Source organism: Lentzea xerophila, assembly GCF_051094245.1.
Taxonomy (GTDB): domain Bacteria; phylum Actinomycetota; class Actinomycetes; order Mycobacteriales; family Pseudonocardiaceae; genus Lentzea; species Lentzea xerophila.
The window spans coordinates 5,285,101-5,341,159 of sequence record NZ_CP194934.1; the positions used below are offsets into that span (position 1 = coordinate 5,285,101).

Consider the following 56,059-nt stretch of genomic DNA (forward strand, 5'->3'; position numbering starts at 1 on the left):
GGTACGGGTACCGGCCGCACTGGGCTGAACCACCGCACTCAACCGCGCGTGAACAACGAATCCTCGTCCAGCACCCGCTCCCGCTCCGGCAGAACGGAAACAGGTTCCGTGCGCCGAGGCCGCCAGCTCCCCTGACGCCCACGGCGCAGCACCAGCGCGAGCAGCAAAAGCAACGCCGCCGCGCCGAGCACCGCCCCTGCCGTGAGACGGGTGTGCCAGGTGGTCCGGGACCACCAAGAGGCCGCGCGGACGAGTTCGGGATCCTCCGGCGGCACGACCACGTCCGGCAGCGGTGCGGGAGAAGCAGGCGACAGTCCTTCCGTCACCGCGCGGTAGGGGTTCACCAGGCCCGCGCCGTACGCGCCACCCTCCCCACCGGGCGCGGGGCTCGCCGTCGCCATGATCCGGGTGGCCACCTCACGGGCGTTGAGCTGAGGCCACGCCGAACGCACGAGCGCCGCCGTCGCGGAGACGAACGCAGCCGCGAAACTGGTGCCGTTCTGGTAGTTGTGGCCGCCCGCGCGGGTCGTCGTGGTCACGCCGACGCCGGGCGCGACGACGTCGACCTGCGGGCCGATCCGCGACGCGGGCATCCGTGTTCCCGCCGGGTCGGACGCGCCGACGCCCAGCACGCCGTCGTAGCCCGCGGGAAAGGTCGCGGGGCCGGGGTCCTCGCCGTCCTGGGTGTTCCCGGCCGCGGCGACGACCAGCGCGTCCTTCGACTGCGCGTACGCGATCGCGTCCCGCACGTACTGGTTGTCCGCGCTGCCCGCGACGGACAGGTTGATGACCTTGGCGCCCTGGTCGGCCGCGTACCAGATCCCTCTGGCCAGCACGACCGGGTCGAGCGCCGACGGCGCGCCCTGCTCGGTGACGTCGCGGTCGGTGACGCGCACCGGCAGCACCCGCGCCTGCGGTGCCAGACCGGCGAAACCGATGCCGTCGACCGGATCCGCGGCGATGATGCCGGCGACGCCCGTGCCGTGGGAGACGCAGTCGAAGTTGCCCGGCAGGTCGCCGACGAGGTAGAAGTCCTGTCCTGGCAGCACTTTGCCCGGTGCACGCAGTTGCGGGTGGTCGGCATCGACGCCCGAGTCGACCACGGCGACCAGCACGCCGGCGCCCTGGCTGTGCGGCCACACGGTTTTCGGCATCAGCGTGCGCTGTGCCCACGGCAGCTCGGTGATCGCCGGCCTGGCGGGCGTGGGGTTGTGACAGGCTCCCGCCGGTGGCGCGGCCGCCGCCGCCTGGGGGCACGTCATGCTCGCCGCGACGGCGAGCGCCCCGATCCGCTTCATCATGCTGCGATCGTGATCGCCCTGCCGGACGCCTCCGGTGCGCTGGCAGGAAGAGGTCAGCGGGCCGCACCCGGTGGTGTGGCGGCAATAGCGTGATCTCATGCCGATCAGCCAGGACAGAAGTCGCGTGGGGGTGGTCCGGCTGCGCGAGATCGCGGGGCCGGAACTGTACCGGCGCAACCCGTTCCGCGTCGTCGGCCTGGCCACGAACGCCAAGCCCGCGCAGGTGCGCGCACAACGGCACCTGCTGCTCGGCGCGCTCGACCTCGGCAGCGGCACGATCCCCGGCGACCGGCGGCTGCCGTTGCCGCGGCCACCCGCGGCGCAGGAGGTGCGGTCGGCGTTCGACGCGCTGGAACGTCCCGATCACCGCCTGGTGGACGAACTGTTCTGGTGGTGGGGCGAACCCGGCGCCTGCGGTTGCCCGGCGGAGGTCCACGAGGCGCACGACGCCGCGGTCGAGGCCCACGCGAAAGCGCTCGACGCCGAGACCGACGAGGACCTCTGGGTCGACGCCGCGGACGCGTGGCTGGACGCGCTGGACCACCCGCGGTTCTGGGACCACCCGCGGTACCGGATGAAGGCGTTGTCCGACCGCAGGATGGACGAGTCCACTGTGGACGGACTGCGGGAGGCGCTGCCCAGAGCGCTGCTGGCGCCGCAGGTCGCGCTGTCCGGCGCCAGGCCGAGGCTCGCGAGCCTGCTCGACGCGTGGGACGTGCCCGCCACGGTGATCGACGACGCGCGCCGCACCGCCGCCGGACCGACGTCCAGGCGGATCGACGAGGTGGTCGACGAGGTGCACTCGCTGCTGAGGGACGCGGTGAACGGTCCGGCGGCCGACCGGGCGGGCGAACTGGCCGAGCTCGGCGACCTGCTCGAGCAGCTGGCACCGCACGAGCGGTACCGGTGGTCGGCCAAGCAGCGCAACAGGGTCGCCGTGATGCTGAACAACTGCGGGCTGGCACTGAAGCACGACGACCGGACCCGGTCGGTCACCCTGCTGGAGCGGGCGTTGTCGTTCGTGGTCGAGCCGAGCGATCGGGAGATCATCGAGGACAACCTGGCCGCCGCGCCGGCGACCCCGTGGCAGGTCGAGGTGATCGAGCTGGTGCGGGAGGGCAACAAGGCCGCGGCGATCCGCATGCTCCAGCGGCTGCGGCTGACCGTGACGGATCCCGTCGAGCAGACCGAGATCCAGGCGATGCTGAACCAGCTGTCCAGGCAGCCGTTGCGGTTGTCCCGCTGGCCGTCGAACCTGGCGGTGTTCGCCACGTTCGTCGCGGCGATGACGACCTGCGCGGTCGGCCTGCTCGGAGCGCCGACGTGGGTGTCGGTGATCGGGACCATCCTGTTCGCCTGGGCGCCCATGGGGATCATCACCTCGGACTGGTACCGGACGCGGGTGAGCGACGCGGCGACCTTCCTCGTGGGAGGCGTCGCGTTCGTCCTCGGCTGGTGGGCGTTCAGCTCGTTGCCCTGGGAGGCGCTGACGCCGTTCCTGACGTCCGGCGCCGCTTTCCTGGTGGTGTCCCCGTTCGCGTACGCACTGGTCGCTGACTTGCAGGAGCGCAGATGAGCAGGTGGGCGAGGTCGCGCGGCCAGCGGCGGTACCACCGCGAGTTCCGGATCGCCGCACCGCACTGGCCGGACCCGGTCTCGCTCACCGGACTGGTCGAACAGCTCGCTGCGCAGTCCTCAAAGGACGTGGCGAGCCCCGCGCTGGACGAGAAGGACCTGGCGGACGCCGCGACCAACCTCTGGCGTGCGCAGCGCAGGGTCTCCCGCCTCGCCGAGCAGGACGCGCGGGAGGCCAAGCGCGTCGGCCGCTACCTCCAGGCGACACAGCGTGCGCTGGACGAGGCCGGCCTGCTGATCCAGGACCACGACGGAACCCACTTCCATCCCGGCCTGTCGCTGGAGGTGCTGACGATGCAACCGGATCCGGCGCTGCGGCAGGAGATCGTGCGGGAGACCGTCCGCCCGTCCGTCTACCTGGCGGGCAGGCGCATTCAGATGGGGCAGGTCATCGTCGGCTACCCCGGTGACACAGTGGAGGAACCCGATGCGTGACACCATCGACTTCGGCATCGACCTGGGCACCACCAACAGCGCGATGGCCGTCGTGCGCGACGGCACCGTGTCGGTGGTCAAGAACAACGAGGGCTGGGACTACACGCCGTCCGCCGTGTGGGTTCCCAAACCCGGCGTCACGCACGTCGGCCGCAGGGCGCGTGACCGCATCCCGAGCGACCCGGACAACGTGCACATCGAGTTCAAGCAGGAGATGGGGCTCGCCGGCGCGGCCAGGCCGTTCCCGAAGGCGGGCGTCTCCCTGACCCCGCAACAGCTTTCCGCCGAGGTGCTGAAGTCGCTGCGGGCCGACGCCGCGCACGTGTTCGGCGAGGCGCCACCGGCCGCGGTCATCACCGTGCCCGCCGCGTTCCGCCTGCACGAGAACAACGCGACCGGTGAGGCCGCCACGCTGGCGGGGTTCGGCACCTGCCCGCTGGTGCAGGAACCGACGGCCGCCGCGTTCGCGTTCGGCTTCCAGAACGAGAGCGCCGACGCGTACTGGATGGTGTTCGACTTCGGCGGTGGCACGTTCGACTCGGCGATCGTCAGCACCCACGACGGCGAACTGCGCGTGCTCGACCACGCGGGCGACCCGCACCTCGGTGGCAAGCTGATCGACTGGGCGATCGTCGAACGGCTGCTCGTGCCGGCGGTGCAGGCGGGACTGGGGTTGCGCGACCTGAGCAGGCAGGACCCGTTGTGGCGGAGCAACTTCGCGTTGCTCAAGGACGCGGCGGAGCGGGCCAAGATCGCGTTGTCGCGCAACGAGGCCGTCGAGGTGGACGTCGAGCTCGGGGTCGGCGGCCGCAGGGTGACGTTCGACCACACACTGCGCCGCGACGAGGTCGACCAGGTCGCCGAGCCCTACTACCTCCGTGCGATCAACCTGTGCCGCGAGGCACTCACCAAGGCCGGTCTCGGCACCGGCGACATCGACAAGCTGCTGCTGGTCGGCGGTACGACGCTGGCGCCGGGCCTGCGGGAACGCCTCGCGGACGGCACCGCCGGCCTGGGCATCGAACTCGACCACAGCCAGGACCCGAGCACCGTCGTCGCGCGCGGTGCCGCGGTGTTCGCGAGCACCGTGCCGCTGGACCGACCGAAGGCACGTCCGGTGGCGGGCGAGTTCACCGCCGACCTCCGTTATCCCCGCACCACGAGCCTGGACGTCGTCCCGGTGCAGGGCAGGTTCGAGAGCACGGCCGCACAGGACTGGTCGCGGTTCCACGTCGTGCTGGACAACGAGAACGGCACGCCGCCGTTCCGCACGCCGCAGGTCAGCCTGGACGCGCAGGGCACGTTCGTCACCGAGGTGCAGGTGGACGAGCGGAAGACGTCGACGTTCACCGTGCTGCTGCTCGACGCCGATGGCATGCGGTGCAAGGTGAACCCGGCCACCGCGTCGATCACGCACGTGACGAACGAGCTCGGTGGCCAGGTGCTGACCAACTCCCTCGGACTGTCCGAAGCGGACGGAACGTTCGCGCCCATCCTGCACAAGGGCGCCCGGCTGCCCGCCGCCATGTCGAGCACCTTCTACACCACGATCGCCCTGCACCGCACGGACTCCGACGCGGTCATCCGCATCCCGCTCGTCGAGGGCGAGCGTGCGCGTGCCGACCGCAACCTGCGGATCGGCCTGATCGAGATCAGGCCGAAGGACGTCCGCATCGACCTGCCGAGCGGCAGCGAGGTCGAGATCACCGTGGAGGTGGACGAGTCGCGGCGGGTCACCGTGGTCGCCGACGTACCGCTGGTCGACGAGCAGTTCGAGGCCGAGATCGACCTCTCCCACGTGCGACCGCCCGCCGCGGCCGCGCTGGAACGCGAACTGCGCGAGGTGCACGGCAGGCTGGCCTCGTTGCGGGAGGACGGCCGGGTGCCGGCGAAGGCCCGCCACAAGCTGGACCAGCTGGAGAACGAGCAGACGCTGACCCTGGCCCGCAACGAGGTCCGTGCCGCGGCCGCCGACCACGGCAGCGCGGCGGCGGCGGACCAGCGCCTGCGCGACGTCCACGCGGTGCTGGACGAGGTCGAGCGGGAGTGCGACCTGCGCGCCCTGCTCGAAGAGCTGGACGAGGAGATCGCGCAGTGCCGGCACCTGCTCGACCGCAAGGGCGCGGCCGACGACCACCTGGAACTGGCGGACGTCGAACGCCGCGCGGCCGACGTCCGCGCCGATCCCGACCGCACCGCCGTCGAGGACCTGATCAACCGGGCGGTCCACCTCGCGACCACGGTGATGAAGCGGGACGAGACGTACGACGTCACGATCTTCCACTACTTCCGCGCCAACCTCGCGAAACTGTCCCAGCCGGTGCGGGCCCGGGCACTGATCGCGGAAGGGAACCAGGCGCTCCACGAGGGCAACTGGCGCGTCCTGCCGTTGATCAACCAGGAACTGCGCGGCCTTTTGCCCGCGGGCGAACAGGAGCGCTCGCAGGGCGGCGTCCGCAGCCTGAACGGGCGGCAGCGATGACCGCCGTCTCCCACGCACGCGACTTCGACCGTGCCCGGGCCGCGGACCTGGCACGGGCGGGCGATCACGAGGCGGCGAGGCTGATCCTCGAGGACCTCGGACACGATCCGTCCACTTTGGACCTACTGGCCAGGGTGCACGCCCAGCGCGGTGACCTGGCCGCCGCCAGTGCCGCGTGGGACGAGGTGCTGGCGGTCGACCCGGCACATGCGTCGGCGCTGGCCGGCACACGGTTGATCGCCGCCATCACCGAGGGCAGACGCCGTGCGCGCCCCCTGCCGCTGGCCGCCGCGGGCGGTGCGCTGGCCGTCGTCACGGTCGCGGTGGCCGCCGTGCTGCTGTCCACCTCCGCACCCCCCGACCCACAGCCCACCGCCGCCCCACTCCCCACTCCCCCGGCCACCCAGCAGGCGACCCGGCAGGCGGTCGTCACCCCGGACCCGGCGCTGATGGCGTCGCTGGCGGGCCCGGACGTCCGCCTCGAACCCGCGGGCACCGGCGTCCGTGTCGTCTTCCGGCACGGCATGTTCCTGCCGGACAGCACCTCGCTGACCGCGGAAGGACGGCGGCAGCTGGAACAGTGGGGACACCTGTTGCGCGGTAAGGAAGTCCGCGTGACGGTGGCCGGACACGGGGTGACGGTTCCCGGCGGGCCGGTGGCCGGCGGCTCGGCGACGGCGGTGGCCAGGGCGGCAGCCGCCGTCGAAGTCCTGGCGACCGCTGGCGAGCAGCCGCCGACCGCGTTCGTCCTGCGGTCGGCGGAACAGTCGGACGCCCCGCACGCGGACGCCGATCCCGCGCTGAACCGAACCGTGACCCTCCAGGTGGACCCCCGGTGACCCCGCCGGGCGCGGCCGCAACGCCCGGAATCACGTCGGCTCCGGTGAAGGCTGAGGTCGAGGCCGGACGGGTGTCGCCGCTCGACCGCGTCCGGTCGCATCAGCAGCGGAGCGCGGCGGTCAGCCCTGCGACCCTTCCGGCGCCGGTTTCCCTTCCGAACATCCCTGGTTGCCCACTACCCCCTCCTCCTTAACTTTGATAAATTGTGACAGTGCCGAAAGGGATCACCCGAGAAGCGGTCGTGACGGCCGCGCTGGAGCTGCTCGACGCGGAGGGCATCGACGCTGTCACCGTCCGCGCGCTCGCGGCTCGGCTCGGCGTCCGTGCGCCCGCCCTGTACTGGCACATACGCAACAAGCAGGAACTGCTCGACGAGATGAGCACCACCATCCTGCGCCGGATCAGGGACGCGCTGCCTGCCGTCGGTACCGGCTGGCGCGACGACCTGGCCGCCTACGCTCGCGCGCTGCGTGCCGAGTACCTGCTCCACCGCGACGGTGCCCGCGTCTTCAGTGGCGCACAGATCACCGATCCGGACGTACTGCGCATCAAGGAGTCCTGGTACCGGCGCTGGACCGAAGGTGGGCTGACGCTCGGCGAGGCGGACGACGCCATCGATCTGGTGGTCGCGTTCGTCGTCGGCTTCGTCATCGAGGAGCAGGAGCGAAGGCAGTCCGCCGACACCGATCCCACGCGGTACTCGGTCGCCGACCGTGACGCCTGGCTGGGCGAGCACGCGTCACTGGTCAAGGAAGCCGTCTATCGCCGCGACGATGGTGAGCAACGGTTCGAGCACCACCTCGGCATCGTCCTCAGTGGACTCGCCGCCCGGCACGCTCGCGGTCCAAGCGGGCCGGAACCGCCGTTGCCGACCAGACAGCGCGATCCCGCCCCAGCTGCTCCAGGTTCATGAAGCTTCATAGCCATCGACCGGACACGGTTCAGGCGTTCGCGCGGGGTGGCTGTCCGGTTCGTCGGCCGGGGCTCGTGTCGTAGGCGGCGCGAAGGTGGTCGCCCACCATGGTGATCGCCGTCCGGGCGGTCCGCGCGGGCAGGTAGTGGGTGAAGGCGTGGTCGGAGCCGGCGAACTCGTGGAAGGTCACCTCGGCGCCGCTCGCACCGGCCGCGCGGATGACATTCGGAGCTCCCTGAGGTCGGACCGCTCGGCCGGTTGCACCCGTGGAACGGGTCGCTCATTCCGCTGCTTCGGCGGTGACCCGCTCGATGGCCTGCACGGCGACATCGGGCTGGTCGACGTAGACGTAGTGACCGCTGGTGTCCGCGGTGACCAGCTTGCTGCGGCTGGACAGTTCGAGCCACTTGCGCTGGCCCTCGGACCACGCCTGCTCCAGAGCGGTGCCGTACTCGGGAATGGCGGCCAGGTAGGGCTGTCCGTGCTGGACGACCTCCACCGGGATGTCCCCGGCGGAACCCACCTTGTCGTCCTGGATCACCAGCTGCTCCGGGTTCTGACCGCCGTAGACGGCCGAGCTCTGCGCGCGCACCTCGGCCGCCGGGCCGGTGGCGGACTCCGGGATCAGGGTCGAGCTGTCGGCGACGATGGTCGACGGCGTGGCGTCCAGCAGGACCAGGCCCGCGACCCTGTCCTGGTGGGCAGGCACGTACCGGGCGGCGATCAGACCGCCCAGGGAGTGCCCGGCCAGCACAACCGGCTGGTAACCGGAAACCCGGTCCAGCACACCGGACAGGACCGCGCCGGTGCTGTCGAACGTCTGCGGACCGGCCGGCTGGTCGCTCGCACCTTCACCGAGCCGGTCGTAGGAACAGACCCGGCCCTTCTCGCTCAACGTCTTCTGCAGGCCGGCCATCTTGTCGAGACCGTCACCGAGACCGGCCAGCAGGACGACGACCGGCCGGTTTTCGACCACGGTGCCCGAACACGACACGTTCACCGAACGACCCTCGACAGTGATCTTCTCGGTGCCGGAGATCAAACCCGTCGACAGCGACGTGGCCTCGTCGTCGCACCCGGCGAGCGCCGGTCCGGCCACCACGCAGAGCAGTGCGGCCACAGCGGTCGACTTGACATTGCGAAACATCAGCACTCCACGATTGGTTGTCCGGCTCGGTGATCCGGCCGCCGCGGCTCGGTGCCGCGATGCCAGAACGCTATGAGTTCCAGCGGTTCCAAGGCGTCACCACACAGTGGACATCCACGAGTAGCTCGCACGGGGGACGAAGTCTGTCGTCCGGCAGCCGGTTCAGCTGAGCTGAAGGGTGAAGCACCTGGCCATCGGTTCGCCGGCGTACGGCCCGTAGCCGTCGATCGGCTGGTAGCCCTCACGTTCGTAGAACCGGATGGCGTCGGGCTGCTTCACGCCGGTCGACAGCACCAACGTGCCGGTCCCCTGCTGTCGGGCATGATCCTCCAGCACTCGCAGGATCCGGGTCGCGACGCCGGTGCCGCGAGCCTCCGGGATCACGTACATCCGTTTGATCTCGGCCGTGCCGTCGCCCAGCAGGCGCAGGGCGCCACAGCCTGTCGCGTCGCCGCCCGGATCGCGCGCGATGAGGAACACGCTGATGGTCTCGGCGGTGGGCGGTTCGGTTTCCTGGTCAGGCATGTTGTAGCGGGCGGCCAGCTCGACCTGCATGGCTCGGCGCAACCGGAGGCCGTCCGCGCTGTCCCATGGTTCTTCCGCAACGGTCACAGTCATCACGGGCTTCCTTTTGCGGGTTTGTGCTTCACGGACGCCTTCACCGCGTGCCGAGCCGCCACCGCTCCAGGAGATCTCCACAGGCGAACGCCGTTTCCGGACTGTCGGCGACTGCACGCAGCACCAATGACCTTAACGAGGTTAATTGGTACTCCCCACTGTGTCCGAACGGCATTGAGGTGTCAACCGAGGGTCTCAACAGGTCCGAAGTCAGGCCAGTTCCCGTACCAACGCGCAGGCGATCCTCGTGAGGTGCTCCACCAACGGGTCGAAGGGATCGGTCATGCCCCGAGTGAGCCAGTCGATCACGACCTGCGTCACCCCGGACACGAGCGCCAGCGTCGTCCGCTGGAACATCACCCGATCAGGCTGAGGCCCCACGACCTTGCGAACCTGCCGACCGAAGATCTCCGCTTCCTTGCGCAGCAACTCCCGCCGGAAGACCTCCACGCGTGGCGCGTTGATGTAGATGATCCGGGCCCGGTCGGGATGCTCCGACAGCATGGAGATCAACGTCGTCATGATGGGAAGAAAGAGCTCGCGCGGACCGGCGGGGTCCTGCGGCGCGGCGCCCAGCACGCCGTCGAGCAGCCACTTGTTCTGCTCGCCGTGCATCTTGAGCACCAGGTCACCGCGGTCGGTGAAGTGCTCGTAGAAGTAGCGTTTCGACACCTGCGCACGAAGGCAGACGTCGGCGACCGTGACGTCGTCGTACTCCCGTGCCGCGAACAGTTCCACCGCGGCGTCGACCAGCCGGCTGCGCCGTTGCGCTGATCGTTCCAGGCGGCTGAGTCCGCCGTACGAATCTCCACGTGTCTTCATCCGCGCGTCGCCTGGTGGCCTTTCGGTCCTATGTGGCTTATCCACACAATTGCTTACCATCACTACCATTTTTGCACCACTCGCGTTCCGGACAAACCCGCCATTCTGACGCCGTCACGCCCGCTGAGCGACAGCGCTGACACTGCGGCTGTTGCGCTCTGTTACAAAACAGAGGAACGCCGACGGTCCAGTTTGGCCTCCTCCGGGCGTCGCGACACGCCCGTATGGCGCATCAGGTTGCGGGCACCGTCTAGACCAGTCGGGCCAGCGCCACGCAACCTTGCAGGTGGAATGATCGAGAACGCTCGCGTTCCTCACTCTTGCGCACTTGATCCTTTGGGGGCATACTCTCAGCGGCTGGCAACAGAGCGTGATTGCCACGGCGACGGCGCGGACCGGGCCAACGGAGAGGAGTCGGGGGCGGCTCGACGTTGTCTTCGGTCCGTTGCTTCGCAGCGCGATGAGTTCGTGTCGCGGTCTTCGATTCGCTTTCGGCTCGGTCCTTCGGGCGATTTCTCGTGATTGAGGTTCTTCGATGAAGAATAAAGTGGAAATCCGACACCTGAGGTACTTCGCCGCCGTTGCCGACACATGCCATTTCGGTCAGGCCGCGAAACGGCTGAACATGGCACAGCCCGCGCTGTCGCACGCCATCCGGCAGTTGGAGGACGAACTCGGTGTCTGTCTTCTGTTGCGGACGACGCGACGCGTGGAGCTCACCGACGCGGGCAGGTTCTTCCTCGACGAGGCCCTGCACATGCTGAACCGGATCGACGCCGGGATCCACGGCGTGCGGCTGCTGAGCGCGGGCCGGTCAGGGCTCGTGCGCATCGGTCTCACGGGCGCGGTCGCGTTCGCCCACATGCCGCTCCTGGTCCAGTCGATCCGGAAGAAGCTGCCGGGGGTGGAGTTCGAGGTGCACGCGGACCTCTCGACCCGGGAACAGTGCGACAAGCTCCGGGAGGAGACCCTCGACCTGGGCGTGGTCCATCCACCCGTGCACCGCGACGACGTGGAACTGCGGATCATCGGCGACGAGCCGCTGATCCTCGCGCTGCCCGCGGACCACCCGCTCACGGCGAAGGAGTCGACGACCGTCGCCGACCTGCGGGACGAGCCCTTCATCACCGGCGCCGAAGCGGAGTCCGGGATCGCCGACCCGGTGCTGCAGATGTGCCTGAACGCCGGTTTCCACCCGAGGAAGCGGCACGAGGCGTCGAGCATGCCGATGCTTCTCGCACTGGTCGCGGCGGGGCTCGGGATCGGGGTGGTGCCGGCGTCCGCGCGGTCGGTTCCCCTGCCGGGGATCGTGTTCCGCTGCCTTGGCGGTGTGGCTTCCGTGCAGGTGGCTCTCGCTTGGAACAGGTCCAAGCGCTCACGGGTGGTGGCCAACCTGTTGAAGGTGCTCGTCGACGAGATGCCGACGCTGAAGGTCGCGATCAAAGGTTCTTGACGTGCCGGCGGCAGGTCGTGCGGGTCGCCCGATTGCTCAAGCCGTGTCGCCGTGCTGCCCCGGTCGCGGTGTGACGTCGAGGTACAGGCCCACAGCCAACGTCAACGCGTCCTGGTTGCCCTGCCACAGACACAGCACGGCAGCACTCAACGCGCCGGTGCCGGCGACCAACGCGACCACCGCCCACGGCGAGTACGCCCCGGCGATGACGTACAGGATCGCGGCGACGTTCACCGAGAGCCCGAGAGTGAGGAGAAAGGTTCCATACCTCTCCGCTCTTGCCCAGGCCCGCACGACCTCGCTGTGGACGGAAAGCAAGCGCACCGCCTCCGTCTGCGCGGGAGCGTCCACACCGCCGGCGCGATCGGCCAGTTCGGACAGTCGTTCCCCCGCGAGCCTGGCGCGTACGACCGCTTCGCTCACGAAACCCACGTTCCTTCCGGGAAGGACTCCAGAAGCGCCTTGACTCGCGCTGGTACGGCCGCGGACTTCTCCAGCATGTCCGCGATATGAGCACCCCACCTGTGCCGGCAGCTGACGCAGGTCGGCACGTTGTCGTACGTCGTCGTCAGCTTCGCGACGCTGAACTCTCCGTTGCACTGCGCGCTGCGCGTCTGTCCGGTGAAGTTCGCGGGGAACAGGTGACTTCGCCACTCATCGGTTTCCAGCAGGATTTCCCACGCCGTCACGGTGACCACCGCCTCGACCGGCTCCGCCTCACCCCGGGACTGCCGGGCACGGTCTCGTTCACCGTCCACGCGAGACGGACGATGAGGAGGATCCGGCACGTCCCCGGCAACCGCCGCAACCGGCCACGACTGCATTCCCTGCACCGGCCGTTCGCGTCGGGCTTGTGCTGCTCGGCGAGAGCCCTCAGCACGCGGACCAGGCGGGGTACGTCCTGCCGTGCCGCCAACAGCACCGACTCGTCGTCCCCCTCGGCGACGATCCTGCTGAGCTGGGCCAGATCGCCGTTCAGCTCATCGCGCAACATCCTCTCCAGCACGCCGTTCGTCATGAGCCGACCCCGGCCTGCTGCTGACGCTGCGAGTGGTCACCGGTGGAATCGGGTTCGGCCGGATGCCGGCGAGGCGCGGGGACGACATCATCGCGGTCGCGCAGTGCCCGATCCTCACGCCACGCCTCATCGCAACTCGGGCAGGTGGGCCACAGCCCGTCCGGGTACTTCGGCGGCGGATCCTTCGGCACGACGATCTCGGCACCGCACAACGTGCCGCCCGTGACACCCGGCTCCACCAGGCCCCGCGGCACCGCGTGCCGCGCGCCGCCGGCCGGAAACCAGCGGAACGGCTCCGGAGTTGTCAATCCGGTCAGCGTCACGACCGCCCCTTCCGAACGGGCCACGGTTTCGCGGCTGCCTTCGCACGATGTCGACGGAACGGTGAAGCCGGCGCAGGGGGATGCGTCCGGCTCCACCGGCCGTGCCGGCGGCTGCCGCGTGGAGCGCTCGAGACCTGCCGGCGCGTCCGGACATCGCGGCATCCACCGGTCTCCCGGCGCGGAGCGCGGCTTCGCCGTCCGGGGTGGCTGTCAGGCGGGACAACTCGGTGGCATTCGCGGGTGATCGGGGACTCGAACCCGCCCACGATCCGCAGCCATTCGTCCGGATCACCGGGGCGGGAGCCCAGGTCGTCCCGGACACGTGTTTTCCGGGCATTGACGAGAAGGGTTTCCACCACGTCCACGAGTTCGCCGGGGCCGAGCCCGGGCGGTTCAGCGAAATCGGCGTCGATCACCGCACCGAACACGAAGCTGGTCAGGCCGACAGCACCGGAACCGGAGTACTCGTTGCCTGCCAAGCGCACCACCTCCCCCGGACGAGGTTCTCCACAGTCGCCACGTCGATCAGGGCAGCGGCGGCGTGGGCGCCGAAGTCCCGCGCGGGACGGAATGGGCCCCGAATAACTCATTCCGTCCTGCTTCCTCCGCTGCGACCGAGGCAAAAGCGGACCGGCGGATCACTCTGCCCATTTACCCGAAAGCATCGGGCGAATGACCGGCCTCGACTACGTCAAGTAGACACCAGCTTTCCGGACATGTCCAAGACCACCTTCCGATCAATCGATTCACGCACCCTATCGAATCTCCTGAGCGGAACGTGCGGTGGTCTTCGTCGCCAGTTGGCGGTGGCGGAGCCTGCGTAGCAAGGGAAGGGCGACCGAGCGCAGCGCTTCTGTCCTGCGGCTGGACGGGACGAACATCTGCTGCTTGAGCCGCGCGGTGCGCTGGTGCTGGGTGATGAAGGGACGCAGCCCGGTCTCCCAGGCGTCCAGGGCCGTGCCAAGGTCGTCGGGGTGCTCCCGCAGCGCCGCGCCCAGTGCGGCGCCGCCCCGCAACGAGGACGTGGCGCCCATGCCCGAATAGAGGTTCATGCACCACGCCGCATCGCCCACCAGCACGACCCGCCGCGTGCTCCACCGCGGCATCTTCACCTGGTGCACCGAGTCGAACAGGAGGTCGTCGGCCTCTTCCAGGGCGTCCAGGACGTGGCGCACCACGGGGTCGTCCATCCCGGAGAAGACCGAACGCAGCCGCTGTACGCGCGACCCGCTGAACTGCTCCTGGATGTCCTTGGTGCGGTAGGTCAGCAGCACGGTCGGGGCGTGGTCAGCGAACCCGAACACCCACACCGCACGCTTGGCCTGCGCGGCGATGATGCTGTCGCTCTCCTCGAAGGTGGGCACCTGCTCCTTCAACTGGAAGGCGCAGATCATCGCGTTCCAGTTCGTCAGGTAGTCCTCGTGCGGACCGAACACGATCCGGCGCACGGTCGAGCGCATCCCGTCCGCGCCGACGACCAGGTCGAAGCTCTCGCGGTACTGCGTGCCGGTGGCCGCGTCCTCGAGCAGTACCTGCGCCTCGGTAGCGCTCTCGGTGATCGAGACGGGAGTGGTGCCGAACCGCACCTCGATGCCGTCATCGGCTCCGTCGCCGATGATGCTCTGCCACAGCGCGGCCTCGATGTCGCCGCGCAGCACGGCCGCCGGCCCGCCGGGCTGGTCGAGGAATCCCAGCGCGGGCGCCCGGTCGCCCCTGCGGTTCAGCGACCAGGTGTTCCCGTCCGGCCTCGGCTCCGGGTTGCGGGTGTGCAGCTGCTCGACGATGCCCAGGTCGATCGCGGCCTGCCGGCCCTCCGGGAACAACCCGATGAAGTAGCCGCCCGTTCGTCGCTCGCGCGCACGCTCGATGATCACGGGCGTCCATCCCGCGCGGCGCAACCCCACCGCCGCGGACATCCCCGCGATCCCGAGCCCGACCACCAGTGCCCTCTTCTGCATGATTCCTTGCCTTTCCAATCGTGATCGAGTGATGGACGGCTCAGTCCGGGACGACGACGGCCTCGTCGATGCGGCTGAGCGGGAACGCGGTGCAGGGCATGTCCTCTAAGGACACCTGCCCCACATCCCGGTCGCGCCCAGCACAGGGGCCCCAAGATCAGCGGGTAGCCCATCCGCCGGCTGTAGTGCCCTCCCGAAGCCATCCCACGAACGACGTTGCGCACCAGACTCAGCGGCTCGCGACCGGACGGAATCGGGACCTCGGAGAACTCACCACAGACCGGCGACCCACCAGCGGCGTTGACGACTGCAGCGGGCATGATCCCCGGTCTCCTTAACTTAGTTCAGGACTGTGGCCAGCATGCCTGAACGGCGTTAAGGTGTCAACATGACCAAGGGCCTCACCCGGGAGTCGATCGTGACCGCAGCGCTCGGACTCCTCGACGACAAGGGCATGGACGCCCTCACCGTCCGCGCGCTCGCAGCTCGGCTCGACGTCCGCGCGCCCGCCCTGTACTGGCACGTGCGCAACAAGCAGGAGCTGCTCGACGAGATGGCGACCGAGATCATGCGCCGGGTCGCCGGCGCCCTCGCGGACCTGCCGCCCGGCACCGACTGGCGCGACGACCTCGCCTCCTACGCCCGTGTCCTGCGCGCGGAGTACCTGCTCCACCGCGACGGGGCGCGCACCTTCAGCGGCACCCGGATCACCGATCCCGACGTGGTCCGCGTGAAGGAGCCGTGGTTCGAACGGTGGACCGCGGCCGGCTGGAAGCCCGCCGACGCCGACGACGCCGCCGACCTGGTCACCGCGTTCGTCGTCGGCTTCGTCATCGAGGAACAGGAACGACGCCAAGCCGCCGAGACCGACCCGGAGCGGTACTCGGTCACCCAGCGCGAGGCCTGGCTCGGAGAAGGCGCGTCACTGGTCAAGGAAGCCGCGCATCTCCACGACGAGGGCGACCAGCGGTTCGAACGGCATCTCGGCATCGTCCTGGACGGACTCGCGGCCCAACTGGACGGTTGACCACGGCGGCGGTGCTGACCGGGTGAATCCCGGTCAGCACCAACGCTTTCCCGCCGATCACGGCACGGCGAGCCCGCCGCTGCTCGTCGTAGCCGCCTTCCGCGCTATCGCCGCCTGCGCACCAGCACCGTCGCGAGCACCGCGGCCGCGGCGAGCGCCACCCCGCTCATCACGACGTAGAGCTGCACGCCGGTCAGGGAGTTCGCGGGAACGCCTCCGATGAGCGTGTCAGTGGCCGTCGCGTTGAGCACCATCGCGCCGACCATGTTGAGCGTGACCGACCCGATGGAGAGCGTGACCGCCATCAGACTGCCGGTCGAACCGTGGTGCTCGGGCGGTGCCATGGAGGTCGCGAGGTTGAAACCCGAGGCGATGATCGCGCCGACGGCCACACCGAGCAGCGTGGCGCAGGCGAGCCCGACCGCCAGCACCGAGACTCCCACCAGCATCGCGAACGTCGCCAGCACGCCGATCACGGACCCGGCGAGCAGCGTGCGCGCCGGACCGATCCGCGACGCGAGCAGACCGGCCAGCGAGCCACCGGTCAGGATGCCGACCGCGGCCAGTGCGAACGACATCAGGACAGCGTCGCCACCGCCACCACCGAGGCCGTAGCCGAGCCCGAGCTCGGGCGGCACCTCGCCGACGAGGCTCTTCAGCTGCAGCATGCTCTGCACCGACCCGGCCCCGAGTGCCACCGACCCCAGCGCCAACGCCAGCGGCGCGCTGATCCGGCGCAGGTCGATGATCGGCTCGGCGACCCGCAGCACGTGCCGCACCCCGCCCACCAGCGCGGCGGCGCCGACGACCAGCATGACGAGCAGGCCCGCGTTCGCCCAGCCCAGATCCGGGGCCAGACTGACGTAACCGAGCACCGCGATCAGACCGGACCCGAGCAGGAGCGCCCCGGCGACGTCGATCGAGCCAGTCGTACGGATCGAGGGCTCCGGGATGAACAGCCGCACGGCGATCCCGCAGATCAGCGCGAGAACGGCGGCACCGACGAACACACTCTGATGGCCGAACTCGTCGATCGCCGGAGTCAGCACGAACAACGCGCCCACGCCCAGCACCGACGCGCCCGAGGTCACGATCCCGACCGCGATCATCCCGACCCGCGGGCCGCAGATCTGGCGCGCGATCGCCACCGTGAGCAGCACCGCCCCCATGGCCGCACCCTGCAGGAACCGCCCGAGCACGAAGACGATGACGTTCGGCGCGACCAGGCAGACCACCGATCCCACGAACGTGACGGCCAGGGTGGCGACGAGAATCCGCCGCTTGCCGTGGATGTCCGCGCTACGCCCGAGCAGGGGCGCCCACATCGCACCCGCCAGCATCGCGCTCACGTTGAGCCACGCCGCCTGGTCGGTCTGGAAGTGCTGCAGAATCTGCGGCAACGCCAGCAGCGGCGCGACGACGACCATGTCCGCCAACAGGTTCGCCACAACGAGGATCACCAGCCAGCCGACCAGCCGTCCACTCCATCTGTCCTCCGCGACAACCGACGAGCGCGCTACCGACGTGACATTCACCATGACTTCTCTCCAGGTAGTGGCAGGCGGGCGGACCAGGACGTCCGCCTGCCCACGGGTTTCTCGATGGTTCGCCGCGGCGGTCGGCCGACTGCGCCGCCGGCGCACGCCGCCGACCGGGCGGGTGACGCGCGCACGGCTGGCGCCTCGTCTCATGTCCTCGCACCGCCGGTACGTCGCGACGAACGCGTCGCCGTCCGCGGCACTGCGGAATCACGCCCGGCTCCCCTGGCCGGGCTCTTGGGTCAACTCGCTGCGCTCGGTGTGGCGGGTGCCGGCACCGAGGATCTCCAGCCGGGCGGGCTCCGGCGCCGGTGCGAGCGCACGGCTCACCTCGTCGATCCGCCTGTCCGGCTGCGGCCGGCCCCGAGCACCACTGTCATCCTGAGATCTCCTTAACAATGTTCAACACCTAAGATCCCTGAACAACGTTAAGGTGTCAACCCGTGACTCGGCCTTCACTCAGGGTCGCCGGGTTCGACCCATCACCTTCCGAAGACCGTCGCCGATGCCGCGGCTGGACCAGAAGGGACCGCCGACGGATGTCGTCGCCGACGAAAGTTGGTGCGCAGCCGGGGTTTCCCATCCGCATCGCGATGGGGCATCGAGTCGCACTTGCCCCACCAGCCAAATGAGACGTGCTTCAACGTTGCTGTGGCGGATGAACAGCTTTTCGACAGCTACCGCACGTTGCCATCGGCCTCGGGCACCGCGAGAATCGAACCAACGAGAACAGTGCGCGGGCAAGTGACGGAAAGCGCTTACCATCTTGTCAGGCAAGGTTCCTCGTGCCAAGACGACTCCGCGGAACGCCGCAGGCGCTACGGCGAGCAATGCCTCTGCTGATCGAAGACCCCACGCACGAAGAAGATCTTCCTCACCGCCCGCCGAGTCCGGCCCGGTTGAGATCCAGCCAGTGAAACGAGGAAGCAATGCCAGCTGAAGAGAAGCCCGGCACAGGCATGGTGGTGCTGGGAGTGGTCGCCGCCATCGTCATCGCGTCGATCGGCAACACCGTCGTGTCGTACGCGGCACAGGCGCTCGGCGCCGACCCGACCGTCATGCAGGGCCTGCAGCTCCAGGCCTACGTCGTGCTGACCGCGGCCGGCGTGATCATCGCCGCGTTCGCGTGGGCGTCGATCCGCAAGCGCGCCAAGGATCCTGCCCGCACGCTCGGCAAGCTCGTGCCGATCGTCGTGGCCGTCTCCTTCCTCGCCGACGTCCCGATGTTCTTCCTGCCGGGCGCCTCGGTGGTCGGCATTATCGCGCTGATGCTCATGCATGTCGTCGTGGCGGCCGTCGCCGTCCCGATTTTCCACCGTGTCATGCCCGTTCGTACACTCGTTGCCGCGTAACGACTTCCGCCGTAGTGGCCTGGTCAGGTTCATCGTTTCCTGGCCAAGGTCAGACCGTCGCCGGTGGGGTTGTCCTCCGTGGCCTCTCCGCCGTAGAAGATGTTGTCGGCGATGAACGGGCCGCCTGGGCGCATCCGGGGCACGAGCGCATCAAGCGAGTCAGCCGGTCGGCGGAAGGACCGGCCGAAGGGACGAGGTGCCGCCGGCGCTCACAACGCCAGGGTTTGTGCCATGAAGATCAAGGGACTTTTCTGCGCGGCGCTGACCGGACTGGTGCTGCTCCCGCTCGCGCCGGGGGTCGCGGCCGCGGAGACCCTCCACTGGCAGCCCTGCCGGGACATCGCGAACCGCTGGCCCTCCACCGACGAGCGCTCCGAATGCGCGATGGTGACCGTGCCCGTCGACTACGCGAAGCCGGAAGGACGCACCGTCGACATCGCGATCAGCCGGGTGAAGGCGTCCGGCAGCCGCAAGGGCGTCGTCCTGTTCAACCCAGGCGGTCCCGGCGGCTCCGGGATGGAACTGCCCAACAGCATCCTGCGGTCGCGGGCAGCCGGCATCGGAGTGCATCACGACCTCATCGGTTTCTCGCCGCGCGGCGTCGGCTACAGCGCCGCGGTGAGCTGCCGGGACGACCGGACCCAGCCGGACCCCTCCCTGCCGGAGAAGGAGAAGGCCCGCTTCGTGGCCGAACGCGACGGCCGCAACCACCAGCGCTGCATCGCGGAGGACCCGGAGTTCGTCCGGAACCTCACCACGGCGAACATCGCCCGCGACATGGACCGCATCCGGATCGCCCTCGGCGAAGAGAAGATCGGCTACTACGGCATCTCGTGGGGCACCGCGCTCGGCGCGCAGTACCGCACCCTGTTCGACGCCCACGTCGACAAGATGCTCCTCGACTCGGTGATGGCGCCGACCCTGGACCTGATCGAGATGGACCGCGCGCAACTGACCGCGCGGGAGAACACGTTCGCCGAGTTCGCCGCCTGGGTCGCCCGCAACGACGACGTCTACCACTTCGGGACCACCCAGGCGGCCGTGACCAAGGCGCTGCTCGACCTGCGGACGCGGCAGACCCGCCTCGACGTGTACGACGGCCTGATCACCTCCGCCCGGCGCGACTGGCCGGAATCGGCACGGCGACTCGTCGCGCTCACTGCCGGAGCCACGCTCGAAGCCTCGCCCGGCAAGAAAGCCCGCACGTTCGGCTGGGACGCCGACCAGACCGGGTTCAGCCCGTTCCAGCAGACCTCGGTGATGTGCAACGACGCGGGCGGCACCCGCGACTTCGACCAGGCCTGGAACGCCTGGCTCCAGCTGATCGAGGAGCTGCCCGTCTCGGGCCGGTACGGCTACGAAGCCGTCCGCTGCGTCGGCTGGCCGCTGCCCGCCCAGCCGTGGCGGTTCACCGGCGGAACCAGTCCCCTGCAACTGGTGGGGCACCTCTACGAGGAGATCACCCCGATCGGCTGGGCGCGGGAGATGCACCGGCAGATCGGCGGCGCGCTGCTGACTGTCGAGGACGACGTGCACGGCTCGCTGGACAGCCTGCCGTGCGCGGCCAAGGCCGTGGAGTTCTTCGACACCGGCAAGGTCTCGAACGACTCCTGCGCCGGCGCTCCCCTGCCTCCCGCCTAAGCGCGTTCCGCAGTCCAGGAGCCCGTGTCGGTCTCGGCACTCACGTCTCAACTGGGATATCAATCTTGTTTAGACGCAACCTGACTGATAGCGCATGCTTGCGGATGAACCTTCGCGACTAGCGTACATATCGATAGAACCTTCTCACATAAGAGACTTCTATGGTTCAATCGGTAGAGGCATGGACGCGCGTCCGACGCGCTCACCCCCAACCAGGAGGGCACATCTTGCTGTCCGACACCCATCCCAACGCCCTGTGGCTGGCCGAGCTCTACCGCGGCGGCGCGGCGATCACGACCGATCCGAGCCTCAGCGAGGACGAGCGGCTCCGGCGGGTACAGGAGCACACCAACGAGGTACTGGACCGGATGTCCCCGGACTTCGTGATCCACACCGGCGGCGTGCGCCTGGCGGCGACCGGGGGAATGGAGTTCCTGCGCCGCTACACGAAGCGGCGGGCGAGCCTCGCCGACGCCAACGTCGAACCCCTCGAGTTCGACCAGATCCTCGCCGACGACCACTACGGCATCGTCCACGGGACGTTCCGCACGTCGCGTGGCGACTGGACCTGGACGCGCGTCGGCATGGGCGCGTGGCGCTTCAAGGACGGCCTGGCCGTGGAGCACTGGGAGCTCTCCGACGGACCGACGTGGGACGAGTTCTTCCTCGCCGGCGACCCGACGTCGTTCACTGGATCGGCGCAGGAGTTCTGGACCCACGGCGTCTGACCGCACCACCGAGCCTGCGACACCACCGCCTGCCGCGAGCGCCAAGCCTCGCCGCAGGCGGCTTGCCGCCGGCGTCCCGGATCTTCGCCTGACTCCCCCGAGCACGCGCCCGCCAGTCGCGCCGGCGCGCTCAGGTTCAGCGGGTTAGTCGCCGATTTCGGGCGAGTACCGCAGGACTCCTTGAAGCCGAACGCCGGGGAGGCTATGGTCGTTTCTGATAGAACTCTCTTATTTAAGATGGAGCTTCGCATGTACATTGCCGCAGCGACCGACAGGGTGTCCATCGCTCCGAGCTGGTCCCGCGCAGCACCGGCGGAGATCCGCCGCCTGGGGGAGGTGCCGGCCGCCAACGTCGGTGACGCGCTGCAGCGGATGACCGTGATGGACGGCGGCATCCGGCTGGTCACCGGAAGCGCCTCGCTGCTGGGCAACGCGCTGACGGTGGACGTGCGGTCGGGTGACAACCTGGCCATCCACCGGGCGCTCGACGAGGCCCTGCCGGGCGATGTCCTGGTCGTCAACGGGCACGGCGACATGACCCGCGCGCTGATCGGCGATCTCATCGGCGAGATCATGGTGAACGGCGGGATCGTCGGCGCCGTGGTCGATGGTGCGGTCCGCGACGTGCAGGCGCTGTCCGAGATGGGCCTGACCGTCTACGCGCGGGCGGTCACCCCCGCCGGGCCGTTCAAGGACGGGCCCGGTGCCATCGGTGTTCCGGTGGCGGTCGGCGGCATGGTGGTGGCGGCGGGTGACGTGCTCGTCGGCGACGCCGACGGTGTCGTCGTCGTTCCGCGGCACCGGGTGCAGGAGGTCCTCGACGCGGTCGACGGAATCGGTGAGAAGGAGGACGCGCTCCGGCAGCGCATCCTCGCCGCCCGCCCCGACCGCGCGGTGGTGGCTCGATGACCGCCGCGGTGCCCGCGCTCCGGATCGAGGAGCTGCGCCGCTTCTCGCGACGTCCGGCCCTCACTCCGGCCCCGCCCGGAGCCGTCTCCCTCGCCATGGGTGAGCCGGACTTCCCGACACCGCCGCCGGTGGTCGAGGCCGCCGTGGCGGCCCTGCGCGCCGGGGACACGCACTACGCCGACCAAAAGGGCCTGCGGGAACTGCGTGCCGCGCTCGCGGACCGGTTGCCGGCGCACCCCGGCCGGACGTGGAGCGCGGACGACGTCGTCGTCACCCACGGCGCCACCGGTGCGCTGGCGGCGGTCGTGCTCGCGATGGTCGGCCCCGGCGACCGCGTGGTCATCCCGGAGCCCGCCTACTCGCTGTACGCCGACCTGGTCGTCCTCGCCGGCGGCACGGTCGACTTCGTCCCGCTCGGCCCGGACCTGCACTGGGACCTCGACGCGTTGGCCGCCGCGCTTCCCGGCGCCACCATGATGATCTTCTCGAACCCGTCGAACCCCACCGGCATCGTGCACCGCGAGGCGGAGCTCAAGGCCCTCGGGGACCTGCTCGACGGCTCCTGCGTCCTGGTCGTCAGCGACGAGGCGTACCACCGGCTGGTCTACCCGGGGCACGAGCTGACCTCGGCGCTGGCGATCGAATCGCTGCGGGACCGGACGGTCTACGTGCAGACGTTCTCCAAGACGTACGCGATGACCGGCTGGCGGGTCGGCTACCTGACCGGGCCGCGCGCGGTGGTGGACGCGGCGGCTCACGTGCACCGGACCCTCAACGGCTCGGTGAACACGGCGGCCCAGCGCGCGGCCCTCGCCGCCCTCGAACTGCCGGACGGCGTCGTGGACGCCATGGTCGACACGTACCGGCAGCGCCGCGAACTGGTCGTCGCGCACCTGTCTGACGTCCCCGGCCTGCACCTGGTCGCGCCGGAGGGAGCGTTCTACGGGTTCCTCCGCTACGACGCCGCCCGTCCCTCCGAGGACGTCGCCCGCGAGCTCGCCGAGCGGAAGGTGTTGGTCCGGGCCGGCGCCGAGTACGGACCCTCCGGCGAGGGGCACATCAGAATCTCGTTCGCTGCCTCCGAGGACGACCTGCGGACCGGGCTGGGCCGCATCGTCGATCACCTCGGCGGCGCGAGATCCTGACGGGGCGCAGGGTGTGCACCGCGTACCGCACACGTCGAGCGGTGGAACGCACCGTGATCGAAGGCGCTACCCTTTGCCTGCACTTCTACGAGGCGGAGGAGGCCCGTGTCCGATCAGCAGGCCGCCCCACGTGGGGAGCGCAAGTTGCGTAGCGACACCCGCCGCAACCGCCGGCGTCTCCTCGAGGCCGTCGGTGAGCTCGCCCGCGAGGCGCCCGACGAGCTCACCATGCAGGCCGTCGCGTCCCGCGCGGAGATCGGCCCGGCCACCGCGTACCGCTACTTCTCCTCGATGGAGGAGGTGCTCGCGGCCTACGTGCTCAGCGTCGTCGAGAAGCTGAGCGACTTCACCGCGACGTCGACCGCGCAGGGGCGGCCGCTCTTCGACGCCGTCGTGGACAAGTGGGTGGACCTGCTCGCCGAGCACGGCCCGGCGCTGGTCCAGCTCCGGTCCCGGCGGGGTTATCTGGAACGGCTGCACGACGGGAACGAGATCATCGCCACCATGCGGGACGCCTGGAGCGAGCCCGTGCGGGGACTGCTCGACGACATCGGGCTGCCGGAGGAGATCCTCGAGTACGCCCTGTTCCTCAACAACATGATCTTCGATCCACGCGAGGTCCAGGACCTGCTGCGGGAGAAGCGCCTGTCCCGCCGGGAGGTCATCACCCGGCTGACCGAGGCCTACTGCGGCGCGTTGCGCGGCTGGGCGCGGGCGGGCTGATCGCCATCCCGGAGTGACCCTCCCCGCAAGTTTCCTGTAGTAGCGCCCAGGGTGTCGCCGGGTTTGGTGTCGTCCCTGTATACCGGTCACATGGTTTCACGCGCCCCGAGCGTCGCGTTCAAGCGAGGTCCGCGACCGTCTGTCTAATGTAGACGATTGCGGGCTGCGACCCCAGCCGAACTCACCCGACCGTTCGCGTCACCCCAACGGAAACACAGCCCCGCACGATCCGCGGACTCCCTTTCCGCGTCGGTACAATGTGATAGACTCATCTCAAGTCAGACGACAGTTACATGTCGAGTCAGCGAGGTCAGCACTGATGGCATTGCGACAGGAAAGCCCCGAAACGGCCGGCGGGACGCGACCGATCCGGCTCGGCAGCGATGGCTGACGCCGCCCGCGAGGTCGCGGACCGGATGGCGGAGGCTGCCCAGGCCTGGCTGGACTCCCTGGACGCCGGCCAGCGCGAGGTGGCGGTCGGGCCACCGCCGGGCGCCGACGGCGAGGCCGAGCGCACCCGCTGGTTCTACACGCCCACCGACCACGGCGGCCTGACCTTCCACGAGCAGCGCCCCGCCCAGCACCGGCTGGTGATGCGACTGGTCGCGAGTGGACTGTCCGAAGCCGGGTACACCACCGTCGCCACCGTGCTGGGCCTGGAGAACGTGCTCGACCGCGTCGAGGGCTTCTCGGTGAACTGGGGCCGGGAACGGACCCGCGATCCCGGCATGTACTACCTGCGGGTCTTCGGTGAGCCCGGCGGGCCGCAGCCGTGGGGATGGCGGTTCGGCGGCCATCACGTCTCGATCAACAACCTCGTGGTGGACGGGCGGGTCGCCGCCACCACGCCGTGTTTCCTGGGTGCCGACCCGGCCGCGTCACCACTGCTGGGCGGCGCGGCGCTGCGCCCGCTGGGGAGGGCGGAGGACCTGGCCCGCGAACTGGTCCGCTCCCTGCACCCCGACCTGACCACGCGCGCGGTGTTGCTGTCCCGCAGCCCGAACGACGTCGTGGCGGGTAACAACCCCAGGGTCGACGACCGCGTGGTGAAGCGCGGCGAACTCTGGCGCCCCGGCCACCACGTCCCGGACCGCGCCGAGCACCCGGCCACCGGTCTCGACGGTGCGGACCGGCGGGCACTCGCCCTCGACGCGGTGCCCAAGGGCGTGCCAGGCGCCGATCTCGATGCCGCGCAACGGGAACTGTTGCGTGCTCTGCTCGGCACCTACCTCGACCGCGTCCCGGACGGCGTGTCACCGATGCCCCGCTACGACGATCCGGCCGCGTTGGACGCCGTGCACCTCGCCTGGGCCGGCTCGACCAGCGCGGGCGAACCGCACTACTACCGCCTGCAGGGCCCCCGGTTGCTCATCGAGTGGACCAACGTCCACCGCGGCGCCAACCACGCGCACGCCGTGTGGCGGGATCCGGAGACCGACTTCGGTGGCGACGTCCTGGCCGCCCATCACACCGCCCACCACGCGCGCTGAGCCACCACATACCCGACAGGAACGGAAGTTGACGTACATGGCCGGTCAGCAGCCGCCACCGACCGATCCCTTCCCGCACACGACGCGGCCCACGCTCCGGGGTTCCTTCGGGATGAGCGCGTCGACGCACTGGCTGGCGTCCGGGACGGCCCAGTCCGTGCTGGAGCGGGGTGGCAACGCGTTCGACGCGGCCACGGCGGGCGCCTTCGTGCTGCACGTGGCCGAACCGCACCTCAACGGGCCGGGCGGTGATCTCGTCGCCGTGCTCGCCACCGCGGCGGACCCCTCTCCGCGCGTACTGGTGGGGCAGGGGCACGCTCCGCGGGGGGCCACGATCGAGCACTTCGCGGCCGAGGGACTGGACCGCGTCCCCGGCGCGGGGGCGCTGGCCGCCGCCGTCCCGGGTGCCGCCGACTCCTGGCTCTGGCTGCTCGCCGAGTTCGGTACCTGGGAGCTCGCCGACGTCCTGGCCTACGCGATCGACTACGCGGAGCGCGGGGTTCCGGTCGTGCCCCAGCTGGCGCGCGTCCTGGCCACGGTCGAGGATCTCTTCCGCACGCACTGGCCGACGTCGTACGCGCTGTGGATGCCTCAGGGGAAAGTCCCGCAGCCGTATGCCACTCTCGTGAACCCCGCCTACGCCCGTACTCTGCGCCGGCTGGTCGCCGCGGGTGCCGGCGAGACGAGAACGGCACGGATCGACGCCGCACGGAACAACTGGCGCACCGGCTTCGTGGCCACCGCCGTGGCCGAGTTCGCGGCCGTACCGCATCGGCATTCCTCCGGCGCGGACCACGCCGGAGTGATCACCGCCGCCGACTTCGCCGACTTCGTCCCGTCCCTCGAGCCCGCGGTCACCGCGGAGTTCCGGGGCGTCACGGTGGCGAAGGCGGGCCTGTGGTCCCAGGGTCCTGTGCTGTTGCAGGCCCTCACCATGCTCGACCACTTCGACGACGAGCGGATCGATCCGTCGACCGCCGCGGGAATCCACACGATCACCGAGGCCCTGAAGCTCGCCATGGCCGACCGGGAGGCGTTCTACGGGCATCTGGATCCGGCGGACGCGGAGTCCGTGGTGCGCCGGCTGCTGTCTCCCCGGTACAGCAGAGAACGCGCCGGTCTGATCGGCGCGGTCGCCTCGACCGCGTTCCGGCCCGGCGACATCGGCATCGCACCGTTCACACCGCCGCTCGTCACCGGCCGGCACGCCGCCCAAGGTGACGGAGTGGGGGAACCCACCGTCCAGCAGACGGGCGAGACCCAGGGCGACACCTGCCACATCGACGTCGTGGACCGTTGGGGGAACCTCATCTCCGCCACGCCGTCGGGAGGGTGGCTCCAGTCGTCCCCCGCCGTGCCGGACCTCGGTTTCGCGCTGGGCACCCGGCTCCAGATGACGTGGCTGGACCCGGCCGCTCCGTCACGCCTGACGCCGGGGCGGCGGCCTCGTACGACCCTGACTCCGACCCTGTTGCTGCGCAACGGCGTTCCGGTGGCCGCGCTCGGCACACCAGGGGGCGACCAGCAGGACCAGTGGCAGTTGCTCTACCTGGTGCGGACTCTCGCGTTCGACCTCGATCCGCAGGAGGCCATCGACGCGCCCGCGTTCCACACCACCGCGGTACCGAGCTCGTTCTGGCCGCGGCACTGGACGCCGGGCGGACTGGTGATCGAGGAACGAGCGGGCGAGGCGATCGTCGACGAGCTGCGCGGACGCGGCCACGCCGTGACGGTCTCCGGACCGTGGAGCCAGGGCCGGCTGTCGGTGGTCACCCGTGACCCGGACAGCGGCCTCCTCCAGGCGGCGGCGAACCCGCGTGGTGCCCAGGGTTATGCGGTGGGGCGATGAACGGCCTCGCGACCCGCGTCAGCGACCGGCCGGTGCGAAGACGTGCGACGCCGTTGGGACTGATGCTCGCGCTCACCTTCGCGACCGGCGTCGTCGACGCCGTCGGATACCTGCGCCTGGACCAGGTGTTCGCGGGCAACATGACGGGCAACGTGGTCATCCTCGGGATGGCCGCCGCGGGCGCGGGCCTGCCGTTGCTCGGTCCGGCCGTGGCGCTGGTGTTCTTCCTCGTCGGCGCGGCCGCTGCCGGACGGGTGCTGCGCACCGCGGCCCCAGGTTGGAGCCGCCGGTGCACGGGTCTGCTGGGCGGCGTCGGTCTGGTGCTGGTCGTGACGGCGCTCGGCATGGCCGTCGTCGGCCTGGACTCCCCCGGTATCCGCGCGGTGATGGCGTCGTCGCTCGCGCTGGCCATGGGAGTGCAGGCGGCGACGGCCCGCCACATAGGAGTCAAGGACGTCACCACCGTGGTCGTCACCTCCACGCTGACCGGTCTCGCGGCGGACTCCCGGCTGGGAGCGGCCCGCGGTCAAGGGGCACTGCGCCGCAGCACGGCCGTCGCGCTCATCGTCGCCGGAGCGGTCGCCGGCGCGGCGTTGTGCCAGGTGCACGAAGGTCTCGCGGTGGCGGCAGCGGCGGTGGTCGTGCTGGCCGTGAGCGGCCTGGGCCACGTGTCCGCTCGCTCGGCCGACCAGGCCGCGGCAGTCACGAACAGTTCCGCGACGGCGCCGTCGACGGCCCGCGCGGGCAGCGGCGCGCACCGCGGTAGCGCTCCGCGCACAGCCGACATCTCGCCTACCCGGCAACGACAAGAAGGAACCTCATGACCACAGCCGCGCCGCCCCCGGTCACCATCGGGAAGGCCGCTCTCGGAGCGCTGGGACTGCTGGCGCTCGCCACCGGCGCCCTGGAGTCGGTGGTGACACCGACGCTTCCGCTGCTGCAACGCGAGCTCGGCATGAGCCCGTCCGAAGGGGCGTTGCTCAGCATCGTGCTCCTCATCACCGGTGCGCTCATCACACCGATCGCCGGCAAGTTCGGCGACCGCTACGGCGGAAAGCCGGTGCTGATCCGGCTGATGGCGGTGGTCTCCGTCGGTGGCCTGGTGTCCGCCCTGGCTCCCAACCTGCCCGTGCTGCTGTTCGGCCAGCTCCTGCAGGGAGCGATGGTGGGCGCCCTGCCGTTGTCGTTCATCCTCGTGCGCAAGCACCTCCCCCCGGGAGATGCGAAGGTGGCGATCGGGGTGGTCAGCGGGCTGTTCGTGGGCGGCGGGATGGTGGGAACGCTGGCCGCCGGGCCGGTGGCCGAGCAGTTGTCCCGGCACTGGATGTTCGCGCTGCCCACGATCGTCGTCATCGCGGCGACCATGCTGACGAACCGGCTGATGCCGCAGGACTCGCCGGGCCGCTCGGACGACGCCGGAATCGACTGGCCGGGCCTGGCTCTCCTGAGCGCGACGCTGGTCACCCTCATGCTCGTCCTCGCGCTGGCGGCCGACTTCGCCTCGCAGCCACTCGTGCTCGTCGCCCTCGTCGCGCTGCTGATCGCCTTCGCGACGGGGTGGACGGCCGTCGAGCGGCGCGCGGCCTCGCCGATGGTCGACCTGCGCATGCTGGCGCGGCCCGCGGTGTGGAAGTCGTGCCTGCTGACGTTCGTGATCTGCGTCGGTACCTCGGGGGCGGTCTACCTCGTCCCGCAGCTGTTCTCGGTCTCCGGCGACGGGTACGGGTTCGGAGCCAGTGCCACCCAGATCGGTTTCTTCCTGCTCCCCGGCGCCGTGGCCGCGTCACTGGCCGGACCGCTCGGCGGCATTGGGGCACGACGGTTCGGCTCGCGTGCCGTGGTCACCGCCGGAACCGTCATGATGGCCGTCTCCCTGCTCGGCCTGGCCGCCGTGCACACCGAGACCTGGCACCTCGTCGTCGGCAAGGCGCTGATCGCGCTCGCCAATGGTCTGTGCGTCACGGCGATGATGACCAGCACCGCCACCTCCGTCGACCAGGGTGACACCGGGATCGCCACCGGCCTGGTCCTGGTGACGCGCGTGCTCGGCTTCGCCGTGGGTGTGCAGGTCAGCGGCGCGATCCTCACCGCGGGAATCCCGGCCGGGTCGAAAGTCCCAGCCGAGTCGGCCTTCGTCACCGGCCTGGTCGTCGCCGGTGTCGTCACGGCGCTGGCCCTGCTCGTCACTCGCACCATGCACAAAGGAGTCAAGGAATGACCCGCACCGACCAGCCAGCCGTCCGTACCGCGGGGAGGCGCAAGGTCCTGATCTCCGGGGCCAGCATCGCGGGTCCGACCCTCGCGTTCTGGCTCCACCGTCACGGGTACGAGGTGACGGTGGTGGAGAAGGCGAGCGCGCCGCGCAGCGGTGGCTACCCCATCGACGTGCGCGGCACCGCACTCGACGTCATCGAGAAGATGGGAATCATGCCCCGGCTGCGGGAGGCGCACATCGACCTCCGCCGGCTGACCTTCCTGCACGGGGACGGCAGCGAGGTCACCTCGCTGCACCCCCACGCCGTCACCGGCGGTGTCGCGGGACGGGACCTGGAGGTGCGGCGCGGGGATCTGACCGACGCTCTCTACACGGCGGTCAGGGACGACGTGGAGTTCCTGTTCAACGACTCGATCGACACCCTCGACCAGCATGAGCACGGTGTCGACGTCACCTTCCACGGCGGCGGCAGCCGATCGTTCGACATGGTCTTCGGCGCGGACGGAACGCACTCGCGTACCCGGGAGATGGTGTTCGGCCCGGAAGAGCAGTTCCACCGGTACCTCGGTTACTGCTTCGCCGTCTTCACCATGCGCAACGACTTCGGGCTCTCCCACGAGACCGTCATGTGGAACACCCCGGGCAGGGCCGCCGCGCTCTACGCCGTGGGCGACGACGACGAGGTGCACGCCTTCCTGAACTTCGCCCTGCCGGACCCGCCGTTCCACGCGTTCGGAGACCTGGCGGCCCAACGGGACCTGGTCACCGAGGTCTTCGCCGACGCCGGCTGGGAGGTACCGGGCATGCTCGCCGCCCTGCGCGACACGGACGACCTGTTCTTCGACGCGGTCAGCCAGATCCGCATGCCCCGCTGGTCGGGCGGCAGGGTCGCGGTGGTGGGCGACGCCGCGCACGCGCCCTCGTTCCTCACCGGGCAGGGCAGCAGCCTCGCGCTCGTCGGCGCGTACATGCTCGCCGGTTCCCTCGCCGGCCGCGACCACGTCGATGGCTTCGCCGCCTACGAACACGGCACCCGTGACTTCGTGACCCTGAACCAGGAACTGGTCGGCAAGGGCGGCGCCACGCTGTTCCCGGTCACCGCCGCGGCCCTGGCGGAGCGCAACGACAGGCTGCGCCGGCTCAGCGCCATGCCGCCCAAGCAGGGACGACCGGCCCACTCGGCGCTCACGTTGCCCGAGTTCGCGCTCGCGACGTGATTCCGGGCAACGCGGAGGCCTCCGTTTCTCTGGTGCGTAACGCGGAGGCCTTCCGTTGCCTGCGGGCAACGCGGGTGCGCGCCGCCCGGATAACGCGCCGACATGGGCAAGTGGCAGTGGGAAGCCGGTGGGCAGGCCACCGAGACTGACTCGGAAACTGTCCCGATCCGAGAGGTTCCCCCATGGCTGTGCGCATCCGGCGGCTCACGTCGTCGGTCACCCTGCTGTTGTGCGGCCTGACCCTGTGCCCGGCGACCGCCGCCGCGCAGAACGACACGATCGGCGCCGACGGCTACGTCCACGTGGCGCCGAACGGCACCGTGCTCGGTGTCGACCCGTACTACCCGACCGACGGCAACGGCGGGTACGACGTGTCGCATTACGACGTCGCCCTGTCCTACGACCCGGCGAGCCGGTTTCTCAACGCCAAGACCGTCGTGCGCGCCGTGACGACGCAACGGCTCAGCCGGTTCAACCTCGACCTGCGCGGCCTGACCGTGAGCAGCGTGCAGGTCGACGGCGTGCCCGCGACCTTCAGCCGGGACAAGGAACACGAGCTGGTGGTGACGCCCAGAACCGAGCTGGCCGAGGGCGCCGAGTTCACCGTCACGATCGTCTACTGTGGACGGCCGCAGGCCGAGTACACGCCGCGCGGCTGGACCGGCTGGCGCACGTCCTCCAGCGGCGGGGCGTTCGCGGCCGGCGCACCGCACTCGGCGACGACGTGGTACCCGGTCAACGACACCACGGCGGACAAGGCCACCTTCCGGGTCACCGCGACCGTGCCCGACGGGTGGACGGCGGTGTCCAACGGTGTCCGCGAGTCGGTCTCCAGGACGACGGTCACGTGGGCCGAGAACACGCCGATCGCCCCGTCCGCCACCATGATCGGCATCGACCGGTACACCGTCCGGGAGTCGACGGTCGCCGGCACGCCGGTCCTCGACGCCTTCGCGCCCGGCACGAACGCTTCGGCGCTGGCGGCGAAGCTTCCCGCCGTGGCCGAGTTCCTGAGCACGAAGCTGGGTCCGTTCCCGTACCCGTCGGCCGGGGGCATGTACGTGCCCGACTGGTTGTGCTACACGCATCCGGCGCAGGGGCGGCCGGTGTTCGGTGCGGGTGCGGGAGAGTCCTCGCTGGTGCAGGCGGTCGCGGCGCAGTGGTGGGGCAACAAGCTCGCCATCAAGATGTGGAAGGACCAGCCGCTGCCGGAGTCGTTCGCGCGTTACCTCGGCTGGCTGTGGGACGAGCAGCGGCACGGGATCGCCGTCGAGCAGCGTTACCGCGCGGTGGTGGGCAGGGCGGACTCGGCGTTCTGGGCCCGCAAGCTGTCCGATCCCGGCAAGGGCCGCGAGTTCTCGGTGTCGGACAAGGGCGTGCTGATGGTGCACGCGCTGCGCAAGCACATCGGTGACGAGAAGTTCTTCGCCATGGTGCGGGAGTTCCCGGAGATCAACGACAACTGGAACCAGGGCTGGTACGACTGGGAGCTCTACACGGCCGCGGTGGCCGACATGGACCTCACGCCGTTCTTCGCGGCCTGGGTCGACGGCACCTCCGCGCCCACGGGCTTCCTCGGCTGAGGCTGACGAGCTGTGAGCCGGCCGCCCCGAACGGCCGGCTCACAGCTCTCGTCGGGCCAGGCAAGGTGAACGTGAACAGAGCAGCGAACCTCAAGCCAGATAGCGCGAATACACCGGCGAGGCGTGGCACTCCGCCCGATACGCCGACACGGCGTCCGCGAGGACCGTCCGCGCGTGCGCGGCGATCTCCCCCTCCCGATGCCACAACAACAAGAACCGCCGCACCAGGGCGTCGTCCGCGAGCAGCCGCACCGCGACCTGCTGGTGCCCCTCGCACGTGGCCTGAGAGAGGCCGACCGCCCCGCTGCGCGCCGCCGCGGCGATCGTCGAGAAGTTCTCCGCCGTGTGCCGGATCCGCGGCCGGAAGCCGGCGTACCGGCACATGTGGTGGAAGTACTCGTGGAACCGCGAGGAGTCCGGTGGGGGGAGCACCCACTCCTCCTCTGCCAGCTGTTCCAGCCGCACGACCTTGTACCGCGCCAGCGGGTGATCTTCTGGCAGCACCACCATCGTCGGGTCGTGCGCGATCACGGCCGTCTCCACGCCGTCGGGCACCGTCGCCTCGAACCCCGGGTAGTCCTTGACCAGCCCGATTTCCAGCCGTCGCTGGGCGACGAGATCCACCACCAGGTCGCGGCAGTCGCTGTCCAGCAACGACGCTCCCGCGCCGGAGGGCAGGTGCGCGGCGGCGATGGCGGGCAGGTGGCCGAGGATCGGCGAGCACACCCCGCCCACCCGCACCCGTGACGCGCTGGGGCTGGTGCGCGACTCGATGTCGCGCACCAGCCCTTCCATCAGCGGCAGCACGGCGGCGATCCGGCTGAGCAGCAGCTCGCCGGTGGGTGTCGGGGTCACCGCCGTGGTGCGGCCGCGGTCGAAGAGGCGCTGGCCGAGGGCGTTCTCGAGGCGTTTGAGCTTCCCGCTCACGGCGGGCTGGCTGACGCCGAGCACGACAGCGGCCTCGGACAGGCTCCCGGTCTGCCCGATGGCCTGCACGAGCCGGAGGTGGTGGACGTCCAGCTCCACGTCGTCACACTCCCTTTAGCGGTGAGTGTCGACCGGGGACTGGCGCGGCGGGCGCACGATCCCGGCTGTCTTGCCGATCACAGCGTACAGAGCGAACGCCACCAGCACGGAGTTGATCGTCGGGATGCCGATCGGCACGAACGCGCCCACCGCCGCGCCCACCGCCCAGCAGATCAGGGACGCGGGCACCCAGTTCGGCGGGTCCGGTGGCAGTTCGCCGACCGCGCCCCACTCCGCCAGGGAGCGCCGCCATGTGCGCACCACGAAGTACTCGGCGATCACGATGCCCGCGACCGGCGGGGTGATGATGCCGATCCAGGTCAGGAACGTGGTGAAGTGGTCCAGGATGCCCAGCGCGGACAACAGGGTGCCCAGCGCCCCCAGTGCCACGGTCGCGCTCGCGCGCGGCAGCTTGCGGCCCAGCAGCACGTCCACCGTGTTGACCAGGCCGAGCGAGGCCGAGTACAGGTTCCAGTCGTTGATCTTCATGATCGCGGTGACCAGGATCAGCGTGCCCAGCACACCGGACGTGGACGTGATCACGGCGACGATGTCGGCGCTGCGCGCGGCGTGCGCGAGCAGCACACCGGTCAGGCCGATCAGGTACTCGCCCAGGGTGACGCTGATCAGCGTCTGCTTGACGACGTCGCTGACCCGCCGGTTGAACCGGGTCATGTCCGGCGTCATCACCGCGCCCATGATGAACGCGCCCGCGACCAGTGTCGTGCCCTGGGCGACGGTCAGCGCCGGGCCGGGCGGTGGCATGGCCACCAGGTCGGCCAGGTCGTGGCGGCGCAGCTCCTGGGTGATCGCGTAGCCGGCGAGCAGCAGGAACGCCGGCACGGTCAGGTAGGCCGTCCACGCCATCGTGTGGAAGCCCGCGACGACGATGGCCGTCACCGTGATCCCGCCGAACACCGCCCACACCCACACCGGCGGCCCGCCCATCAACGCGTGCAGGCCGTGCGCGAACACGTCGTTCTGGACGCCGAACCACCCGGCGAGGCTCAACGTGACCAGCAGTCCCACCAGGGCGGAGCCACGTCCGCCGAACCCGGCCCAGCGGGCGAGCACGGACGTCGAGACGCCCTCCTTCATCCCGGCCACGCCCATCAGCACGGTGACCACCTCCAGCATCACCGCGCCGAGCGTGATCGCCAGCACGGCGTCCCAGAACGTCATGCCGAAGCCGAGCACCGCCCCGAGCAGGAACTGGTGGAAGGAGGAAACCTGCCCGAAGCGTTGCACCGCAACGGAAATCCAGGAGCAGCGCGCCGAGTCGGGCAACCGGCTCAGTGAGTAGTCGTCGTGCACGGGTCAGCTCTCCTCGTCGTCGGGCCGCAGCAGCACGAACCCCTGGCCGGGATGAGGCCGCCAGGTCAGCTCGCGGGCGTAGAGCAGTTCCAGGAACCTGACCCGCTGGTGGTAGGCGAACACCGAGCTGTCCATGCCGGTGATGGCGGGTGTGTCGACGAACATCGGCAGCTCGGCGAGGAAGTACCGCACGGCACTGCGCAACTGGTCCGGCGAGGGCGTCTCGCCCGCGGGCAGCTTGCGGTCCAGCACCCACCGGGTGGCCTCCAGGCAGTGCGCCGCGAAGTCCTCGTCGCGGTCGAACAGGTCGTACGCGTTCGAGAGAAGTCGTTGGTAGAACTGGTTCTCGGCCAGGTTCGCGCCGACGAGGAGGTGCTGCTCCGGGCAGCGGACGCCGATGTCCCACAGGGCACGGGTCACCTTGTTGATCACGTACTGGCCCTGGCGGCGCGCTTTCAGACGAGCACGGGACGGCTCGTAGCCCAGCGCCTCCAGCGTGAAGGCGGCAGCCCGGTCGGGGATGAAGAAGTGGAAGCTCTCGAACTCGGCCATCGCCCAGCGTGCCAGCGCGGTGATGCGTTCGACCGAGAAGTAGCTGTTGAACGGGCTCACGCCGATGCACACGTGCCGGCCGCTTCGCAACGGGTCGGCGCAGTGCTCGGTCAGCGGGGTTGTCAGCAACACCGTTGGCTCCGAGGGGATTTCACAGGGATGCAGGGGAATCCCGAAAATCGGGATTTCGAATCACTATGAGGACCACTCCATGCCGGTGGTACTGCCGGACAGTCATGCCACGGCCTTATAGAACACGGAACGCTGAGCCGAACAGCCCAAGCTGAACACCCATGCGGAGGACATAGCCATAGGTGATCAGCGTTGAGGTGGTGACAGCGCGCGGTCAAGCGAGCGTAATGAGTGACATGGAGCTTCAGGTCAGGCATCTGCGCGTGCTGCTCGCCATCGCGCGGACGGGCAGCCTCAACCGGGCGGCGGGCGAGCTGCACCTGCCGCAGCCCGCGGTCAGCCACCAGTTGCGGCGCATCGAACAACTCGTCGGCGACCGGCTGTTCGACCGGGACCCGCGCGGGGTACGGCCCACGCGCATCGGCGAGCTCGTGCTGGCCCGCGCGGAGGCGATCATCCCCGCGTTCGACGAGCTGGACCGCGACTTCCGCCGGCACCAGCAGCCCGACAGCGGGGTGCGGGTGGGCTGGAACGACAGCGCGCTGGCCCCCGAGGTGTTCCGGTGCGTGCTCGACCTGATGCCCGGCCACGAACTGACGACCCGCGCGGACATGTCGCACAGCCGGTTGGTGCAGCAGGTGGTGAACCGGTGCGTGGACCTCGCGCTGGTGCTGATCTGCGGCCCCCGCACGCTGTCGGTGCCCGGCGAGCTGCGGACCGCGCACGTGGTCACCGAGCCCTCGTTCGTCGCGCTGCCGTCGTGGCACCGGCTCGCCGGTGAGCGGTCCGTGGACCTCGCGGCACTGGCCGACGAGCGGTGGATCGTGTCCAGCTGCGGCGACGGCTGCCGGATCGTGTTCCGGGAGATGTGCCTGGCGCACGGCTTCACCCCGCGCATCGCCCACGACGTGGACACCCTGCGGTTCCGCCTGGTGGCCGGCGGCCACGGCGTCTGCCTGGTGCAGCCGACCACGCCGGACACCCAGGGCATGGTGGTCCGGCCACTGGACGGGACGCCGCTGACCGTGCAGCACATCCTCTTGTGGCGCACCGACCACCCGCTGGCCGCGCCCTTCGGGGACGTGCACGCCGCCGCGGTCCGCGCCTACCACAAACTGGCCCAGGACAACGTGATCTACCGGTCCTGGCTGAGCGCGGATAACGGCACGACATAGCTGACCGGCAGTGGGCGTGACCCTTCCGGCGTGGACACACTCGGTGCACCGCCGCGCAATCGGGCCGAAAGGCCGGAAGGGGACGTCTGCCATGTTGCCGCTGATCACGCGTGACGAACTCAGCAAAGGGATCGACGCGGGCACGCTCGTCGTGGTCGACACCATGCCCACGGCGTACTACGAGAAGGAACACCTGCCGGGCGCGTTGAACATTCCCGGTTTCCCGTACGAGGACGCGGCGGACTCCACCGACCGGCACGCGCCCGTCCTGTTGCCGGACAAGTCCGCCGACATCGTCGTGTACTGCGCCAACGCGCCCTGTCGCAACAGCGAGTTCGTGGGCGGCCGGCTCGCCATCCTCGGCTACACCAGCGTGCGCAAGTACCGCGAGGGCATCGAGGACTGGGTCGCCGCCGGCCTGCCGACGTCCACTTCGGACTGACGCACGTCCTGAACGTTCCGCCGTCTCACCCTGCCATTGAAGGAGATCACCCGTGTCCCTGCTCACCCGAATGCGCCGCGTCGGCGTGGCGATCGTCGCCGTCGCCGCCGCCACGCTCATGGCGGTGGCCCCGGCCACCGCCGCGCCGTCCACGACGGCCGGCGAGAACGTCGTCAAGGTCACCTCTGCCAACCACGCCGAGATCCTGGAGATCTCGCGGACGAAGCTCGTCATCCTCGACTTCGGCGCCACCTGGTGCGGCCCGTGCCGCCAGATGAAGCCGGTCATCGAGCGACTGGCGGCCGAGTACAACGGCCGGTTCCTGCTCGGTGAGGTCGACGTCGACGTCAGCCGTGACCTGTCGTCGAAGTACCGCATCCAGTACCTGCCGACGCTGGTGCCGATGCGCAACGCCGCCGAGCTGCCCGGCTCCCGGCACATCGGGTACCGGGGCGAGGCCGCGCTGAGGTCGTGGATCAACGCCCAGCTGGCCAAGGGCTGACCCCTGCCGGCCGGCGTCCCCGCGCCGGGACGCCGGCCGTTCGCCCGGCGGCGCATCGAATCCCGCGGTCCTCTGCGAAAGGAAGCAGGCCGTGCTCCCGCTCCGAGCGCTGCTCGCGCTGTCCGTCATCGTCCTGCTCGGCTGCCTGACCGAGGTACTGCCCGCCGGGCTGCTGCTCGGCATGTCCGCCGAGTTCGGCGTACCACCGTCGACCATCGGGCACCTCGTCAGCGGCTACGCCATCACGACGGCGTTGACCGCCATCCCGCTGACCGCCCTGACCTCCCGGCTCCCCCGCAAGCCCGTGCTGCTCGCGCTCGTGCTCGGGTTCGCGGTGACCAACCTCGTCATCGCGGTATCCCCCTGGTACTCCGTGGTTCTGGCCGCACGCATCGCGTCCGGCGCGATCACCGGCGTGATGTGGGGACTGGTAGCCGTGTACGCGATGCGCCTCGCGCCGCCGGAGCTGTCCGGGCGCGCGCTGGCCGTGGCGATGGCGGGCACACCGCTGGGTTTCGCGGTGGGCGTTCCGGCGGGGACGGCACTCGGCGAGTTGGTGGGCTGGCGGTGGACGTTCGTGCTGATGGGCGCGGTGGCCGTGCCGCTGCTGGCCTGGGTGGCGGTGGCGGTACCGCCGGTGGCCGCCGAACCGGTCCGGGTGAGCCTGCCGACCGCGATGCGGGTGCCCGGCATGCTTCGGATCGTACTGATGGTGCTGATGTTCTCGTTGGCGCACAACACGTTCTACACGTACCTGGGTCCCGACCTCGCGCGAGTCGGGCGGGAGTCATGGCTGAGCACGGCGCTGCTGGTGTTCGGACTCGCGACCGTGGCGGGCATCGTCGCCGTGGGCAAAGCTCTGGACCAGTACCCGCGCGTCGTGCTGGCGGTGTGCCCCGCAGCGGCGGCGCTCGCCATAGCGCTGGTGACGCTCTCGGACGGCGACCCCGCCCACCTGCTGCCCGCGATGGCGTTGTGGGGCTTCGCTTTCGGCGGCGCGCCCACCGCGTTCCAGGCCGTGACGGCGTTGGTCGCCGGGCGTACCACGGACTCCGCGCAGTCGCTGACCATCGCCTCCTGGAACGCGGCCGTGGCGGGCGGCGCGATGCTCGGCGGCCTGGTCCTGGACACCGAGCCGGGCGCGCTCGCCTGGACCGCGGCCGCGGTCATGGTGCCGGCCCTGCTCATCGCGGTCGGGCTGCCTCGCCCCGCCCTGGAGCCGGTTCCGGAGCGGGCCGCGTAGGCGGATGCGGTCCGGCCCGGGAACGGCGACCCGGGCCGGGCCGCGTAGGCCGGGGAGGTCCGCGCCGAAGAGAGCGGCGCGGGCGCGACTACGCCGGGAACCCAACCTCCCAGATCCGCGGGAACCACCGCTCGCGTCGTGGTGCCGAGCGACGGGAACAAGCTCGCGTTGGCGCGGGCGTGCGAGCGGTAGAGCGCTCCCATTTGTTCCCCGAAAGCGCTTCTGTGGCTCATCTCGCAGCCGAACGGCTTCCGCTTGCCGCCCCGGAGGTGTCTCGATAAAGTTGAGTCGCAATTGGACGGCGGCCTCAGCGAACACCTTCCGTTCGTTCGCCTCGCAGCCTTCGATAGCAGCGGAAAGTAGTAGCAGCGCCGACTGTCAGCCCGGACAGTCACCCCAGGCGCGTGGGCGAACCCGTACATCATGGGTTCCCGACTGCTTTCTCCCCTATCGAGTCACTCTCGGGAACCCTCCTGAGAGGAACATGACCGGTGTCTGATCTCGAGCACAACAAGCAGGTCGTCGTCGACTACTACCAGACGGCGTTCAACGGCAATCCGGAGAAGGCGGTAGCCGACCACTTCGGGCCGCACTACGTCCAGCACAACCCCGACGCCGCCGACGGCCCGGAAGCCTTCATCGGTTTCGTCCACTACCTGCGCGGCGAGTACCCGGACCTGCGGCTGGACATCAAGCGCATCATCGCCGAGGGCGACATGGTCGTCACCCACTCCCACCTCGACCTGGAGCCGGGCAACCCGGACAACCCCGGTCAGGCGCTCGCCGACTACTTCCGGCTGGAGAACGGCAAGGTCGTCGAGCACTGGGACGTGATCCAGCCGGTGCCGAAGGAAGCGTCCAACCCCAACGGGATGTTCTGAGCACACGGTTCTGGGCCGATGTCCTGCGCCCGTAGCGCCACATCGGCAAGGCACGCCTCGATGCGAACCGGTTTCGTCGCAGGTTCGCGCAGATCCACAGTGGACAACACAGGCACGTGACCTGCGTCCACCGGAAGTCCTACCGCATCACCCTCCCGACCCCGTGGAAGTCTCGGCGGCGGACACCCGCCGCCGAGACTGGTTCCGGTCCAGGCGCCCGTCGACACCCGCAACGACGTCAGGCCCTCAGATCTCTTACCGAACTCTCGCTTGACATGGTTTGTACTACCAACCATCATCAATGTAGTTGGCAATACAAACCAAGTTCGAGGAGTTCCCATGCACGCCGCTGTCGTCACCAGCTTCGACACTCCGCCCCAGTACGGCGAGTTCCCGGCCCCGGTCGCCGAACGAGAGGGCGAGCTGGTTGTGGACGTTCTCGCGGCCGGTCTGCACCAGCTCACCAAGGCCAAGGCGAACGGCATGCACTACAGCAGCACCGGGACCTTCCCGCTCGTCCCCGGCGCGGACGGCGTCGTGCGGGACCAGGACGGCAACCTCAGGTACGTGGTCATGGACGACACCGACCTGGGCACGTTCGCGGAGCAAACGGTGATCGACCCCCGGCGCAGCGTGATCCTGCCCGACGACATCGACCCGGTGCTCATCGCCGCCGCGATGAACCCGGCGATGTCGTCCTGGGTCGCGCTGCGCCGCCGCATCGCTTTCGAGAAGGGTCAGCGCGTCCTCATCCTCGGCGCGACCGGCAGTGCCGGGCGCGCGGCGGTGCAGATCGCCAAGAAGTTCGGCGCTTCAGAGGTGATCGCCGTCGGGCGTGACGCCACCCGTCTCGCGGCGCTGCGCGACCTGGGTGCGGACGAGACGCTGACGTTCGACCAGGCCGGCCGCGCCGCCGACGTCGACGTCGTCATCGACTACGTGTGGGGAGAGCCGTCCGCTCTCGCGATGACCGCGATGATCACCGCCCGCCGCGACCGCGGCGCCCCGCTCGACTGGATCCAGATCGGCTCCATCGCCGGCCAGACCATGCCCGTCCCCTCCGCGCTGCTGCGCGCGTCGCGGCTGCGGATCTGCGGCAGCGGCATCGGCTCGGTCTCGCCCCGCGACTTCATCGAGGAACTGCCGGAACTCGCGCTCTCGGTGCACACCGGCGAGATCGACGTGCCGGTGCGCCGCGTGCCGCTCGCGCAGGTCGGCGAGACGTGGAGCGCGCAGACGGACGAGCGCATCGTCTACGTCCCCTAGCGCGCACGCCCACCATCGCCAGCACGCCCGTACGGAGAGAAAGCCATGTCTGCCAACAGCCCCAAGCGTTGCCTGATCGTCGGCCTCGGCATCAGCGGGATCGCCACCGCGATCCGCCTGCGCCAGATCGGCTGGGAACCGGTGATCGTGGAACGAGCACCGGGCCGCCGATCGGGCGGCTACTTCGTCGCCCTCTTCGGCGCCGGCCGGGCGGCCGCACGACGGCCCGGCTTCGACCACGCCATCCCCGACCGGTCCGTGCCCGGCGGCAAGAGCTACCTCGTGAACCGCGACGGCGACCGCAAACCCGGCCTCGGGTTCGGCGACCTGCCGGGCGACCGGCGGCTGATGCTGCGCGGTGACGCCGAGACCGCCGCGTTCGAGGCGCTCCCCCACGACGTCGAGGTCCGCTACGAGACGCAACCCGTCGAGATCGAACAGGACGAGTCCGGTGTGGACGTCACCCTCGAACACAAGGGTTCGACCACCACCGAACGGTTCGACCTCGTGGTGGGCGCCGACGGCCTGCGATCCACCGTCCGGCAGCTCGTCTTCGGGCCGCACAAGGACAATCTCCACCGGCTCGGCTACATGATCGCGGCGTTCACCTTGCAGCGCCCGCTCGACGGGGTCTCACCGCGCGACGGCATCAGCCTCTTCGAACCCGGTCGCGCGATGTGGCTCTTCGCCTTCGAGGACCGGCCGCACAGCGTGCTGTTCTCCTACCGCACGGACAACGTCGACGGGGAGTTCATCGGACGCCCCACCGACCGGGTCCGCGCCGCGTTCGGGCCGGAACCCACGGGTCCTCTGCTCGGACAGGCGCTGGACGCACTCGACGAGGCCGGCAACTTCCTGTTCGACACCGTCGAACAGACGCGGATGGACTCCTGGTCACGCGGCCGGGTGGTCCTCGTCGGCGACTCCGCCTGGTGCGTCAGCCTCTACGCCAGCATGGGCGTCTCCGCGGGCCTCGCCGGGGCCGACCTGCTCGGCACGATGCTGGAGCACCACGACGGCGACATCGCCCGCGCGCTGAAGTCCTGGGAGTCACAGCTACGTCCGTACATCACGAGCTACCAGGAGGCAGGCGTCAACGGGCGGCACTTCTTCACACCGGACAACCAGCGGCAGATCGCACTCCGGCCGATCATCGCCCGCACCATCCGGCTTCCGCTGATCGGCGACGCCCTGCGTTACCTGCGGGTCAACAGCAAGGTCACCAAGGAACGTGAGCTCGACATCGCCCGCCACTCCACGGCGGCCGCCTGACCGTGCGGGTCCGCCACAAGCGGCGCACCGAGTGGCCACAAAGGACTGACCGGCGGGCCCCGAAGCCGCCGGCGAGCACTGCTCGCCGGCGGCCCTTGCGGGCAGACGGCAGGTCGATCGCGGGACCCGCAGACGGCTCACAGCGGATACGGCGCGCCTTCGCCCTTGTCGTACTCCCCCGACCTACCGGTGATGGAGTCGAGCAACCGGGTGAGCTGGGCGCGGTCGTCGACACGAAGACAATCCGTGAAGGGCTGCAGGGCCGTGCGAACCTCCGCCTGCACCCGTTCCGCGAGCTCTCTGCCCTTCGGAGTGATGAACACGTCGACCACCCGGCGGTCCTCCGGCGACTTGTCCCGCCCCACGAGTCCACGGCGCTCGGCCCGTTCGACGAGACCGGACATCGTGGACTTGTCCAGCCCCAGGAACGTTGCCAGATCGGTCATGCGAGGCCGGCGGTCGCGCAGGAGACCGAGCAACCGCAGCTGCGTGAGAGACAGGTCGTGCTCCGAACCGATGCGGGTCAGCACGGCCATGATCCGGAAGGACGTTCGCATGAGAGCATCCTCGAGCGCGTCGTCAGAGCTCATGCTCGGATTCTACGTCATATAGTTGGTATTACCAATAAATTTCGCGATTGTGGCGACACGTACTCACGCCCGCACCGAGCAACAAGACGACGGTCTCACCGTAGCGCGCGGCCCGCGAGCACGCCTGTGCGACGCGTCGTCAGATCACGGTCTTCTCCTCGGTCACCATGATCGCGACCGAGTCCATGTCGATGAACTTGCCCTCGTCCGGGTTCACCAGCTCCCGGTAGTTGCCGGAGGCGAAGAATGCGTTGTGGTCCTCCCAGTTCTCGAACCAGATCTCAGTGAGGCCGTCGTGGGAGCGGGCCGGGTAGTTCGCGGCGGGAACAGGGTGGGAGACGGTGTACTTCTTCACATACCGCCGCGCTTCCGGAATCGACGTGAACAGTGGGGCGTGGTGGTTCCGGTGGTACTCGACGAACTCCTCGAAGGACATTCCCTCGCTGCGGTTGATCAGGAACACGAACTTGATCACGACTGGCAACCCTCTTCCTGGAACAGCGGCGTGAGTGCCGAACTTGCGCAATCCGCCCTGCGTGGCGACTTCGGGCTAACGTAAACGCTCACATCGATGTCAGGGGCAAGTCGTGTGTGTCCCAGTGCACAGGAGGCCGAGATGCGAATCGGTGAACTCGCCGCGCGTACCGGAGTCAGCCGCCGGTCGCTGCGCTACTACGAGGAGCAGGGCTTGCTGGTCAGCTCACGATCACCCAGCGGGCAGCGCTACTACGACGTCGACCACGTCCAGCTGGTCCTGCTGATCAAGGAGTTCCTCGCCGCGGGCATGTCGAGCAGAACCATCGCCGCGATGGTTCCCTGCATGGCGAACCCGAGTACACCCAAAGCCCGGCAGGCCCTGGTGCTGATGAAGCGCGAGCGGCTCCGGCTGTCGTCGGACATCGAGGCGCTCACCGCCGCCAGAGGCGCACTCGACAACCTCATTTCCACCAACGAGAAGTACCTGGTGGCTGCCGAGCCGGCGGAGGTGAGCGCCGGTCAGTCGCGCTGACGCCGAGGAGCACCGGTACATGTGATCCAGGCCACCTTGCTTTACCTGTCGCGAACTGGGCGCTTCACCCAGCTGACCGCCAGGACCCGGTCCGACGACTCCTCCGTCGCCCATCCTCGCTGGCGGAGAGGCGTGCCTGTCACCTGGGACGACAGATAATCGTGGTGCCAGGCGGAAACCAGCGGTTGCCGTCCGCCGGAAGGCACAACGAACTGGGGTTTGCCTCGACGCCTTCCCGCCGTTAGTGTCGCCCCAGTCCGTGTCACGGTCTGATCACAGAAGGACACCGAGTCAGAACCCCGAATCCTGACTCACCGGGAAATCCCCCGCCCGGCAGTCACCGATCAGGCTCCCCGAAGGCGGAAGGCAAGCTTTGAGTCACCACCGCTCCCCCGGCGGCCATGAACGCAATGCTGCGCTTGATGAAGCAGTCGACCGCGCCTCGACGCGCACGGTCAGTTCCCACCGGCTTCCCCCGCCACCGTCGGCACTGCGCGGACGCATCGTCGTCGCCGCCGTCGCGATAGGCGCCTTCGCCACCGCGGGCGCGGGTCAGATCGGCCAGGCCGCGCTGGACGACAGTGGTGACGTCACGCTCGCGGACCACGCCGACGGCGCCGCCACCTTCGACGGCATGGGCGGCGACACCGCGTCCGCGCCGCAGATCCTCGCGGTCGCCAGGACCACGTCAGAAGGCTCCGCCGAAGCCGCCAAGCTCGTGCGTAGCCAGCAACTCACCACGCAGCGCGAGACCGTCGAGGCCGAGAAGAAGCGGCCGAAGTTCGTGCGTCCCGCCGCCGGCGAGTTCACCTCCAGCTACGGCGCCCGCTGGGGCACCATGCACCTCGGCATCGACATCGCGGGCCCCATCGGCACCCCGATCCTCTCCGCCGCCGACGGCGTCGTGATCGAGGCCGGCCCCATCTCCGGCTTCGGCCTCTGGGTCCGCGTGGAACACGCCGACGGCACCGTCACCGTCTACGGCCACGTCGACACCTTCAACGTCCGCGTGGGCCAGCAGGTCAAGGCAGGTCAGCAGATCGCCCGCATGGGCAACCGCGGCTTCTCCACCGGTCCGCACCTGCACTTCGAGGTCTGGAACCCGGGCGGCCAGAAGATCAACCCCGTGCAGTGGCTCAACGCGCGCGGCGTGACCGTCTGACGGCTGACGGATCGAACCGGTTGGACAGGCCTGAGACCTGTTCGAACACGTAGGTCAGCTGGGGAAAACCCTGAGCCGATGCTGTGCGGGGCTGGAACACCACCTGGTCGTCAGAGAGAGCCTGTCCGACGCCCTCCAGCGCGAGGATCCGGCGGACGAGAAGTGAGCTGTGCCGCCGCGTACTCAGTGGCGGCACAGCTCAACCCGAGGTGTCGTCCGGGGCAGCCACGACGCCCAGCGGTGACTCAGGGACGACCCGTGCCAGTTCGGCCCACACCGTCTTCAGGTCGCCCTTGCGCAGTACGCCCCACCGGCTGCCGATGTTCTTCACGATCATCACGCCACGGCCGCGCGCGTCTCCCAGCCTCGACCTGCCGACCACGACCTCGCGCTCCGGGCTGCCGTCGTCGACTTCGACCCGGACCACGGAACCGCACAACAGACGGAGGCTTCGCGGCGCCTCCGCGTGGTCGTAGGCGTTGCTGACCAACTCGGTCGCCACCAGCGCGACGTCCTGCACGAACGCGTCGTCCTCACCGGCCAGGCAGTCTGCGATCCAGGCGCGCAGCTTGCCCAGCAGAGGTCCGCTTTCGGGAAGGCCGAACTCGAATCCCGTGTCCACACCCGCCGGTTGACCCACGGACCGCTCCAGGGCTAGTGCCTAATCACGATGAGCGTAAGCCGAGGAGGTTGAGTCAGCAACAACTGCCCGATCGGCGCGCCCCTGCCGAACAGGTCGGCCCGCCAGGAGCCCGTGAGGAAGCGATCAGCTCCACTGTGGACGTAAGCGACGAGCCGCAGCCCCTCCTAGGCCAAGCGATCGCTCGGCCTCGTGCGACGCCACGCCACGACGAGCAACGTGGATCAGGCCGAGCAGCGGGAGGGTGCTGATAGACCAGCTCACCGCAGGCCGCGCGACCGGCTCCTCGCCGATGTCGCCGCCACTGACGCGGTCATGTCCACTGCTGGCGCGGTCCATGCCGCGGTGACCGGCGGCAGTGAGCGTCCCATGTGCGGCATCACCAGTTCGGCGGCGGCTGTGTCCACTTCGGACGGACGGCCGTCGTGCGCGGTGATGCCGAGGTCGATCATGTTCCTCCCCGGTTTCGGGTCGGTGATCGTCAGCGTCACCACGTGGTGCGCGGTGCGCGAGGTGAACGTGCCGGTCCCGACCGGCCATCCAGGCCGGCATCGAGGCCGCCGACCGTCTCGAAAGGACGGTCGAAGACCTGATCACCCTCGCCAGGGACACCACCCCCGGTCGCCGACGTGGACGCGCTGCTGACCGAACTCAAGTCGGCGTGGCGCGGTCCGCTCGCCGCGAAGGGCAGGACCATGCGGGTGGCCTCGCTCGACGCACCACCGCCGCGCCCCTCCGAAGCCGCGCTTCGGCAGACCCTGAACGTGTTGGCGGACAATGCCTTCGTCCACGGCGAGGGCACGGTCCGGGTGGTCGCGCGCGACGCGGGCGACGCACTGGCGATCGACGTCTCGGACGACGGGCCGGGTGTCGCGCCCGGCCTCGACGTCTTCGCTCGGCGCGCCGGCGGTCACGGTGGGCACGGCATCGGCCTCGCACTGGCCCGCACCCTCGCCGAGGCCGACGGCGGCGGGCTGGTGCACGCCTCGGGCTCGACCTTCACCCTGCTGCTGCCCACCTCCTGACCACGCCCGGAGGTTGTCCCCGCGCACCCGGTCCTGCCAGATCGAGAACCACTGGATGCGCAGGGACATGCGCGGCGCCGTCCCGAACCGGCTGAACCACGTCTGTGTAGTCCGCGCACACAACATCCGCGCGGCGCGCCCCGATGGATCGCTTCCATCGCGTGGTTCACCCCGTCGAGTGGTGAAGCAGGTCGGCGTCGTGAGCGCGTCCCAGCGCTTCCCGGCAAGGCCAATCCGAAGCCGCGCACGTCACGAACCCCCTGGTAGTGAGGCTTTGCCCGTCTCCCAAGCAAGGGGTGAGGTGCCATGACGTCCTCTCGTTCGAACCAAGGCATGCAGGTCCACCGGCCGATCCAGGTGGTGGCCGTGGTGGTCGGTGTGGTCTTCCTGCTCGTCGGGATCCTGGGATTCGTCCCCGGTGTCACCGCGAACTACGACCAGCTCACGTTCGCCGGTCACGGGGCCGGAGCACTGCTGCTCGGCATCTTCGCGGTCTCGGTGCTGCACAACCTGGTCCACGCCGCGTTCGGCGTCGCCGGCCTGCTGCTCGCCCGCACAGCGGGCGGTGCGCGGAGCTTCCTCATCGGCGGTGGCGTGATCTACCTCGTGCTGTGGCTGTACGGCCTGGTCATCGACCACGACAGCGCGGCGAACTTCGTACCGGTCAACACCGCGGACAACTGGCTGCACCTCGGCCTCGGGTTGGGCATGGTGCTGCTGGGAGCTCTCCTGGGCCGCCGTGCCTGACCGGAGCGAGGTGGAGGGAAAGTGGTGATGTCCGGCCACATCGTGACGGTCGGCTTCGGTGACGCCGCTCAGGACACGCTCACGGCACTGGCCTGCGCGGCGGGTGCGCTGGTCGTGCTGGATCCCGATCCGCTGGCGGCGATCGCCGCGCCGGCCGGCGGCGCGCAGGTGGTCAGGGCCGACGGCCGCGACCTCTGCGCGCTGCGCCGCGCGTTCGTGCCGTCGGCGGACCAGGTCGTCGTGGCCGTTCCCGACGACCTGGACGCTCTGCTGATCACCTCGGCCGCTCGCACGCTCAGCGACTCCGCCACCGTGATCGCGGTCATCCGCGAACCCGGCAACCGCGACCCCCTCATCCGCACGGGCGCGGACGAGGTCCGGGTGTGGCAGCGCGGAAACCGACCAATCCACCACGCCGGCCCCGACGAATCACTGGCGACCGAGTAGTTACCCGACAAGGAGGTTCCGGTGAAGCGTCACGTTCGTCTGCTCGTCGTGTCCGCCGCGGCAGCACTCGCGTTCACAGGGGTGGCGGCGCCTGCCGCGCTCGCTGACGACCACAGTTCCCACCACGGCGGTGGTTCCGGGATCGGGCTGGGCCTGGGGCTCGACCTCGACCTGGACCTCGGGCTGGGGCTCGGCGGCCAGCACCGCTACGCCCAGCTGACCGGCAAGGCCGAGGTGCCGGGGCCGGGTGACCCGGATGGACGGGGTCACGCGGTCGTCCGGGTCACCGGCGGCAAGGTCTGCGTCAGCCTGTCGGTGCGGAAGATCCAGGCGGCGTCCGCCGCGCACATCCACCGCGGAGCCGCGGGCACGGCCGGACCTGTGGTCGTCAACCTCACGGCACCGTCCGACGGGACGAGCTACGGCTGCACGCGCGTCGAGCGGGACCTCGCCCAGGAGATCGCCCGCAAGTCCGGCCAGTTCTACGTCAACGTGCACAACGCGGAGTACCCGGCCGGCGCGGTGCGCGGTCAGCTGCACCGCTAGCGCGAGGTGATCGCCGGCCGAACCCGGTCAGCTTTCGGTGACCGTGTCGAGCAGGTTCTTCGCGACCTCGCGAAGTTTCATGTTGGTGTTCTGTGAACGTTCCACCAGCATCTTGAACGCCTCGTCGGCGCTGCAGGTGTGCACAGCCATCAACACGCCTTTCGCCTGATCGATCACGGCACGGGAGACGAGCGCCGTTTCCAGTTGCTCGATGTACTCCCGGGACCGCTGTCTCTGCTCGTAGTTGAGGATCATGGCGCAGGCCGCGGTCGTGAACAGGCGCATGAGCCCTTCGTCGAACGGGTCGAAGGCGGACGCGGTGTGGCTGTAGATGTTGAGAGAACCCAGGTGGGTCGCACCTCCCTTGTCCGTGGCGGGTAGCACCAGCGGAACCGACAGGTAGGCAAGGATGCCGTGCGACTCCGCGGCGGCCTCGAACTCCGGCCAGGTGTCGCGGTTCTCACCGACGGCGGCACGCACCGCGTGCAGCGACCGCGCGGCCTCCAGGCACGGACCGCTGTTGGCAGCGTACTGCTTCTCGTCGATCTCGACGAGGCTGTGGTCGGTGGCGGCCGCGGTCCGTGGCCGTTCCGGAGTGACGACGGAGACGGTGACCGCGTCGGCGTCCGGGATCGCCCTGCCAGCGGTCTCCGCGAGTCTCTGCAGTGCGTCGTCAAGCGGCTCACCGGTCGAGAAGACGTCACGAAGCGCGGTTAGGGCCTCGGTCGCCTCGTCGAGCCGTTCCAGGACGTCAGGCCGGTCGTCACTGGCCACCTGCTCGACGGGGTGAATTTCCTCGATCATGCCGCGTCGCCCTCCGTGTGCGCCGTGATGACGGCGCCGACTACTCGACGCGCTCCCGAATGGTACGGCCAGCGGCGGGCGTGGCGGCAGGTGGGAACCGGTCCGACGCGGGCGCTGGATTGCTCAACGACCCGCACCGGATCCGGCCGGACCACCAGAGATGGACCTACCGTGCAGTCACGCGCGCGCACGGCTGCCCTTCTGTACCCAGCCCGGACTCTTCCGAACCTGTCACCGGACCCACCGGTTGCCCGCACCTGTGGGCCGTCCTACTGTGGAAGAGGTCCACGCATCTGGCGCACGCGTAGCCGCAGCTGCTGGTCCGGGTTGAACATGCGGCCCAGGCGAGTCGGCGAGAGCGTCAGCGACACGGAGAACTGACATGCACAGCGGTCAGAATTCAGTGCCTGCCCACCCGAGGACCCCTCACGACGGCGCCGTCCCCGTCCTCGCGATCAGTGGCGAGGTGGACAGTCGGTCGACGCCATGTTCGACGAGCTGGACGCCTGCCTGGCGACACGTCCGGAAGCCATGGTCCTCGACCTCGGCGGGGTGACGTTCCTGGGCTCGGCCGGAGTGAGGCTGGTGTTGCACGCCCATCTCGGGATGGAAGAATCCCACGCCCGGCTAGCCGTGGTGGCCGCCCACAGGACCGTGCTGAAACCGCTGCACATCACCGACGTCGACCGGTTGCTGGACCTGTACCCGAGCGTGTCCGACGCGCTGGCGGCCGTGGGCGCGTCAGCCGGAGATCACTAGGACCGACGCGCTGGCGGCCGTCGGCGCGCCGCCCGAAGATCGTTAGGGCACGCAGCTGATCTCAGCCCAGACGGTCTTCCCCGCCGGTTGCGGCACGACGCCCCAGTCCTTGGCCAGCCGCGCGACGATGATCAACCCACGGCCGCGGCCGGCGTTCAGCCGGGACACGCCCAGCACCGGCGCGTCGAGCGAGGCGTCCTCGACCTCCACCCGGATCGAGCAGGGGTTGCTGGATCGATGCAGCCGGACCTGGCGCGAAGCGCGGCCGTGGTCGAACGCGTTGCTCACCAACTCGTTGACCACCAGCACCACGTCCTCGACGACGTCGGCGTCCAGGTCGCTCAGGCTGTCCCTGGCCCAGTCCCGGACGGCCGCGATCGACGGCGTCGGATCGTCCAGGTCCTGGGTGAGAGGTTTCGGTGTGTCGCCGGGGTCGTCGATCGGAAGCACAGTCCTCACGTCCGGGTGTTCGCTCGACGCTGGCCCGGCGGTTCGAACGCCCGGCCAGCCCGGCCTTCATCATGGCCCGTCCGACCGGAGATCACCATCATCCGGCGCCGTGACACGCACGGCGGCGTGCGGTCGTCAGGGTTTCAGGTGTGCCGCGACGTCCGCGGGGTCCTGTCCGGTCTCGATCATCTTCTCGGCGGCGAGGCGTAGCTTCACGTTGTGCTGCTGCGACACCTCGCGCAGGCGGCTGAAGGCCACGGCGGCGGTCAGCCGGTGACGTTCCATCAGGATGCCGACGGCCTGGCCGATCAGCCGATGACTCTCCATGGCGCAGCGGAGGTTGTGCTCGGTGTGCCGGCGGTCGGCCTTCAGGGTCGCGCGGTCGAGGCCCGCGGCCAGGACCTCGCCGAGCATGGCGGCGACGAGCTGCTCGTCCGCGGTCACCACGCGGGGCGCCGGGAACTCCACCCACACCCGGTGCCCGCTGCCCACGGCGGGAATCAGGATGCCGGCGGCGCTGCCGACAGCAGGCTGGTTCATGCTCTGCGCGTCGAGATGATACCCGGGCAGTGCCGCCGGTTCCTGCCGGCCGTCGACGGTGATGGTGGCCTGACCCTCGACGAGGATCATCGCCCGTCCACCGAAGAGTTCGCCGAAACCGTGCACGGCGGCGCCGTAGAGGTCCTGCAGATCCGTCTCGGAGGCCAGCGCGGCGGCGAGGGTCACGGCCGCCTTGCGCAGCTCGCGCAGGCCGTGTTCGCGGGTGACGTCCCGGATGGTGCCGACCAGCATGCGCTCACCCCCGCCGCCGGCCCCGATCTCCGTGGCGGTCACCGAGAGCCAGATCGTGTGGCCTTCGCGGTGGCGGCAGGCGACGTCGTACTCACCCGTCCGCTCGTCGAGCAGGTCCACCAGTGCGTTGTCGAGCAGCTGGCGCCCTTCCAGGTCCTGCTCTTCCGTCGGCCACCAGGGGTAGGGCGGTGGGTACGGGGCGGTGCGCATTCCCCAGCCGGTGATGCGTTCGAACGCGTCGTTCACCTCGACCACCACACCGGCGGCGTCCGCGACGAACACGCCTTCGCTCAACGAGTGCAGCATGGCGGTGCGCCAGGCGGTGTCCCTGGTGCGGGCGGCCGAGCGGACCAGGTTGGCCCGCAGCCGGGTGCGCAGGTCGGTCGCGGCGAACGGCTTGACCAGGTAGTCGTCCGCGCCGGCGGCGAAACCCTCCGCGGTCGCCTCCTCGCCGGCGCGCGCCGACAGCAGCAGGACCGGGGTGCCGGCGAGCAGCGGGTCGGCGCGCAGCGCGGCCAGCAGGCCGAACCCGTCCAGCCGCGGCATCATCACGTCCGCGAAAAGCATGTCGGGAGGAGCGGCGCGCATCTTCCGCAGCGCGTCCTCGCCGTCGACGGCGAGGTCGACCACGTACTCGTTCCCGGCCAGCTCGGCGAGGTAGCGGCGCAGGTCGGCGTTGTCCTCCGCGATCAGCAACCGCGGCCGCCCGTCGGCGCAGAGCGGACCCGGCGCCGGATCCTCCGCCGACCACGACAGCGTTTCCTCGACGTAGGTGTCCACCGCCTGGGCGTCACGACGCTCCCGGTGCGGTGCGGACGCCGCTCTGCCGTAGGGCAGGCACACGGTGAACGTGGAGCCCGCACCGGGAGACGACTCCGCCGAGATCGATCCGCCGAGCAGGCGAAGGAGCTCCGCGACGAGCGCGAGCCCGATGCCGCTGCCCTCGTGCGAGCGGCCGCCGCTGCCGCGAACCCGGTGGAAGCGTTCGAACAGCTTCGGCATCTCCTCCGCCGGAATGCCCACGCCGGTGTCCCGAATTTTCAGCTCCGCGTACGAACCAGCATCGCGCAGTTCGAGGGCGATCTCTCCGTCGAGGGTGTACTTCACGGCGTTGGACAGCAGCTGGTCGTCCGACCACGTCGCCCCGTTGCCGTCGAGGACACCGCGCAGCATCGGGCCGATCACGTGCCAGATCTCCGGCCAGACCGACCTGCCGGCCCTGCCGAGGGCGTACGGGTGCTTCGACGCGCCGAGGATCGGGCGGTCGGCGTCGTTGTAGATCATCACCAGCTCGGGCCCCCACCACAGCAGGATGGGGAAGCGGGACGTCAGGCAGATCGCGACGGCGGTGCGCAGACTCTCCGGCCAGTCCTCGATCGGCCCCAGTTCGCTGCCCGCCCAGTCGAACTCCGCGACGAGGGACGCCATCTGGCTGTCGACGCGCAACACGGACTCCCGCCACGTGCCGGCATCACCACGCTCCGCCATGCCCAGAGTATGGCGCGGAACTGGGTCCGCTCGTTCGATCCGGCCGGTGGTTGATCATTCAACCCGCGAGCAGATCGGGCAGTAGTGCGGCCCGATCGCCCGGTCCGGGCCTGTCCACCCCGCCTGGTCCGCCTGGATCCAGAGCAGGTGCCACGCGACGCGTCCGGTGTCCGAGAGCGTTCTGGACCGTCCACAAGAGTCACAGACGAGGATCGTCCCCGTGGTCTCGCCGGTCATCGGCATGCCCGTCACGACAGGTGCCGGCCTTTCGTAGTGCGACAGCAGGTGCCGGCTGCTCTCTGCGCAGCCGGCACCTGGCCTTCCCCGGAACCGCTGGCGCGAGCGTACGACCCCGACGGGTGTGCGCCCGCACGGGCAGCATGCCTGATTCGTGCACAATGCAACCTTACGAGTTCCTTCCGATGGCAGGCGGTCGTCCGCAGATGCGCCCACCATGGGACGGTGGTAGAAGCAGCACTGGAACCCAGTGAGGAAACGCAAATCATGGACTGCTCCGTGCTGCTCGTGGAAGACGACGAGCGCATTCGTCAGGCGCTCGGTCTGGCGCTGGCCGACGAGGGCTTCGACGTCGAGGAGTCGGTGTCCGGCGAAGACGCGCTGAGCAGACTGACCGCGGACCGGTTCGACGTCGTGCTGCTCGACCTCATGCTGCCCGGTGTGGACGGTCTGCAGGTGTGCCGGACCCTTCGCGCACAAGGCGATCTGCCCATCATCATCGTCACCGCCCGCACCGACACCCGCGACGTCATAGCGGGGCTCGAGGCGGGCGCGGACGACTACGTGACGAAGCCGCTCGTCGCGAGCGAGCTCGCCGCGCGCATCCGCGCACTGCTCAGGCGCAGCGCGGCGGCCAAGCAGGACGTGTCGTGGCGGGTCGAGGACCTGGAGATCTGGCCGGACGAAGGTGTCGTGAAGCGGGGTGACGAGGAGCTCCGGCTGACGCGCACCGAGTTCCGGCTGCTCGTCGAACTCGCGGCGGCACGCGGCCGGATCGTGACCCGGGAACAGTTGCTGCAGCGCGTGTGGGGCTATGACTACTACGGCGACACGCGGCTGCTCGACGTCCACATCCGCAGGCTGCGCACGAAGGTCGAGCACAACGCCGACGACCCGGTGTTCGTGCTGACCGTGCGCGGCTCCGGTTACAAGATCGGGCCTCCCCGCTGAGAGATCGTCAGCGAGTCGTCAGGTTCACCCGCGCTCCGGCGTGGACAGGATGGGGGCACACCCGCCGAAAGGACCTGGCAATGACTCGGTGCCGTTCCATGCCCGCTGACGCCGACACCGTCTTCGACGTCGTCTCGGATCTGGAGAACCTGACGAGCTGGCTGCCTGGTGCCGTCGAGATCGAGCTGTCGAGCCCTCGCCAGATCAGACTGTGGTTACCGCGCCGCCACGGCGACCTCGATCTCGAACGCCGGGTCGAGATCGACTGGGACCGGCTCCGCATCTCGTGGGGAGCCGAGTCGACCACCAGTTGCTCCGGGAGGCTGCAGGTGCTGCGGCTCAGCCAGGACCGCAGCGCGGTGACCGTCCAGCTGACCGGCCTGCCGTACGTGCGGGCGAGCCGCGTCCACAGCTGGGTGGACGAGGCGCTGGACGCGCTCGTGGCCGTCGTCCTCATGGAACGCCGTGCGCGGCGGCAGGTGATCCACACCTTGTCGCGGCACGATGTCGTCCACTAGGAGAAACGCCCCGGACGAGGGACATGCCGGCCACGTCGGCGATGTTCGCCGTCAGCCGCGACTGGGGTACAACAGTGGCATGGCGCGCTCCAAGGCCGGCACCAGCGACATCGACGCGTTGACCGACGCGGTCCTCACCGCTTCTCGCCTGCTCGTCGCCGTTTCCGCCCGATCGCTGGCCGCGGTCGAGGAAACCCTGACCCTGCCGCAGTTCCGGATGCTGGTCATCCTGGACAGTCGCGGTGCCGTGAAGATCTCGACGCTGGCGGACCTGCTGGACGTCAATCCGTCCACGGCCACCCGCATGATCGACCGGCTGGTCGTGACCGAGATGGTGCGGCGCCAGCCGAACCCGGCCTCACGACGGGAGGTCGTGGTCGAACTGAGCGACGAGGGCCGCCGGGTCGTGCGCGGTGTCACGCGCCGGCGCAAGGCCGCGATCGGCCGGATCGTCGCGAGCATGCCCGACCACGAGCGGCGTGGACTGGTCGACGCGCTCACCGCGTTCGCCGAGGCCGGCGGTGAGCCTCCGGCGACGGGCGCGCCTGGAGATCTCGGCTGGATCTGATCCGCTCGGGTGTCCACATCGGACTCATGACGTGCCGCGCGGCCACCGTTCCCCGGGCCTCACCTATGGTCGAGATGCTGGTCCTCGCGGGAAGCCGACGTCGCGGTGTGCGCCCCTTCGAGGCTGCGCGCCGTGTTGACCAGTCCCACCAGGCTGAACGCCTGCGGCGTGTTGCCGAGGTGACGGCGGGTGGTGATGTCGTACTCCTCGCTGAGCATGCCGACATCGTTGCGCAGCGCCAGCAACCGCTCGAACAGCTCGACGGCCTCGTCGGTCCGACCGATGCCCTGCAACGCGTCGGCGAGCCAGAAGCTGCACGCCAGGAACGCGCCCTCGGTGCCGGGAAGTCCGTCCACCCGGCCCTCCACCTCGGTGTCGTAGCGCAGCACGAACCCGTCCCGGTCGAGGTGGTACCGCACGGCTTCGACGGTCCCGTGGATGCGGGGATCGTTCCACGGCAGGAACCCGACGCGCGGCAGCAGGAGCAGTGCCGCGTCGACGGCGGTGGAGCCGTAGAACTGCGTGAAGGTACCCAGATCGGCGTCGTAGCCCCGCTCGCAGACCTCACGGTGGATCTCCTCGCGCACGCGCTTCCACCGATCGACCGGCCCGTCCAGGCCGTGCTTCTGCACCGTGTGCACCGCGCGGTCGAGGCCCGCCCACGCCATCACCTTCGAGTGCACGAAATGCCGTCGTGGGCCGCGCACCTCCCAGAGGCTGTTGTCGGGCTGATCCCAGTTCCCCTCAAGGAAGTCGAGCAACGCGCGCTGCACGTCCCACGCCGTGTCGGAGACCGCGATGCCGGCCTCCCGAGCGAGGTGCAGCCCGTCGAGGACCTCTCCCCACACGTCGAGCTGGAACTGGTCCGCGGCGGCGTTCCCGATCCGCACCGGAGCGGAGCCCTCGTACCCGGACAGCCACGGCAGCTCCAGTTCCTGGAGCCGGCGGCTGCCGTCGAGGCCGTACATGATCTGGAGCTTGCTCGGGTCGCCGGCGACGGCACGGACGAGCCACTCGCGCCAGGCTCGTGCCTCGTCGACGAACCCGGTGCCGAGCAACGCCTGCAGCGTGAAGGTGGCGTCCCGCAGCCAGCAGTAGCGGTAGTCCCAGTTGCGCGGGCCGCCGAGCTGTTCGGGCAGTGACGTGGTCGCCGCGGCGA

Annotated in this window: 58 protein-coding genes (1 of these 58 cut by a window edge); 36 read left to right on the plus strand and 22 right to left on the minus strand. The window is 69.8% G+C overall.

Annotated features, from left to right (window positions below):
- Positions 1-38 precede the first annotated feature (38 nt).
- On the minus strand, positions 39-1,301 hold the full coding sequence (gene mycP, locus ACRSBM_RS25220) for a type VII secretion-associated serine protease mycosin (protein WP_434446639.1): 1,263 nt from the start codon (positions 1,299-1,301) through the stop codon (positions 39-41).
- 97 nt (positions 1,302-1,398) lie between these two features.
- Between mycP and ACRSBM_RS25225 the strand changes: the two genes are divergently transcribed.
- From ACRSBM_RS25225 to ACRSBM_RS25245, 5 genes are all read left to right on the plus strand, one after another.
- Positions 1,399-2,877 (plus strand): hypothetical protein, encoded by a 1,479-nt coding sequence (locus tag ACRSBM_RS25225; protein ID WP_434446641.1) that lies wholly within the window; start codon positions 1,399-1,401, stop codon positions 2,875-2,877.
- The gene (locus ACRSBM_RS25230) at positions 2,874-3,371 is read left to right on the plus strand and encodes a hypothetical protein (protein ID WP_434446643.1); all 498 of its coding nucleotides are present in this window, start codon (positions 2,874-2,876) and stop codon (positions 3,369-3,371) included. Before ACRSBM_RS25225 ends, ACRSBM_RS25230 begins: the two co-directional genes overlap by 4 nt.
- Positions 3,364-5,853 carry an Hsp70 family protein gene (locus ACRSBM_RS25235; protein WP_434446645.1) on the plus strand — a complete coding sequence of 830 codons (2,490 nt, stop codon included), beginning with the start codon at positions 3,364-3,366 and terminating at the stop codon, positions 5,851-5,853. Before ACRSBM_RS25230 ends, ACRSBM_RS25235 begins: the two co-directional genes overlap by 8 nt.
- The gene (locus ACRSBM_RS25240) at positions 5,850-6,692 is read left to right on the plus strand and encodes a hypothetical protein (protein WP_434446647.1); all 843 of its coding nucleotides are present in this window, start codon (positions 5,850-5,852) and stop codon (positions 6,690-6,692) included. Before ACRSBM_RS25235 ends, ACRSBM_RS25240 begins: the two co-directional genes overlap by 4 nt.
- Before the next feature lie 212 nt (positions 6,693-6,904).
- The gene (locus ACRSBM_RS25245) at positions 6,905-7,606 is read left to right on the plus strand and encodes a TetR/AcrR family transcriptional regulator C-terminal domain-containing protein (protein ID WP_434446649.1); all 702 of its coding nucleotides are present in this window, start codon (positions 6,905-6,907) and stop codon (positions 7,604-7,606) included.
- Between the two features lie 28 nt (positions 7,607-7,634).
- Here the strand turns inward: ACRSBM_RS25245 and ACRSBM_RS25250 are convergent, their stop codons facing one another.
- The 4 genes from ACRSBM_RS25250 to ACRSBM_RS25265 all read right to left on the minus strand — a co-directional run bounded on the left by ACRSBM_RS25250 (position 7,635) and on the right by ACRSBM_RS25265 (position 10,193).
- Positions 7,635-7,796 (minus strand): hypothetical protein, encoded by a 162-nt coding sequence (locus ACRSBM_RS25250; RefSeq protein ID WP_434446651.1) that lies wholly within the window; start codon positions 7,794-7,796, stop codon positions 7,635-7,637.
- Between the two features lie 90 nt (positions 7,797-7,886).
- Positions 7,887-8,753 carry an alpha/beta fold hydrolase gene (locus tag ACRSBM_RS25255; RefSeq protein ID WP_434446653.1) on the minus strand — a complete coding sequence of 289 codons (867 nt, stop codon included), beginning with the start codon at positions 8,751-8,753 and terminating at the stop codon, positions 7,887-7,889.
- A 162-nt stretch (positions 8,754-8,915) separates the two neighbouring features.
- Positions 8,916-9,371, minus strand: a complete 456-nt coding sequence (locus tag ACRSBM_RS25260) for a GNAT family N-acetyltransferase (protein ID WP_434446655.1) — start codon at positions 9,369-9,371, stop codon at positions 8,916-8,918.
- 210 nt (positions 9,372-9,581) lie between these two features.
- Positions 9,582-10,193 (minus strand): TetR/AcrR family transcriptional regulator, encoded by a 612-nt coding sequence (locus ACRSBM_RS25265; RefSeq protein ID WP_434446657.1) that lies wholly within the window; start codon positions 10,191-10,193, stop codon positions 9,582-9,584.
- Between the two features lie 547 nt (positions 10,194-10,740).
- On the opposite strand from ACRSBM_RS25265, the gene ACRSBM_RS25270 reads away from it, so the two are divergent.
- Positions 10,741-11,646 (plus strand): LysR family transcriptional regulator, encoded by a 906-nt coding sequence (locus ACRSBM_RS25270; protein ID WP_434446659.1) that lies wholly within the window; start codon positions 10,741-10,743, stop codon positions 11,644-11,646.
- 36 nt (positions 11,647-11,682) lie between these two features.
- On the opposite strand, the gene ACRSBM_RS25275 is transcribed toward ACRSBM_RS25270, so the two are convergent.
- The 5 genes from ACRSBM_RS25275 to ACRSBM_RS25295 form a co-directional block, all read right to left on the minus strand.
- Entirely contained in the window at positions 11,683-12,069 is a 387-nt protein-coding gene (locus ACRSBM_RS25275; RefSeq protein WP_434446661.1) for a hypothetical protein, read from the minus strand.
- The gene (locus ACRSBM_RS25280; RefSeq protein ID WP_434446663.1) at positions 12,066-12,335 is read right to left on the minus strand and encodes a hypothetical protein; all 270 of its coding nucleotides are present in this window, start codon (positions 12,333-12,335) and stop codon (positions 12,066-12,068) included. The genes ACRSBM_RS25275 and ACRSBM_RS25280 overlap by 4 nt, the downstream gene beginning before the upstream one ends.
- On the minus strand, positions 12,332-12,664 hold the full coding sequence (locus ACRSBM_RS25285; protein ID WP_434446665.1) for a hypothetical protein: 333 nt from the start codon (positions 12,662-12,664) through the stop codon (positions 12,332-12,334). The genes ACRSBM_RS25280 and ACRSBM_RS25285 overlap by 4 nt, the downstream gene beginning before the upstream one ends.
- Positions 12,661-12,987 carry a zinc finger protein gene (locus ACRSBM_RS25290; protein ID WP_434446667.1) on the minus strand — a complete coding sequence of 109 codons (327 nt, stop codon included), beginning with the start codon at positions 12,985-12,987 and terminating at the stop codon, positions 12,661-12,663. Before ACRSBM_RS25290 ends, ACRSBM_RS25285 begins: the two co-directional genes overlap by 4 nt.
- Before the next feature lie 755 nt (positions 12,988-13,742).
- The gene (locus ACRSBM_RS25295) at positions 13,743-14,945 is read right to left on the minus strand and encodes an FAD-dependent monooxygenase (protein ID WP_434446669.1); all 1,203 of its coding nucleotides are present in this window, start codon (positions 14,943-14,945) and stop codon (positions 13,743-13,745) included.
- A gap of 388 nt (positions 14,946-15,333) precedes the next feature.
- Between ACRSBM_RS25295 and ACRSBM_RS25300 the strand changes: the two genes are divergently transcribed.
- Positions 15,334-15,972 (plus strand): TetR/AcrR family transcriptional regulator C-terminal domain-containing protein, encoded by a 639-nt coding sequence (locus tag ACRSBM_RS25300; RefSeq protein ID WP_434446671.1) that lies wholly within the window; start codon positions 15,334-15,336, stop codon positions 15,970-15,972.
- Positions 15,973-16,076: 104 nt separating this feature from the next.
- Here ACRSBM_RS25300 and ACRSBM_RS25305 read toward each other — a convergent pair whose 3' ends face one another.
- Positions 16,077-17,510, minus strand: coding sequence for an MFS transporter (locus ACRSBM_RS25305; RefSeq protein ID WP_434446673.1), 1,434 nt, complete (start codon positions 17,508-17,510; stop codon positions 16,077-16,079).
- A 929-nt stretch (positions 17,511-18,439) separates the two neighbouring features.
- Here ACRSBM_RS25305 and ACRSBM_RS25310 point away from each other — a divergent pair.
- The 12 genes from ACRSBM_RS25310 to ACRSBM_RS25365 all read left to right on the plus strand — a co-directional run bounded on the left by ACRSBM_RS25310 (position 18,440) and on the right by ACRSBM_RS25365 (position 32,362).
- Positions 18,440-18,862: a DUF6069 family protein gene (locus ACRSBM_RS25310; protein WP_434446675.1), complete on the plus strand. Its 423-nt coding sequence runs from the start codon at positions 18,440-18,442 to the stop codon at positions 18,860-18,862.
- A gap of 231 nt (positions 18,863-19,093) precedes the next feature.
- Entirely contained in the window at positions 19,094-20,503 is a 1,410-nt protein-coding gene (locus tag ACRSBM_RS25315; RefSeq protein ID WP_434446677.1) for an alpha/beta fold hydrolase, read from the plus strand.
- A gap of 227 nt (positions 20,504-20,730) precedes the next feature.
- Entirely contained in the window at positions 20,731-21,231 is a 501-nt protein-coding gene (locus tag ACRSBM_RS25320) for a hypothetical protein (protein WP_434446679.1), read from the plus strand.
- A 249-nt stretch (positions 21,232-21,480) separates the two neighbouring features.
- The gene (locus ACRSBM_RS25325; protein ID WP_434446681.1) at positions 21,481-22,140 is read left to right on the plus strand and encodes an RraA family protein; all 660 of its coding nucleotides are present in this window, start codon (positions 21,481-21,483) and stop codon (positions 22,138-22,140) included.
- Entirely contained in the window at positions 22,137-23,285 is a 1,149-nt protein-coding gene (locus ACRSBM_RS25330) for a pyridoxal phosphate-dependent aminotransferase (protein ID WP_434446683.1), read from the plus strand. Before ACRSBM_RS25325 ends, ACRSBM_RS25330 begins: the two co-directional genes overlap by 4 nt.
- Before the next feature lie 144 nt (positions 23,286-23,429).
- Entirely contained in the window at positions 23,430-24,008 is a 579-nt protein-coding gene (locus ACRSBM_RS25335) for a TetR/AcrR family transcriptional regulator (protein WP_434446685.1), read from the plus strand.
- Between the two features lie 383 nt (positions 24,009-24,391).
- Positions 24,392-25,498 (plus strand): DUF3500 domain-containing protein, encoded by a 1,107-nt coding sequence (locus ACRSBM_RS25340; protein ID WP_434446687.1) that lies wholly within the window; start codon positions 24,392-24,394, stop codon positions 25,496-25,498.
- A 37-nt stretch (positions 25,499-25,535) separates the two neighbouring features.
- Entirely contained in the window at positions 25,536-27,347 is a 1,812-nt protein-coding gene (locus ACRSBM_RS25345; RefSeq protein WP_434446689.1) for a gamma-glutamyltransferase family protein, read from the plus strand.
- A complete protein-coding gene (locus ACRSBM_RS25350) occupies positions 27,344-28,171 on the plus strand; it encodes a YoaK family protein (protein WP_434446691.1) in 828 nt (275 codons plus the stop codon). The genes ACRSBM_RS25345 and ACRSBM_RS25350 overlap by 4 nt, the downstream gene beginning before the upstream one ends.
- Positions 28,168-29,565, plus strand: a complete 1,398-nt coding sequence (locus ACRSBM_RS25355) for an MFS transporter (protein WP_434446693.1) — start codon at positions 28,168-28,170, stop codon at positions 29,563-29,565. The genes ACRSBM_RS25350 and ACRSBM_RS25355 overlap by 4 nt, the downstream gene beginning before the upstream one ends.
- Complete coding sequence (locus ACRSBM_RS25360) at positions 29,562-30,779, plus strand: FAD-dependent monooxygenase (RefSeq protein ID WP_434446695.1); 1,218 nt, start codon at positions 29,562-29,564, stop codon at positions 30,777-30,779. The genes ACRSBM_RS25355 and ACRSBM_RS25360 overlap by 4 nt, the downstream gene beginning before the upstream one ends.
- Positions 30,780-30,961: 182 nt before the next feature.
- Positions 30,962-32,362, plus strand: a complete 1,401-nt coding sequence (locus ACRSBM_RS25365; protein ID WP_434446697.1) for a M1 family metallopeptidase — start codon at positions 30,962-30,964, stop codon at positions 32,360-32,362.
- Between the two features lie 90 nt (positions 32,363-32,452).
- Here the strand turns inward: ACRSBM_RS25365 and ACRSBM_RS25370 are convergent, their stop codons facing one another.
- From ACRSBM_RS25370 to ACRSBM_RS25380, 3 genes are read right to left on the minus strand one after another with little or no spacing between them, the layout of a single operon-like run.
- On the minus strand, positions 32,453-33,388 hold the full coding sequence (locus ACRSBM_RS25370) for a LysR family transcriptional regulator (RefSeq protein WP_434446699.1): 936 nt from the start codon (positions 33,386-33,388) through the stop codon (positions 32,453-32,455).
- 15 nt (positions 33,389-33,403) lie between these two features.
- Positions 33,404-34,702 (minus strand): purine-cytosine permease family protein, encoded by a 1,299-nt coding sequence (locus ACRSBM_RS25375; RefSeq protein WP_434446701.1) that lies wholly within the window; start codon positions 34,700-34,702, stop codon positions 33,404-33,406.
- A gap of 3 nt (positions 34,703-34,705) precedes the next feature.
- Positions 34,706-35,386 (minus strand): tRNA-dependent cyclodipeptide synthase, encoded by a 681-nt coding sequence (locus ACRSBM_RS25380; protein WP_434446703.1) that lies wholly within the window; start codon positions 35,384-35,386, stop codon positions 34,706-34,708.
- 236 nt (positions 35,387-35,622) lie between these two features.
- Between ACRSBM_RS25380 and ACRSBM_RS25385 the strand changes: the two genes are divergently transcribed.
- From ACRSBM_RS25385 to ACRSBM_RS25415, 7 genes are all read left to right on the plus strand, one after another.
- Positions 35,623-36,561, plus strand: a complete 939-nt coding sequence (locus ACRSBM_RS25385; RefSeq protein WP_434446705.1) for a LysR family transcriptional regulator — start codon at positions 35,623-35,625, stop codon at positions 36,559-36,561.
- Positions 36,562-36,652: 91 nt separating this feature from the next.
- Complete coding sequence (locus tag ACRSBM_RS25390; RefSeq protein WP_434446707.1) at positions 36,653-37,003, plus strand: rhodanese-like domain-containing protein; 351 nt, start codon at positions 36,653-36,655, stop codon at positions 37,001-37,003.
- Between the two features lie 52 nt (positions 37,004-37,055).
- On the plus strand, positions 37,056-37,505 hold the full coding sequence (locus ACRSBM_RS25395; protein WP_434446709.1) for a thioredoxin family protein: 450 nt from the start codon (positions 37,056-37,058) through the stop codon (positions 37,503-37,505).
- A 91-nt stretch (positions 37,506-37,596) separates the two neighbouring features.
- Positions 37,597-38,748: an MFS transporter gene (locus tag ACRSBM_RS25400; protein ID WP_434446711.1), complete on the plus strand. Its 1,152-nt coding sequence runs from the start codon at positions 37,597-37,599 to the stop codon at positions 38,746-38,748.
- Between the two features lie 491 nt (positions 38,749-39,239).
- Positions 39,240-39,629 (plus strand): nuclear transport factor 2 family protein, encoded by a 390-nt coding sequence (locus tag ACRSBM_RS25405; RefSeq protein WP_434446713.1) that lies wholly within the window; start codon positions 39,240-39,242, stop codon positions 39,627-39,629.
- 339 nt (positions 39,630-39,968) lie between these two features.
- Positions 39,969-40,895: a quinone oxidoreductase family protein gene (locus tag ACRSBM_RS25410; RefSeq protein WP_434446715.1), complete on the plus strand. Its 927-nt coding sequence runs from the start codon at positions 39,969-39,971 to the stop codon at positions 40,893-40,895.
- A 45-nt stretch (positions 40,896-40,940) separates the two neighbouring features.
- Positions 40,941-42,167 carry an FAD-dependent monooxygenase gene (locus tag ACRSBM_RS25415; protein WP_434446717.1) on the plus strand — a complete coding sequence of 409 codons (1,227 nt, stop codon included), beginning with the start codon at positions 40,941-40,943 and terminating at the stop codon, positions 42,165-42,167.
- Between the two features lie 137 nt (positions 42,168-42,304).
- Here the strand turns inward: ACRSBM_RS25415 and ACRSBM_RS25420 are convergent, their stop codons facing one another.
- Both ACRSBM_RS25420 and ACRSBM_RS25425 read right to left on the minus strand, forming a co-directional pair.
- Entirely contained in the window at positions 42,305-42,757 is a 453-nt protein-coding gene (locus ACRSBM_RS25420) for a MarR family winged helix-turn-helix transcriptional regulator (RefSeq protein WP_434446719.1), read from the minus strand.
- A gap of 139 nt (positions 42,758-42,896) precedes the next feature.
- Positions 42,897-43,232, minus strand: a complete 336-nt coding sequence (locus tag ACRSBM_RS25425) for an EthD domain-containing protein (protein WP_434446721.1) — start codon at positions 43,230-43,232, stop codon at positions 42,897-42,899.
- A gap of 141 nt (positions 43,233-43,373) precedes the next feature.
- Between ACRSBM_RS25425 and ACRSBM_RS25430 the strand changes: the two genes are divergently transcribed.
- The gene (locus ACRSBM_RS25430) at positions 43,374-43,766 is read left to right on the plus strand and encodes a MerR family transcriptional regulator (protein ID WP_434446723.1); all 393 of its coding nucleotides are present in this window, start codon (positions 43,374-43,376) and stop codon (positions 43,764-43,766) included.
- 373 nt (positions 43,767-44,139) lie between these two features.
- Positions 44,140-44,928 carry a M23 family metallopeptidase gene (locus ACRSBM_RS25435; RefSeq protein WP_434446725.1) on the plus strand — a complete coding sequence of 263 codons (789 nt, stop codon included), beginning with the start codon at positions 44,140-44,142 and terminating at the stop codon, positions 44,926-44,928.
- 199 nt (positions 44,929-45,127) lie between these two features.
- Here the strand turns inward: ACRSBM_RS25435 and ACRSBM_RS25440 are convergent, their stop codons facing one another.
- Both ACRSBM_RS25440 and ACRSBM_RS25445 read right to left on the minus strand, forming a co-directional pair.
- The gene (locus ACRSBM_RS25440) at positions 45,128-45,568 is read right to left on the minus strand and encodes an ATP-binding protein (RefSeq protein WP_434446728.1); all 441 of its coding nucleotides are present in this window, start codon (positions 45,566-45,568) and stop codon (positions 45,128-45,130) included.
- 260 nt (positions 45,569-45,828) lie between these two features.
- Positions 45,829-46,062, minus strand: coding sequence for a hypothetical protein (locus tag ACRSBM_RS25445; protein WP_434446730.1), 234 nt, complete (start codon positions 46,060-46,062; stop codon positions 45,829-45,831).
- Positions 46,063-46,197: 135 nt separating this feature from the next.
- On the opposite strand from ACRSBM_RS25445, the gene ACRSBM_RS25450 reads away from it, so the two are divergent.
- The 4 genes from ACRSBM_RS25450 to ACRSBM_RS25465 all read left to right on the plus strand — a co-directional run bounded on the left by ACRSBM_RS25450 (position 46,198) and on the right by ACRSBM_RS25465 (position 48,333).
- The gene (locus ACRSBM_RS25450) at positions 46,198-46,593 is read left to right on the plus strand and encodes an ATP-binding protein (RefSeq protein ID WP_434446732.1); all 396 of its coding nucleotides are present in this window, start codon (positions 46,198-46,200) and stop codon (positions 46,591-46,593) included.
- Positions 46,594-46,899: 306 nt separating this feature from the next.
- Complete coding sequence (locus ACRSBM_RS25455; protein ID WP_434446734.1) at positions 46,900-47,340, plus strand: DUF4383 domain-containing protein; 441 nt, start codon at positions 46,900-46,902, stop codon at positions 47,338-47,340.
- 27 nt (positions 47,341-47,367) lie between these two features.
- Positions 47,368-47,787, plus strand: coding sequence for an NAD-binding protein (locus tag ACRSBM_RS25460; protein WP_434446736.1), 420 nt, complete (start codon positions 47,368-47,370; stop codon positions 47,785-47,787).
- Positions 47,788-47,808: 21 nt separating this feature from the next.
- The gene (locus ACRSBM_RS25465; protein WP_434446738.1) at positions 47,809-48,333 is read left to right on the plus strand and encodes a CHRD domain-containing protein; all 525 of its coding nucleotides are present in this window, start codon (positions 47,809-47,811) and stop codon (positions 48,331-48,333) included.
- Positions 48,334-48,360: 27 nt separating this feature from the next.
- Here ACRSBM_RS25465 and ACRSBM_RS25470 read toward each other — a convergent pair whose 3' ends face one another.
- Complete coding sequence (locus ACRSBM_RS25470; RefSeq protein WP_434446740.1) at positions 48,361-49,137, minus strand: ANTAR domain-containing protein; 777 nt, start codon at positions 49,135-49,137, stop codon at positions 48,361-48,363.
- A gap of 486 nt (positions 49,138-49,623) precedes the next feature.
- Between ACRSBM_RS25470 and ACRSBM_RS25475 the strand changes: the two genes are divergently transcribed.
- A complete protein-coding gene (locus ACRSBM_RS25475; RefSeq protein WP_434446743.1) occupies positions 49,624-49,896 on the plus strand; it encodes an STAS domain-containing protein in 273 nt (90 codons plus the stop codon).
- A gap of 42 nt (positions 49,897-49,938) precedes the next feature.
- Here the strand turns inward: ACRSBM_RS25475 and ACRSBM_RS25480 are convergent, their stop codons facing one another.
- Both ACRSBM_RS25480 and ACRSBM_RS25485 read right to left on the minus strand, forming a co-directional pair.
- Complete coding sequence (locus ACRSBM_RS25480; protein ID WP_434446745.1) at positions 49,939-50,355, minus strand: ATP-binding protein; 417 nt, start codon at positions 50,353-50,355, stop codon at positions 49,939-49,941.
- Between the two features lie 126 nt (positions 50,356-50,481).
- A complete protein-coding gene (locus ACRSBM_RS25485) occupies positions 50,482-52,626 on the minus strand; it encodes an ATP-binding protein (RefSeq protein WP_434446747.1) in 2,145 nt (714 codons plus the stop codon).
- Between the two features lie 504 nt (positions 52,627-53,130).
- Between ACRSBM_RS25485 and ACRSBM_RS25490 the strand changes: the two genes are divergently transcribed.
- The 3 genes from ACRSBM_RS25490 to ACRSBM_RS25500 all read left to right on the plus strand — a co-directional run bounded on the left by ACRSBM_RS25490 (position 53,131) and on the right by ACRSBM_RS25500 (position 54,900).
- Positions 53,131-53,814 (plus strand): response regulator, encoded by a 684-nt coding sequence (locus ACRSBM_RS25490; RefSeq protein WP_434446749.1) that lies wholly within the window; start codon positions 53,131-53,133, stop codon positions 53,812-53,814.
- Between the two features lie 98 nt (positions 53,815-53,912).
- Complete coding sequence (locus ACRSBM_RS25495) at positions 53,913-54,332, plus strand: SRPBCC family protein (RefSeq protein WP_434446751.1); 420 nt, start codon at positions 53,913-53,915, stop codon at positions 54,330-54,332.
- Positions 54,333-54,411: 79 nt separating this feature from the next.
- Complete coding sequence (locus tag ACRSBM_RS25500) at positions 54,412-54,900, plus strand: MarR family winged helix-turn-helix transcriptional regulator (protein WP_434446753.1); 489 nt, start codon at positions 54,412-54,414, stop codon at positions 54,898-54,900.
- Between the two features lie 59 nt (positions 54,901-54,959).
- On the opposite strand, the gene ACRSBM_RS25505 is transcribed toward ACRSBM_RS25500, so the two are convergent.
- Positions 54,960-56,059, minus strand: partial view of a glycoside hydrolase family 15 protein gene (locus ACRSBM_RS25505; protein ID WP_434446755.1) — the 3' portion only. It continues 718 nt past the right edge of the window; 1,100 of the gene's 1,818 nt are visible here — the last part of the coding sequence; its start codon lies off the right edge, out of view; its stop codon occupies positions 54,960-54,962.

Excerpts from the sequence above, each read along its gene's own strand:
- ACRSBM_RS25500 (WP_434446753.1), top strand. The coding sequence starts at position 54,412 with ATGGCGCGCTCCAAGGCCGGCACCAGCGACATCGACGCGTTGACCGAC.
- ACRSBM_RS25485 (WP_434446747.1), bottom strand. The coding sequence starts at position 52,626 with ATGGCGGAGCGTGGTGATGCCGGCACGTGGCGGGAGTCCGTGTTGCGC.
- ACRSBM_RS25385 (WP_434446705.1), top strand. The coding sequence starts at position 35,623 with ATGGAGCTTCAGGTCAGGCATCTGCGCGTGCTGCTCGCCATCGCGCGG.
- ACRSBM_RS25455 (WP_434446734.1), top strand. The coding sequence starts at position 46,900 with ATGACGTCCTCTCGTTCGAACCAAGGCATGCAGGTCCACCGGCCGATC.
- ACRSBM_RS25490 (WP_434446749.1), top strand. The coding sequence starts at position 53,131 with ATGGACTGCTCCGTGCTGCTCGTGGAAGACGACGAGCGCATTCGTCAG.
- ACRSBM_RS25365 (WP_434446697.1), top strand. The coding sequence starts at position 30,962 with ATGGCTGTGCGCATCCGGCGGCTCACGTCGTCGGTCACCCTGCTGTTG.
- ACRSBM_RS25310 (WP_434446675.1), top strand. The coding sequence starts at position 18,440 with ATGCCAGCTGAAGAGAAGCCCGGCACAGGCATGGTGGTGCTGGGAGTG.
- ACRSBM_RS25285 (WP_434446665.1), bottom strand. The coding sequence starts at position 12,664 with ATGACGAACGGCGTGCTGGAGAGGATGTTGCGCGATGAGCTGAACGGC.
- ACRSBM_RS25470 (WP_434446740.1), bottom strand. The coding sequence starts at position 49,137 with ATGATCGAGGAAATTCACCCCGTCGAGCAGGTGGCCAGTGACGACCGG.
- ACRSBM_RS25355 (WP_434446693.1), top strand. The coding sequence starts at position 28,168 with ATGACCACAGCCGCGCCGCCCCCGGTCACCATCGGGAAGGCCGCTCTC.
- ACRSBM_RS25415 (WP_434446717.1), top strand. The coding sequence starts at position 40,941 with ATGTCTGCCAACAGCCCCAAGCGTTGCCTGATCGTCGGCCTCGGCATC.
- ACRSBM_RS25325 (WP_434446681.1), top strand. The coding sequence starts at position 21,481 with ATGTACATTGCCGCAGCGACCGACAGGGTGTCCATCGCTCCGAGCTGG.
- ACRSBM_RS25295 (WP_434446669.1), bottom strand. The coding sequence starts at position 14,945 with ATGCAGAAGAGGGCACTGGTGGTCGGGCTCGGGATCGCGGGGATGTCC.
- ACRSBM_RS25390 (WP_434446707.1), top strand. The coding sequence starts at position 36,653 with ATGTTGCCGCTGATCACGCGTGACGAACTCAGCAAAGGGATCGACGCG.
- ACRSBM_RS25340 (WP_434446687.1), top strand. The coding sequence starts at position 24,392 with ATGGCTGACGCCGCCCGCGAGGTCGCGGACCGGATGGCGGAGGCTGCC.
- mycP (WP_434446639.1), bottom strand. The coding sequence starts at position 1,301 with ATGATGAAGCGGATCGGGGCGCTCGCCGTCGCGGCGAGCATGACGTGC.
- ACRSBM_RS25260 (WP_434446655.1), bottom strand. The coding sequence starts at position 9,371 with ATGACTGTGACCGTTGCGGAAGAACCATGGGACAGCGCGGACGGCCTC.
- ACRSBM_RS25305 (WP_434446673.1), bottom strand. The coding sequence starts at position 17,510 with ATGGTGAATGTCACGTCGGTAGCGCGCTCGTCGGTTGTCGCGGAGGAC.
- ACRSBM_RS25410 (WP_434446715.1), top strand. The coding sequence starts at position 39,969 with ATGCACGCCGCTGTCGTCACCAGCTTCGACACTCCGCCCCAGTACGGC.
- ACRSBM_RS25460 (WP_434446736.1), top strand. The coding sequence starts at position 47,368 with ATGTCCGGCCACATCGTGACGGTCGGCTTCGGTGACGCCGCTCAGGAC.
- ACRSBM_RS25255 (WP_434446653.1), bottom strand. The coding sequence starts at position 8,753 with ATGTTTCGCAATGTCAAGTCGACCGCTGTGGCCGCACTGCTCTGCGTG.
- ACRSBM_RS25235 (WP_434446645.1), top strand. The coding sequence starts at position 3,364 with ATGCGTGACACCATCGACTTCGGCATCGACCTGGGCACCACCAACAGC.
- ACRSBM_RS25475 (WP_434446743.1), top strand. The coding sequence starts at position 49,624 with ATGTTCGACGAGCTGGACGCCTGCCTGGCGACACGTCCGGAAGCCATG.
- ACRSBM_RS25225 (WP_434446641.1), top strand. The coding sequence starts at position 1,399 with ATGCCGATCAGCCAGGACAGAAGTCGCGTGGGGGTGGTCCGGCTGCGC.
- ACRSBM_RS25315 (WP_434446677.1), top strand. The coding sequence starts at position 19,094 with ATGAAGATCAAGGGACTTTTCTGCGCGGCGCTGACCGGACTGGTGCTG.
- ACRSBM_RS25330 (WP_434446683.1), top strand. The coding sequence starts at position 22,137 with ATGACCGCCGCGGTGCCCGCGCTCCGGATCGAGGAGCTGCGCCGCTTC.
- ACRSBM_RS25345 (WP_434446689.1), top strand. The coding sequence starts at position 25,536 with ATGGCCGGTCAGCAGCCGCCACCGACCGATCCCTTCCCGCACACGACG.
- ACRSBM_RS25265 (WP_434446657.1), bottom strand. The coding sequence starts at position 10,193 with ATGAAGACACGTGGAGATTCGTACGGCGGACTCAGCCGCCTGGAACGA.
- ACRSBM_RS25300 (WP_434446671.1), top strand. The coding sequence starts at position 15,334 with ATGACCAAGGGCCTCACCCGGGAGTCGATCGTGACCGCAGCGCTCGGA.
- ACRSBM_RS25420 (WP_434446719.1), bottom strand. The coding sequence starts at position 42,757 with ATGAGCTCTGACGACGCGCTCGAGGATGCTCTCATGCGAACGTCCTTC.
- ACRSBM_RS25230 (WP_434446643.1), top strand. The coding sequence starts at position 2,874 with ATGAGCAGGTGGGCGAGGTCGCGCGGCCAGCGGCGGTACCACCGCGAG.
- ACRSBM_RS25495 (WP_434446751.1), top strand. The coding sequence starts at position 53,913 with ATGCCCGCTGACGCCGACACCGTCTTCGACGTCGTCTCGGATCTGGAG.
- ACRSBM_RS25360 (WP_434446695.1), top strand. The coding sequence starts at position 29,562 with ATGACCCGCACCGACCAGCCAGCCGTCCGTACCGCGGGGAGGCGCAAG.
- ACRSBM_RS25430 (WP_434446723.1), top strand. The coding sequence starts at position 43,374 with ATGCGAATCGGTGAACTCGCCGCGCGTACCGGAGTCAGCCGCCGGTCG.
- ACRSBM_RS25240 (WP_434446647.1), top strand. The coding sequence starts at position 5,850 with ATGACCGCCGTCTCCCACGCACGCGACTTCGACCGTGCCCGGGCCGCG.
- ACRSBM_RS25350 (WP_434446691.1), top strand. The coding sequence starts at position 27,344 with ATGAACGGCCTCGCGACCCGCGTCAGCGACCGGCCGGTGCGAAGACGT.